Annotated in this window: 58 protein-coding genes (1 of these 58 cut by a window edge); 25 read left to right on the top strand and 33 right to left on the bottom strand. The window is 66.9% G+C overall.

Annotation, left to right across the window (positions count from 1 at the left end; all coding sequences use genetic code 11):
- Positions 1–256 precede the first annotated feature (256 nt).
- The 9 genes from proB to ACFWF1_RS34015 form a co-directional block, all read right to left on the bottom strand.
- Positions 257–1,393 (bottom strand): glutamate 5-kinase, encoded by a 1,137-nt coding sequence (gene proB / locus ACFWF1_RS34055; protein ID WP_379282451.1) that lies wholly within the window; start codon positions 1,391–1,393, stop codon positions 257–259.
- A 318-nt stretch (positions 1,394–1,711) separates the two neighbouring features.
- On the bottom strand, positions 1,712–3,166 hold the full coding sequence (gene obgE / locus ACFWF1_RS34050) for a GTPase ObgE (RefSeq protein WP_379282450.1): 1,455 nt from the start codon (positions 3,164–3,166) through the stop codon (positions 1,712–1,714).
- Between the two features lie 175 nt (positions 3,167–3,341).
- A complete protein-coding gene (gene rpmA, locus ACFWF1_RS34045) occupies positions 3,342–3,608 on the bottom strand; it encodes a 50S ribosomal protein L27 (protein ID WP_040732806.1) in 267 nt (88 codons plus the stop codon).
- Between the two features lie 22 nt (positions 3,609–3,630).
- Positions 3,631–3,942, bottom strand: coding sequence for a 50S ribosomal protein L21 (gene rplU / locus ACFWF1_RS34040; RefSeq protein ID WP_040732804.1), 312 nt, complete (start codon positions 3,940–3,942; stop codon positions 3,631–3,633).
- Positions 3,943–4,286: 344 nt separating this feature from the next.
- Positions 4,287–7,391 carry a translation initiation factor IF-2 N-terminal domain-containing protein gene (locus ACFWF1_RS34035; protein WP_379282449.1) on the bottom strand — a complete coding sequence of 1,035 codons (3,105 nt, stop codon included), beginning with the start codon at positions 7,389–7,391 and terminating at the stop codon, positions 4,287–4,289.
- Positions 7,392–7,820: 429 nt separating this feature from the next.
- Entirely contained in the window at positions 7,821–8,237 is a 417-nt protein-coding gene (gene ndk / locus ACFWF1_RS34030) for a nucleoside-diphosphate kinase (RefSeq protein WP_357383066.1), read from the bottom strand.
- Between the two features lie 61 nt (positions 8,238–8,298).
- Positions 8,299–8,715: a DUF4233 domain-containing protein gene (locus tag ACFWF1_RS34025; protein WP_379282448.1), complete on the bottom strand. Its 417-nt coding sequence runs from the start codon at positions 8,713–8,715 to the stop codon at positions 8,299–8,301.
- Positions 8,712–10,082 (bottom strand): bifunctional folylpolyglutamate synthase/dihydrofolate synthase, encoded by a 1,371-nt coding sequence (locus tag ACFWF1_RS34020; RefSeq protein WP_379282884.1) that lies wholly within the window; start codon positions 10,080–10,082, stop codon positions 8,712–8,714. Before ACFWF1_RS34020 ends, ACFWF1_RS34025 begins: the two co-directional genes overlap by 4 nt.
- A 95-nt stretch (positions 10,083–10,177) precedes the next feature.
- Positions 10,178–12,853 (bottom strand): valine--tRNA ligase, encoded by a 2,676-nt coding sequence (locus ACFWF1_RS34015; RefSeq protein ID WP_379282447.1) that lies wholly within the window; start codon positions 12,851–12,853, stop codon positions 10,178–10,180.
- A 120-nt stretch (positions 12,854–12,973) separates the two neighbouring features.
- On the opposite strand from ACFWF1_RS34015, the gene ACFWF1_RS34010 reads away from it, so the two are divergent.
- Positions 12,974–13,315: a helix-turn-helix domain-containing protein gene (locus ACFWF1_RS34010; RefSeq protein ID WP_379282446.1), complete on the top strand. Its 342-nt coding sequence runs from the start codon at positions 12,974–12,976 to the stop codon at positions 13,313–13,315.
- Between the two features lie 342 nt (positions 13,316–13,657).
- Positions 13,658–14,332: an AAA family ATPase gene (locus tag ACFWF1_RS34005; RefSeq protein WP_379282445.1), complete on the top strand. Its 675-nt coding sequence runs from the start codon at positions 13,658–13,660 to the stop codon at positions 14,330–14,332.
- Positions 14,333–14,340: 8 nt separating this feature from the next.
- On the opposite strand, the gene ACFWF1_RS34000 is transcribed toward ACFWF1_RS34005, so the two are convergent.
- Both ACFWF1_RS34000 and ACFWF1_RS33995 read right to left on the bottom strand, forming a co-directional pair.
- Positions 14,341–15,291, bottom strand: coding sequence for a diacylglycerol kinase (locus ACFWF1_RS34000; RefSeq protein ID WP_379282444.1), 951 nt, complete (start codon positions 15,289–15,291; stop codon positions 14,341–14,343).
- Positions 15,288–16,865 carry an FAD-binding oxidoreductase gene (locus ACFWF1_RS33995; protein ID WP_379282882.1) on the bottom strand — a complete coding sequence of 526 codons (1,578 nt, stop codon included), beginning with the start codon at positions 16,863–16,865 and terminating at the stop codon, positions 15,288–15,290. The genes ACFWF1_RS34000 and ACFWF1_RS33995 overlap by 4 nt, the downstream gene beginning before the upstream one ends.
- A gap of 139 nt (positions 16,866–17,004) precedes the next feature.
- Here ACFWF1_RS33995 and ACFWF1_RS33990 point away from each other — a divergent pair, with 139 nt between their 5' ends.
- Positions 17,005–17,607 (top strand): TetR/AcrR family transcriptional regulator, encoded by a 603-nt coding sequence (locus tag ACFWF1_RS33990; RefSeq protein ID WP_379282443.1) that lies wholly within the window; start codon positions 17,005–17,007, stop codon positions 17,605–17,607.
- Between the two features lie 103 nt (positions 17,608–17,710).
- Entirely contained in the window at positions 17,711–19,261 is a 1,551-nt protein-coding gene (locus tag ACFWF1_RS33985) for a glycerol-3-phosphate dehydrogenase/oxidase (protein ID WP_379282442.1), read from the top strand.
- On the opposite strand, the gene ACFWF1_RS33980 is transcribed toward ACFWF1_RS33985, so the two are convergent.
- Together ACFWF1_RS33980 and ACFWF1_RS33975 are read right to left on the bottom strand one after the other, a co-directional pair.
- Positions 19,258–19,812, bottom strand: a complete 555-nt coding sequence (locus ACFWF1_RS33980; RefSeq protein WP_379282441.1) for a GNAT family N-acetyltransferase — start codon at positions 19,810–19,812, stop codon at positions 19,258–19,260. The two genes, ACFWF1_RS33985 and ACFWF1_RS33980, sit on opposite strands and share 4 nt — an antisense overlap.
- A gap of 8 nt (positions 19,813–19,820) precedes the next feature.
- The gene (locus ACFWF1_RS33975) at positions 19,821–20,492 is read right to left on the bottom strand and encodes a TetR/AcrR family transcriptional regulator (RefSeq protein WP_379282440.1); all 672 of its coding nucleotides are present in this window, start codon (positions 20,490–20,492) and stop codon (positions 19,821–19,823) included.
- Between the two features lie 213 nt (positions 20,493–20,705).
- Here ACFWF1_RS33975 and ACFWF1_RS33970 point away from each other — a divergent pair, with 213 nt between their 5' ends.
- Positions 20,706–22,112 (top strand): MFS transporter, encoded by a 1,407-nt coding sequence (locus ACFWF1_RS33970; RefSeq protein ID WP_379282438.1) that lies wholly within the window; start codon positions 20,706–20,708, stop codon positions 22,110–22,112.
- Between the two features lie 68 nt (positions 22,113–22,180).
- Complete coding sequence (locus ACFWF1_RS33965; RefSeq protein ID WP_379282437.1) at positions 22,181–23,017, top strand: NAD(P)H-binding protein; 837 nt, start codon at positions 22,181–22,183, stop codon at positions 23,015–23,017.
- Between the two features lie 1,105 nt (positions 23,018–24,122).
- On the opposite strand, the gene ACFWF1_RS33960 is transcribed toward ACFWF1_RS33965, so the two are convergent.
- The 3 genes from ACFWF1_RS33960 to ACFWF1_RS33950 form a co-directional block, all read right to left on the bottom strand.
- Positions 24,123–24,434, bottom strand: a complete 312-nt coding sequence (locus ACFWF1_RS33960) for a hypothetical protein (RefSeq protein ID WP_379282436.1) — start codon at positions 24,432–24,434, stop codon at positions 24,123–24,125.
- Positions 24,435–24,452: 18 nt separating this feature from the next.
- Complete coding sequence (locus tag ACFWF1_RS33955; protein ID WP_379282435.1) at positions 24,453–24,650, bottom strand: hypothetical protein; 198 nt, start codon at positions 24,648–24,650, stop codon at positions 24,453–24,455.
- 78 nt (positions 24,651–24,728) lie between these two features.
- The gene (locus tag ACFWF1_RS33950; RefSeq protein ID WP_379282433.1) at positions 24,729–24,902 is read right to left on the bottom strand and encodes a hypothetical protein; all 174 of its coding nucleotides are present in this window, start codon (positions 24,900–24,902) and stop codon (positions 24,729–24,731) included.
- A gap of 169 nt (positions 24,903–25,071) precedes the next feature.
- On the opposite strand from ACFWF1_RS33950, the gene ACFWF1_RS33945 reads away from it, so the two are divergent.
- On the top strand, positions 25,072–25,452 hold the full coding sequence (locus ACFWF1_RS33945; protein ID WP_379282432.1) for an FHA domain-containing protein: 381 nt from the start codon (positions 25,072–25,074) through the stop codon (positions 25,450–25,452).
- 154 nt (positions 25,453–25,606) lie between these two features.
- Here ACFWF1_RS33945 and ACFWF1_RS33940 read toward each other — a convergent pair whose 3' ends face one another.
- Positions 25,607–26,443 carry a hypothetical protein gene (locus ACFWF1_RS33940; RefSeq protein WP_379282431.1) on the bottom strand — a complete coding sequence of 279 codons (837 nt, stop codon included), beginning with the start codon at positions 26,441–26,443 and terminating at the stop codon, positions 25,607–25,609.
- On the bottom strand, positions 26,440–26,796 hold the full coding sequence (locus ACFWF1_RS33935; RefSeq protein WP_379282430.1) for a hypothetical protein: 357 nt from the start codon (positions 26,794–26,796) through the stop codon (positions 26,440–26,442). Before ACFWF1_RS33935 ends, ACFWF1_RS33940 begins: the two co-directional genes overlap by 4 nt.
- Before the next feature lie 999 nt (positions 26,797–27,795).
- Here ACFWF1_RS33935 and ACFWF1_RS33930 point away from each other — a divergent pair.
- From ACFWF1_RS33930 to ACFWF1_RS33920, 3 genes are all read left to right on the top strand, one after another.
- Positions 27,796–30,093 carry an FdhF/YdeP family oxidoreductase gene (locus ACFWF1_RS33930; protein ID WP_379282429.1) on the top strand — a complete coding sequence of 766 codons (2,298 nt, stop codon included), beginning with the start codon at positions 27,796–27,798 and terminating at the stop codon, positions 30,091–30,093.
- Complete coding sequence (gene fdhD, locus ACFWF1_RS33925; protein ID WP_379282428.1) at positions 30,086–30,925, top strand: formate dehydrogenase accessory sulfurtransferase FdhD; 840 nt, start codon at positions 30,086–30,088, stop codon at positions 30,923–30,925. The genes ACFWF1_RS33930 and fdhD overlap by 8 nt, the downstream gene beginning before the upstream one ends.
- A gap of 78 nt (positions 30,926–31,003) precedes the next feature.
- On the top strand, positions 31,004–31,537 hold the full coding sequence (locus ACFWF1_RS33920) for a hypothetical protein (RefSeq protein ID WP_379282427.1): 534 nt from the start codon (positions 31,004–31,006) through the stop codon (positions 31,535–31,537).
- Positions 31,538–31,730: 193 nt separating this feature from the next.
- Here the strand turns inward: ACFWF1_RS33920 and mihF are convergent, their stop codons facing one another.
- A complete protein-coding gene (gene mihF, locus ACFWF1_RS33915) occupies positions 31,731–32,045 on the bottom strand; it encodes an integration host factor, actinobacterial type (protein WP_029895202.1) in 315 nt (104 codons plus the stop codon).
- Between the two features lie 530 nt (positions 32,046–32,575).
- On the opposite strand from mihF, the gene ACFWF1_RS33910 reads away from it, so the two are divergent.
- The 6 genes from ACFWF1_RS33910 (at position 32,576) to ACFWF1_RS33885 (ending at position 37,272) form a co-directional block, all read left to right on the top strand.
- Complete coding sequence (locus ACFWF1_RS33910; protein ID WP_379282426.1) at positions 32,576–32,953, top strand: nuclear transport factor 2 family protein; 378 nt, start codon at positions 32,576–32,578, stop codon at positions 32,951–32,953.
- A 191-nt stretch (positions 32,954–33,144) separates the two neighbouring features.
- Complete coding sequence (locus ACFWF1_RS33905; protein ID WP_379282425.1) at positions 33,145–33,960, top strand: hypothetical protein; 816 nt, start codon at positions 33,145–33,147, stop codon at positions 33,958–33,960.
- A gap of 214 nt (positions 33,961–34,174) precedes the next feature.
- Positions 34,175–34,786, top strand: coding sequence for a DUF3558 domain-containing protein (locus ACFWF1_RS33900; RefSeq protein ID WP_379282424.1), 612 nt, complete (start codon positions 34,175–34,177; stop codon positions 34,784–34,786).
- A gap of 1 nt (position 34,787) precedes the next feature.
- Entirely contained in the window at positions 34,788–35,180 is a 393-nt protein-coding gene (locus tag ACFWF1_RS33895) for a hypothetical protein (protein ID WP_379282423.1), read from the top strand.
- Positions 35,177–36,490 (top strand): hypothetical protein, encoded by a 1,314-nt coding sequence (locus ACFWF1_RS33890; RefSeq protein ID WP_379282422.1) that lies wholly within the window; start codon positions 35,177–35,179, stop codon positions 36,488–36,490. The genes ACFWF1_RS33895 and ACFWF1_RS33890 overlap by 4 nt, the downstream gene beginning before the upstream one ends.
- 2 nt (positions 36,491–36,492) lie before the next feature.
- Positions 36,493–37,272, top strand: coding sequence for an ESX secretion-associated protein EspG (locus ACFWF1_RS33885; protein WP_379282421.1), 780 nt, complete (start codon positions 36,493–36,495; stop codon positions 37,270–37,272).
- Positions 37,273–37,279: 7 nt separating this feature from the next.
- Here the strand turns inward: ACFWF1_RS33885 and ACFWF1_RS33880 are convergent, their stop codons facing one another.
- Both ACFWF1_RS33880 and ACFWF1_RS33875 read right to left on the bottom strand, forming a co-directional pair.
- On the bottom strand, positions 37,280–37,663 hold the full coding sequence (locus ACFWF1_RS33880) for a DUF4254 domain-containing protein (protein ID WP_379282420.1): 384 nt from the start codon (positions 37,661–37,663) through the stop codon (positions 37,280–37,282).
- A 56-nt stretch (positions 37,664–37,719) separates the two neighbouring features.
- Complete coding sequence (locus ACFWF1_RS33875; RefSeq protein ID WP_379282419.1) at positions 37,720–38,181, bottom strand: DNA-directed RNA polymerase subunit beta; 462 nt, start codon at positions 38,179–38,181, stop codon at positions 37,720–37,722.
- A gap of 247 nt (positions 38,182–38,428) precedes the next feature.
- Here ACFWF1_RS33875 and ACFWF1_RS33870 point away from each other — a divergent pair, with 247 nt between their 5' ends.
- The 4 genes from ACFWF1_RS33870 (at position 38,429) to ACFWF1_RS33855 (ending at position 40,944) form a co-directional block, all read left to right on the top strand.
- Positions 38,429–39,313: a helix-turn-helix domain-containing protein gene (locus ACFWF1_RS33870; RefSeq protein WP_379282418.1), complete on the top strand. Its 885-nt coding sequence runs from the start codon at positions 38,429–38,431 to the stop codon at positions 39,311–39,313.
- Positions 39,310–39,522, top strand: coding sequence for a DUF397 domain-containing protein (locus ACFWF1_RS33865; RefSeq protein WP_379282417.1), 213 nt, complete (start codon positions 39,310–39,312; stop codon positions 39,520–39,522). Before ACFWF1_RS33870 ends, ACFWF1_RS33865 begins: the two co-directional genes overlap by 4 nt.
- A gap of 88 nt (positions 39,523–39,610) precedes the next feature.
- Positions 39,611–39,979, top strand: a complete 369-nt coding sequence (locus ACFWF1_RS33860) for a peptidase inhibitor family I36 protein (protein WP_379282415.1) — start codon at positions 39,611–39,613, stop codon at positions 39,977–39,979.
- Positions 39,980–40,110: 131 nt separating this feature from the next.
- A complete protein-coding gene (locus ACFWF1_RS33855) occupies positions 40,111–40,944 on the top strand; it encodes an aminoglycoside adenylyltransferase domain-containing protein (protein ID WP_379282414.1) in 834 nt (277 codons plus the stop codon).
- A gap of 20 nt (positions 40,945–40,964) precedes the next feature.
- Here the strand turns inward: ACFWF1_RS33855 and ACFWF1_RS33850 are convergent, their stop codons facing one another.
- Positions 40,965–41,879, bottom strand: a complete 915-nt coding sequence (locus tag ACFWF1_RS33850) for an SDR family oxidoreductase (RefSeq protein ID WP_379282413.1) — start codon at positions 41,877–41,879, stop codon at positions 40,965–40,967.
- Between ACFWF1_RS33850 and ACFWF1_RS33845 the strand changes: the two genes are divergently transcribed.
- The gene (locus ACFWF1_RS33845) at positions 41,860–42,384 is read left to right on the top strand and encodes a TetR/AcrR family transcriptional regulator (RefSeq protein ID WP_379282412.1); all 525 of its coding nucleotides are present in this window, start codon (positions 41,860–41,862) and stop codon (positions 42,382–42,384) included. The genes ACFWF1_RS33850 and ACFWF1_RS33845 overlap by 20 nt on opposite strands.
- A 422-nt stretch (positions 42,385–42,806) precedes the next feature.
- On the opposite strand, the gene ACFWF1_RS33840 is transcribed toward ACFWF1_RS33845, so the two are convergent.
- Genes ACFWF1_RS33840 through ACFWF1_RS33830 form a run of 3 tightly spaced genes read right to left on the bottom strand, consistent with a single transcriptional unit; the run spans position 42,807 to position 43,503 of the window.
- Positions 42,807–42,941, bottom strand: a complete 135-nt coding sequence (locus ACFWF1_RS33840) for a hypothetical protein (protein ID WP_379282410.1) — start codon at positions 42,939–42,941, stop codon at positions 42,807–42,809.
- A gap of 18 nt (positions 42,942–42,959) precedes the next feature.
- Entirely contained in the window at positions 42,960–43,280 is a 321-nt protein-coding gene (locus ACFWF1_RS33835; RefSeq protein WP_379282409.1) for a hypothetical protein, read from the bottom strand.
- A gap of 28 nt (positions 43,281–43,308) precedes the next feature.
- Positions 43,309–43,503, bottom strand: coding sequence for a hypothetical protein (locus tag ACFWF1_RS33830; protein ID WP_379282408.1), 195 nt, complete (start codon positions 43,501–43,503; stop codon positions 43,309–43,311).
- A 347-nt stretch (positions 43,504–43,850) separates the two neighbouring features.
- Between ACFWF1_RS33830 and ACFWF1_RS33825 the strand changes: the two genes are divergently transcribed.
- Entirely contained in the window at positions 43,851–44,366 is a 516-nt protein-coding gene (locus ACFWF1_RS33825) for a hypothetical protein (protein ID WP_379282407.1), read from the top strand.
- Between the two features lie 271 nt (positions 44,367–44,637).
- Here the strand turns inward: ACFWF1_RS33825 and ACFWF1_RS33820 are convergent, their stop codons facing one another.
- Positions 44,638–45,255, bottom strand: a complete 618-nt coding sequence (locus ACFWF1_RS33820; RefSeq protein ID WP_379282405.1) for a LysE family translocator — start codon at positions 45,253–45,255, stop codon at positions 44,638–44,640.
- A gap of 110 nt (positions 45,256–45,365) precedes the next feature.
- Here ACFWF1_RS33820 and ACFWF1_RS33815 point away from each other — a divergent pair, with 110 nt between their 5' ends.
- Positions 45,366–45,818, top strand: a complete 453-nt coding sequence (locus tag ACFWF1_RS33815) for an Lrp/AsnC family transcriptional regulator (RefSeq protein ID WP_379282403.1) — start codon at positions 45,366–45,368, stop codon at positions 45,816–45,818.
- A 4-nt stretch (positions 45,819–45,822) separates the two neighbouring features.
- On the opposite strand, the gene ACFWF1_RS33810 is transcribed toward ACFWF1_RS33815, so the two are convergent.
- The 7 genes from ACFWF1_RS33810 to ACFWF1_RS33780 form a co-directional block, all read right to left on the bottom strand.
- Positions 45,823–46,098 (bottom strand): ribosomal protein L7/L12, encoded by a 276-nt coding sequence (locus ACFWF1_RS33810; RefSeq protein WP_379282402.1) that lies wholly within the window; start codon positions 46,096–46,098, stop codon positions 45,823–45,825.
- Positions 46,099–46,133: 35 nt separating this feature from the next.
- A complete protein-coding gene (locus ACFWF1_RS33805; protein ID WP_379282400.1) occupies positions 46,134–46,472 on the bottom strand; it encodes an STAS domain-containing protein in 339 nt (112 codons plus the stop codon).
- 302 nt (positions 46,473–46,774) lie between these two features.
- Positions 46,775–48,055 (bottom strand): ATP-dependent Clp protease ATP-binding subunit ClpX, encoded by a 1,281-nt coding sequence (gene clpX / locus ACFWF1_RS33800; RefSeq protein WP_150403131.1) that lies wholly within the window; start codon positions 48,053–48,055, stop codon positions 46,775–46,777.
- Between the two features lie 448 nt (positions 48,056–48,503).
- Entirely contained in the window at positions 48,504–49,175 is a 672-nt protein-coding gene (locus ACFWF1_RS33795; RefSeq protein ID WP_364727875.1) for an ATP-dependent Clp protease proteolytic subunit, read from the bottom strand.
- A gap of 67 nt (positions 49,176–49,242) precedes the next feature.
- Complete coding sequence (locus ACFWF1_RS33790; RefSeq protein ID WP_379282399.1) at positions 49,243–49,833, bottom strand: ATP-dependent Clp protease proteolytic subunit; 591 nt, start codon at positions 49,831–49,833, stop codon at positions 49,243–49,245.
- A 194-nt stretch (positions 49,834–50,027) separates the two neighbouring features.
- Positions 50,028–51,443 (bottom strand): trigger factor, encoded by a 1,416-nt coding sequence (gene tig, locus ACFWF1_RS33785; protein ID WP_379282397.1) that lies wholly within the window; start codon positions 51,441–51,443, stop codon positions 50,028–50,030.
- 169 nt (positions 51,444–51,612) lie between these two features.
- A complete protein-coding gene (locus tag ACFWF1_RS33780) occupies positions 51,613–52,188 on the bottom strand; it encodes an FKBP-type peptidyl-prolyl cis-trans isomerase (RefSeq protein WP_379282396.1) in 576 nt (191 codons plus the stop codon).
- A 110-nt stretch (positions 52,189–52,298) separates the two neighbouring features.
- Here ACFWF1_RS33780 and ACFWF1_RS33775 point away from each other — a divergent pair, with 110 nt between their 5' ends.
- On the top strand, positions 52,299–54,764 hold the full coding sequence (locus ACFWF1_RS33775; protein WP_379282395.1) for a phosphoketolase: 2,466 nt from the start codon (positions 52,299–52,301) through the stop codon (positions 54,762–54,764).
- Positions 54,765–54,832: 68 nt separating this feature from the next.
- Positions 54,833–55,677 carry the 5' portion of a 3' terminal RNA ribose 2'-O-methyltransferase Hen1 gene (locus ACFWF1_RS33770; protein ID WP_379282394.1) on the top strand. 1,192 nt of this gene lie beyond the right edge of the window, so 845 of the gene's 2,037 nt are visible here — the first part of the coding sequence; it begins with the start codon at positions 54,833–54,835; its stop codon lies beyond the right edge, outside the window.

The following is a 55,677-nucleotide window of genomic DNA, read 5'->3' as shown; positions in this document are numbered from 1 at the left end:
CATGCGCCCAAAGCCGGGCGCGGCACACAACACGAGCATCGAGCAGAGTCATATGGTCACTAAACGATCTTCACCAACAACCATTCGACTCTGCTCGATCGTGAAAACTCTCTCAACGCCACCACAGCAGATGACCACCTCAGCAACACGACATCACGCACCTGACGCGCGCCTACAGCCGGGTACGCCACACGACGCGCCCACACGTAGGTTGCAGGCTGCGTCGAGTGGATGCTTCGTACGTGAAGTGGGTGGGTTAGATGTTGACGAGGTCGTCGGCGTGGATTACTGGGCGTTGCATGGTTTCTGGGAGGTCGGCGGTGGTGTGGCCGAGCATGGTGGTTAGTTCGGTGCTGTCGTAGGCAACTACGCCGCGGGCTACCAGGCGGTTGGTGGTGGTGATTAGGTCTACTACGTCGCCGCCGTAGAAGCGGCCTCGTAGGGCGGTGATGCCTGCTGCTAGTAGGGAGCGGCGGTTGGCTACTGCGGTTGCGGCGCCGTCGTCTATCAGGAGGGCGCCTCGGCTGTCGGCGGCGTGGCGGACCCAGAACTTGCGGGCGGACAGGCGGGTTGGGCGGGGGGCGAAGGCGGTGCCGACGGTGCCGGTGGTGAGGGCATCTGCGGCGGAGGTGGCTGCGGCGAGGAGGACGGGGACGCCTGCGTCGGCGGCCAGGCGGGCGGCGGAGAGCTTGGATGCCATGCCGCCGGTGCCGAGAGCGCCACCGCTGCCTGCTATTACGCCGTCCAGGTCGGCGCTGCCGTGTACCTCGGGGATGAAAGTCGCTGCGCCCTTGCGTGGGTCGCCGTCGTAGAGGCCTTCGACGTCGGAGAGCAGGACGAGGGCATCGGCGCCGACGAGGTGGGCGACCAGGGCGGCGAGGCGGTCGTTGTCGCCGAAGCGGATCTCTTCCGTTGCGACAGTGTCGTTTTCGTTCACCACGGCGATCGCGCCGAGGGAACGAAGGCGGTCCAGTGTGCGCTGTGCGTTGCGATGATTCTCGCGGCGGGCGAAATCGTCCGCGCTCAACAGCACTTGGCCGACCGTGCGGCCATAACGGGCGAACGAGGTGCCCCACGCGTGCGCCAGTGCGAGCTGACCGACGCTGGCAGCAGCCTGTTTGGTGGCCAGATCGCGGGGGCGGCTGCTCAGTCCGAGCGGCGCGATCCCCGCACCGATCGCGCCCGAAGACACCACCACCACATCGGATCCCGCGCGCATCCGCGCCTCCACCGCATCAGCGAGCAGATCGAGGCGTGCCATATCGAGCCCGCCCTTCAAGCTGGTCAGCGCCGACGACCCGATCTTCACCACGACCCGCCGGGCCGACGCGATCGCCAGCCGAGCTTCACTCAGACCCGAATCCGACTCGGTAGCACCAGAACTCACTGTCATCGCAATCGAACTCCCTGCGCAGCAATAGAACTCGCCGACACCAAACCTACCGTCACCGGCTCGACCGAAGTTGCCCCCGCAGTCACCGGCCCAACCGCCACCGAACCCGCCGTCACCGACTCAACCAAGCCCGACCTCGCCATCACCAGCTCGACCAAACCCGAGCTCGCCATCACGAGCTTCGCAATCACCGATTCCACTGTCATATCGGCGAACGCCGCGATTGGGCAGGGATCCCGCACGGCCGAGCCACCACTCGAATCCGGCCCACGCCGGAATGGCGCGGACTCTCGCCGCAGTGACGGGAAGCGCGCACGGCTACTCCTCGTCGTCCTTCACCAACCCACGCCGCACCCGCGAGGCGTGCTTGCGCTCGGCGGCGCTGATCCGATCGTCTTGTTCCAGGCGGATATCGGTGCCGCGGCCGGTGGGCACCATGTCGATGCCTGCGGAGATCTGTGGCTCCCATTCGAAGGTCACGTTGCCGATGGTCACCGGGGCGCCGGGCTCGGCGCCCTGCTTGACCAGTTCGTCTTCGACGCCGAGGCGGGCAAGGCGGTCGGCGAGGTAGCCGACGGCCTCGTCGTTGTCGAACTGGGTCTGAACCACCCAGCGCTCGGGCTGCGAGCCGCGCACGATGAAGCCGCCGGGCTCCTGCGGGTCCGCGATCACGCTGAAACCGGTCTGGTTGACCGCGATCGGGCGGATCACCGGACGCGCGGGCGCCGCCTTCGGATGCGCCTCACGGTACTTCAGCACCAGGTCGGCGAGCGCGAAGGTCAAGGGCCGCAAGCCTTCTCGGCTCACCGCCGAGATCTCGAAGACCGGCCAGCCGCGTGCGGTGAATTCGGCGGTGACCATCTCGGCCAGCTCGGCCGCATCCGGCACGTCGATCTTGTTCAGGATGACCACGCGCGGCCGATCGGCCAGGTCGCCGAGGTCGGCGTCGGCGCTCAGCGCCGGTCGGTAGGCCGCGAGCTCGGCTTCCAGTGCGTCCACGTCGGAGACGGGATCGCGACCGGGTTCGAGGGTGGCGCAGTCGACCACATGCGCGAGTACCGCACAACGTTCCAGGTGCCGCAGGAAGTCGAGGCCGAGGCCGCGGCCTTCGCTGGCACCGGGGATCAGGCCGGGCACGTCGGCGACGGTGAAAGTGGTGTCGCCACTGAGCACCACACCGAGGTTCGGCACCAGGGTGGTGAACGGGTAGTCAGCGATCTTCGGCTTGGCCGCCGACAGCACCGACACCAGCGAGGACTTGCCCGCGGACGGGAAGCCGACCAGGCCGACATCGGCGACGGACTTCAGCTCGAGGACCAGATCGACCTCGTCGCCGTCCTCGCCGAGCAGCGCGAAGCCGGGGGCCTTGCGCGCCTTCGAAGCGAGCGCGGCATTGCCGAGTCCGCCGCGACCGCCACGGGCGGCGATGAACCGGTTGCCCGCGCCGACCAGGTCCATCAGGACCTTGCCGTCGCCGTCGAGCACCATGGTGCCGTCGGGCACCTTGAGCAGCAGGTCGACGCCCTGCTTGCCGTCACGGTTGCTGCCCTCGCCCGGCTTGCCGTTGCCCGCCTTCGCGTGCGGGTGAAAGTGGAAGTCGAGCAGGGTATGCACGTTGGGGTCGACCTCGAGGATCACGTCCCCGCCGTTGCCACCGTTGCCACCGTTGGGTCCGCCGAGCGGCATGAACTTCTCGCGGAGTACCGAAGCACACCCGTGTCCGCCTTTGCCGGCACGCACGTGCAGTACGACACGGTCGATGAACTTGGACATTTCCGAATCATCCTCCTTCAGGACTGGTCGATCGCAGTGGTGCGTCGGTGAAACGCGGTGATGTCTGTGTGAAACGCGCTCTGTCATCCAGAAACGCGCCCTGTCTTCGGAAAACGCGAAAGCGGGCCAGGGTGGCGACCCTGACCCGCTCGGCTGTTGTCTGGAGAGGTTAGGCCTAGGCCTCGACCGGCTCCGGGACGACGATGTTGACGGTCTTGCGTCCGCGCTTGGTGCCGAACTCGACCGCGCCCGCCGCGAGGGCGAACAGGGTGTCGTCACCGCCACGACCGACGTTCACGCCGGGGTGGAAGTGGGTTCCGCGCTGACGCACCAGGATCTCGCCTGCGTTGACCTTCTGGCCGCCGAAACGCTTGACGCCGAGGCGCTGGGCGTTGGAATCGCGGCCGTTCCGGGAGCTGGACGCACCCTTCTTGTGTGCCATAGCTGAATCTCCTCGGGATGTCTTACTTGATGCCGGTGACCTTGATGACCGTCAGCGGCTGACGGTGACCCTGACGCTTGTGGTAGCCGGTCTTGTTCTTGAACTTGTGGATGCGGATCTTCGGGCCCTTGGTCTGCTCGACGACCTCTGCGGCCACGGAGACCTTGGCCAGCTTCGCGGCGTCGGTGGTCAGGTCGGCCCCGTCAACGACGAGAACCGGATCCAGGGCGACGGAAGTACCCGGCTTGCCCTCGATCTTCTCGACCTTCACCAGGTCACCGACCGCGACCTTGTACTGCTTTCCGCCGGTCTTGACGATCGCGTACGTTGCCATCGGTCGGCTTCCTCCACTCGATTAAGTACAGTCATGTTTCTTCTCGCGACACAACTGCGCGACGCGAGATGTTCTTGGCTGGCTTGCTGCGCGGGGCGTGGTATAACGCCCATCGCCAGGCAGCGACCGACCTAGGTTACCAGAGCACCCCTTCAGCGACACAATCCGCCCGTCGGCAGCCTGCGAGCAACCCTTTTCCGCCGGGAGTCCGGTGCGTTTCCGGTGCCGCGGTGGACGCCCTGAGCACGGTCGTAAAACGGCTCAGCGTGCCCGTCACCCAACGACGCGGCCGATCCCACCCGAGGGTGTGACCGGCCGCGTCGAGGCTGTCAGATCAGCTGCTACTACTCCGCTGGCGGCGGGCCCGCGGGACGGCCGACGGCACGACGCCGCGGCCTGCGGACCGGCACCTCGACCGGGACGTCGGCGGTGAAGTCGACGGCGGGTGCGGGAGCCTGCTCCGGGGTCGGCAGTACGAACACCGCACCACTGCTGTCCGCAGCGGGAGCGGCGGCCGAACGGGCGACCCTGCGCCGCCGGCTCGTGCGCGGTGCCGGTTCCGGCGCACCGTTGGTTACCACGCGATCCGCAGCAGGCGGTGCCACCGATTCCGCAGGAGCCGCCGGTGTCTCGACAACCGGTGCGGTCTCGACAGTTTCGGCCTCCGGGTCCTCGACGACCTCGTCCGTGACCACCTCGGCCTCGTCCGTGACGACCTCGGTCTCGAGCGGCTCGACCGCCACCGACTCACCGGCCGCGGCGATCGACTCGTCCGGGTCTGTCACCGACTCGTCCGTGACCACACCCGACTCGTCCTCGTCCGCATCACCGTGATGCGCGGCCATCGCCAACGCGACCGGATGCGCCCGCTTGACGGCGATTTCCTCCTCGGACTCCACCGGCGCGGTCCCGTTGGTCGCGACGACCGGCGCGGCAGGTGCCGCACCCTTGTCGCGGCCACGGCGGCGACGCGATCCGGTTTCCCGAGCCACGCCCCGCGCACCCCCGTCGTCGCCGGAGGACGGCTCGACCGGGTAGGCGTGCACCAGGATGCCGCGCCCATGGCAGTGCTCACAGGTGGTCGAGAACGCCTCGACCAGACCGGTGCCCAGCTTCTTACGGGTCATCTGCACCAGGCCGAGCGAGGTCACCTCGGACACCTGATGCCGGGTGCGATCCCGGCCCAGTGCCTCGGTGAGCCTGCGCAGCACCAGGTCCCGGTTCGACTCGAGCACCATGTCGATGAAGTCGACGACGATCATGCCGCCGATATCGCGCAACCGCATCTGGCGCACGATCTCCTCGGCCGCCTCCAGGTTGTTGCGGGTGACCGTCTCTTCCAGGTTGCTGCCGCCGGAACCGGTGAACTTGCCGGTGTTCACGTCGACCACCGTCATCGCCTCGGTGCGGTCGATCACCAGGGTGCCGCCCGAGGGCAACCACACCTTGCGATCGAGCGCCTTGGCGAGCTGTTCGTCGATCCGGTAGGCCTCGAACACGTCGACGCCGTTGTTCTCGTGCCGGGAAACCCGGGCGAGCATCTCCGGCGCGACGGTGCCGATGTACTTCTCGACCGTGCTCCAGGCCCGCTCACCCTCGATGACGAGCTTGGAGAAGTCCTCGTTGAACAGGTCGCGAATCACCTTGACCAGCAGGTCGGGCTCTTCGTACAGCGTCTTGGGCTGACCGTCGTTCTTGCCTTCGGCGGCCTTCTCGATGGTGCGCCAAGTCGCCTGCAGCCGTTCCACATCGCGGGCCAGCTCGTCCTCGGCGACGCCCTCGGACGCGGTGCGGATGATCACACCGGCGTCGTTGGGGACGATGTCGCGCAGGATTTCCTTGAGCCGCTTGCGCTCAGTGTCGGGCAGCTTGCGGCTGATCCCGGTAGACGTGCCACCCGGCACGTACACCAGGAAGCGACCGGCCAGGCTGATCTGCGTGGTCAGTCGAGCGCCCTTGTGCCCGACCGGATCCTTGGAGACCTGGACCAGCACGAGCTCGCCGGGCTTGAGCGCCTGCTCGATCTTGCGCTCTTTACCGCCGAGACCGGCGGCCTCCCAGTTCACCTCGCCCGCATACAGCACGCCGTTGCGGCCGCGGCCGATATCGACGAACGCCGCCTCCATGCTGGGCAGCACGTTCTGCACCTTGCCGAGGTAGACGTTGCCGACCATCGATGCGGAACCGGTGCTGGTGACGAAGTGCTCCACCAGGATGTTGTCCTCGAGCACCGCGACCTGGGTGGCGGTCGGGTGATCCGGGAACGCCTTCTCGCGCACCACCATCACCCGGTCCACCGCTTCGCGACGGGCCAGGAACTCCGACTCGGTCAGGATCGGCGGACGACGCCGGCCGGCCTCGCGACCGTCCCGCCTGCGCTGCCGCTTGGCCTCGAGCCGGGTGGAACCGGTGATGCCCTGCACCTCGTCGACGGCGGTGGCGCGGCTGCGGCTCTTGTTCCGCGGCTCGCGCTCGTGCACGACGGTGTTCGGCGGGTCGTCCTCGGTGGTGGTGGCGGCCTCGGCCTCGGCGGTGTCGCCCGCCACCTTGCGACGGCGACGACGACGGCGGCGACGGCTCGCGCCCTCCGGCTCGTCCTCGTCCTCGGCGTCGGCGTTGTCGTCGGACGAGTCGCTGGCGTCCGTGTTGTTGCTGTTGGTGTCGGCGATGTCGCCGGTCTGCTCGTCCTCGGTGTCGTCCGAGTCGTTCTCGTCGTCGGCGTCGTTCTGCTGCTCGCCCCGACCGCGACCGCGGCCACGACGGCCACGACGCCTGCGACGCGGCTGACCGTCGGCGTCGCCCTGCTGGTCGGCCGAATCCTGCTCGTCCTCGACCGTCTCGGGCTCTTCCTCGGGCTGCGGCTCCTCGACCACCGGCTCTTCGCGCTGCACGACACGCTCGGTGCGGCGCTTGCGGCGGGTCTGCTCGGCGGCCGCGGCGTCCGGCGGCAGGAACAGCGGGGCCTGCACGACGGCGGCGGACTCGAACACCACCGGCGCGGCGACGTGCGGCTCTTCCCGGACCGGGTGGGTGAACAGCTGCACCGAGGGCTGGTGCGCGACTTCGTTCGGGTTCTCGGCGCCGGAGTTGCCGATCAGCGGTTCCGGCGCGGAGAAGACCAGCCCGCCGTGACCACGGCTAGGCGCGGGTTCCGGTGCCGCCGGGGCCTCGACCGGTTCGGCCGCAGGCGGCTCGACCGGCTGCTCGGCCGCGGCCTGCGGCGCTGGGGCGTCGCCTTCCGGCGGGCCGAGCGCGTCGCGGACGGACTCCGCGATCGCCCGATCGACGTTCGATTGCGCGCTGCGCGCGTCGGACCCCAACTCGGTGAGCTTGGCCAGGATGCGTTTGCTCGTTACCCCCAGCAGCTTGGCGAGTGCGTGAACTCGGATTCGCTCCGGCAATTGTTCGGCATCCTGTGGTGTTGTTTCCAATGGCTCTTTTTCGGCCACGAAGTCTCCTCGGACCCCCGGGCGCGTCCCTCCCGGTAAGGAGTGAAGCGGCCGACGCGGGGGCACTATCCGTTCGCCTCACGCCGCTCAGCGCAAGGTCATATGGTCTCGCCCCGCATGTCCGGTTATCACCATGTTGTTCGTCGGTTTGGGCTAACTGGTCACGCGGCGCCTGGCTGTTGGCTGAACTCCACGATTGTGAGCGCTCATCCAGCGTGCCGACGCGAACAGCAGGCCCAGCGACCGGGCCTTTTGTCCGTGGCAGCGATGATCGGCATCGAACCGCGGTGTGTCATCCGGCTGCGATGGCCCCGATAGTCCACGTACCTGCGCGAACAGTCGGCATCAAAAGCAGCCGATGTCAGTATCCCATACCGAGCGCCGCAGGCTCACCGCGGCGCACGACCGAGTCCAACTCGCAAACTATTTTCAGGCCGAAAACTCCGGAAACCACAGAGCTATCTCACGCTTGGCCGATTCGGGCGAATCGGACCCATGCACCAGGTTCTCCTGGGTCTCCAGGGCGAAGTCCCCGCGAACGCTGCCCGGTACCGCCTTTTCGACCGGATCGGTGCCACCGGCGATCTGCCGGAATGCCGCGATGGCGCGCGGCCCCTCCAAAATGGCCGCGACAACCGGGCCGGAAGTGATGAATTCGATCAGGGAGCCGAAGAACGGCTTCTCGGCGTGCTCGGCGTAGTGGCCCTTGGCCAGGTCCTCGGACACATGCTTCAGCTCGAGGGCCGCGATCTTCAGGCCCTTGCGCTCGATTCGCACCAGCACCTCGCCGACGAGGCCACGGGCCACACCGTCCGGCTTGATGAGTACCAACGTCTGCTCAGTCACGGCGCACACTCTAACCGGCACCCCCGGTGGGTACCGAACTCGCGGTTCGATCGGCGCCGATTCAGGAGGAGCGCTGGGCCCGCTGACTCGGCAGCAAGCCCTTCTCGATCCGGCCGCGCACATCCGCGCGCAGCACCAGAATGAAGCCCCAGACCACCGCGAAGACAATGCCGATGACGCCGATGGACAGATGAATGAAGGTGCCGAGCAACACGAATACCTGCAGGCCGAGATTGAACGGCATCGCCCACGACCGGCCCTGCACGCCCGCGCCGAGGAACATCACCACGGCGAGTACCACCAGGTAGGTGCCGGAGGCCCAGGTGACCCCGCCGCCGACCGAGCCGACGACCGGCAGCGCGAGCAGCACCACGATCGCCTCGAGGATCAGCGTGCCCGCCATCACGCCGCGGAAGCCCTTCCACGGATCGGTCGTCGGTGCGGGCACCGAATCTGGTTGGGCGGCGGGCTCACTCATGCGGGGTCCTTTCCGAACAGCGCGCGCGTCGCGCCGGCCGTCACCACGGATCCGGTCACCACTACGCCGGCACCGGACACCATCTCCCCCGCCTCGCCGATTTCCTCGGCGATGGCGATGGCGGTCTCCAGCGCGTCCGGCAGGGTCGGCGCGGTGATCACCCGCTCGTCACCGAACCGCTGGACCGCGAGGTCGGCGAGCACGTCGACGTCCATCGCGCGCGGCGATCCGTTGCCGGTGATGACGATTTCATCGAGCACCGGCTCCAGTGCGGTGAGGATGCCGTCGGCGTCCTTGTCGGCGAGCACGGAGACCACACCGACCAGCTTGCGGAAGTCGAACTCCGCGGTCAACGTCGAGGCGAGCGCCTGTGCGCCCGCCGGGTTGTGCGCGGCGTCGATGAAGATGGTCGGCGCGCTGCGCATCCGCTCGAGCCGGCCCGGGCTGGTCACGCTCGCGAAACCCGCACGGATGGCTTCGATGTCGAGCTGCCGGTCGGCGCCCGCACCGAAGAACGCCTCGACCGCAGCGAGCGCGAGCACCGCGTTGCGGGCCTGGTGCTCGCCGTGCAGCGGCAGGAAGATCTCGTCGTATACCCCGCCGAGGCCCTGCAGTTCGAGCTGCTGACCACCGATCGCGATCTGCCGGGCCAGCACCCGGAACTCACCGCCTTCGCGCGCCACGGCCGCGTCTACCTCTACGGCTCGGCGCAGCAGCACGTCCATCGCCTCGGGGTCCTGCTCGGCGATGACCGCGACGGTGTCGCGCGGAATCAGGCTCTCCGGCGCGCGTTTGATGATCCCGGCCTTCTCGCCCGCGATGGAGGCGAGGTCGGGGCCGAGATAGTTGGTGTGGTCCAGGCCGATCGGGGTGATCACCGCGACCTGTCCGTCGATCACGTTGGTGGCATCCCAGGTGCCGCCCATGCCGGTCTCCACGATCGCGACATCGACCGGCGCCTCGGCGAAGGCCGCGAACGCCATCCCGGTGAGCACCTCGAACTTGCTCATCGCCGGGCCGCCCGCCGCGGCCGACTGCGCGTCGATCATCTCGATGAACGGCTGCAGTTCCTGGTAGGTCTCCACATACCTGGCCGGCGTGATGGGCGCGTTGTCGATGCTGATCCGCTCGGTGGCCAGCTGCAGGTGCGGGCTGGTGATCCGGCCGGTGCGCCGGTGCAGCGCGGTGAGCAGCGCGTCGATCATCCTGGTCACCGAGGTCTTGCCGTTGGTGCCGGCGACGTGGATCGCCGGGTAGCTCTGCTGCGGCGAACCGAGCAGGTCCATCAGGGTGGCGATCCGGGTGAGCGACGGCTCGATCTTGGTTTCCGGCCAGCGGGTGTCGAGTTCGGCCTCCACCAGCGCCATTTCGGCCAGCTCGACCGGCGACGGCCCGGAACTCAGCCGCGGTCCCGCGGCCGGGTGGCGGAGGTCGTCGCCGTACTGCGGTTCGGGTTCGTGATTCATTTACCGCTCAGTTCTGCGAGTCGGGCACCGATGCGCGCCACCTCGGCGGCGGCGACCTCTTGGCGGTCCTTGATCTTCGCGACCACCGGCTCCGGCGCCTTGGCGAGGAACGCCTCGTTGCCGAGTTTGGCTGCGGTGCCTGCCAATTCCTTCTCCGCCGCGGCCAGGTCCTTCTCCAGGCGGCGGCGTTCGGCGTCCAGGTCGACGGCGCCGGAGGTGTCCAGCTCGACGGTGACGGTGGCACCGCTCAGCCGGACCTCCACGGTCGCGGTCGCCGCGAATTCGGCGCCTGGCTCGGTGAGCCGGGCCAGGTTCGCGACCGAGTCGTGCAGTGCGGTCAGGCCGGCGGTGTCCAGGCCGATGAGCTTGGCCGCCACCTTCTGCTTGTCGGCCAGGCCCTGATCGCCGCGGAACCGGCGGATCTCGGTGATCAACCGCTGGGTATCCGAAATACGCTGGGCGGACACCTGATCCGTCGGCACACCGGAAGCTGTCGGCCACGCGGCGATCACCAGGGACTCGCCGTCGGTCAGTGCCTGCCACAGCGATTCGGTGACGAACGGGATGACCGGGTGCAGCAGCCGCAGCACCGCGTCGAGCACGGTGCCGAGCACTACCTGGGTGGCCTCCGCGCGTGCGCCTTCCTCGGCGAACTGCACCTTGGTCAATTCCAGGTACCAGTCACACAATTCGTCCCAGGCGAAGTGGTACAGCGCCTCGCAGGCCTTGCCGAACTCGTAGCCGTCCAACGCCGAATCCACTTCGGCGCGCACCTCTTCGAGCCGATCCAGGATCCAGCGGTCGGCATCGGTGAGCTGGGCGCGGTCCGGCAGTTCACCGGTCCGGGCGCCGTTCATCAGCGCGAACTTGGTGGCGTTGAACAGCTTCGTCACGAAGCTGCGCGAGGCGAGCGCGTGCTGTTCGCCGACCGAGAGGTCACCGCCGGGCTGCGCGCCACGGGCCAGCGTGAAGCGCAGTGCGTCGGCACCGTATTCGTTGATCCAGGCCAGCGGGTCGATGCCGTTGCCGCGCGACTTCGACATCTTCTTGCCGTACTGATCGCGAATCAGGCCGTGCAGGAACACATCCTTGAACGGAACCTGATGTCCCTCTTTACCGGCCTTCAGCACCGGGTCGTCGCCGACGAAGGTACCGAACATCATCATCCGGGCCACCCAGAAGAACAGGATGTCGTAGCCGGTGACGAGAACGCTTGTCGGATAGAACTTCTCGAGTTCCGGCGTGGCGTCCGGCCAGCCCATCGTGGAAAACGGCCACAGCCCCGAGGAGAACCAGGTGTCGAGCACGTCCGGGTCCTGCACGTACCCCTCGGGCGCGGTCTCGTCGGGGCCGACGCAGATCACTTCGCCCTCGGGGCCGTACCAGATCGGGATGCGATGGCCCCACCACAGCTGCCGGGAGATGCACCAGTCGTGCATGTTGTCGACCCAGTCGAACCAGCGCGGCTCCGAGCTGGCCGGGTGAATCACGGTGTCGCCGTTGCGAACCGCGTCACCGGCGGCCTTGGCCAGCGACTCGACCTTGACCCACCACTGCATGGAAAGGCGCGGCTCGATCGGCTCGCCGCTGCGCTCGGAATGCCCGACGCTGTGCAGGTAGGGCCGCTTCTCGGCGACCACGCGGCCCTCGGCGGCCAGCCGCTCGCGCACCGCGACGCGCGCCTCGAACCGGTCCATGCCGTCGAATTCGGTTCCGGTGTCGGTGATTCGGCCGCGCTCGTCCATGATGTTGGGCATCGGCAGGTTGTGCCGCAGGCCCATCTCGAAGTCGTTCGGGTCATGCGCGGGGGTGATCTTCACTGCGCCGGAACCGAATTCGGGATCGACGTAGTCGTCGGCGATGATCGGGATCTGCCGCCCGGTGATCGGGTGCTCCAGGGTGGTGCCGATCAGCGCCTGGTAGCGCGGGTCGTCCGGGTGCACCGCCACCGCGGTGTCGCCGAGCATCGTCTCCACCCGGGTGGTGGCCACGATCACGTGCGGTTCGTTGTCGTCGAGCGAGCCGTACCGCAGCGAGACGAGCTCGCCGTCGATCTCCTGGAAGTTGACCTCGATGTCGGAGATGGCGGTGCGCAGTGCGGGCGACCAGTTGACCAGTCGCTCGGCGCGGTAGATCAGGCCCGCGTCGTAGAGCCGCTTGAAGATCGTCTGCACGGCCTGGGACAGGCCGTCGTCCATGGTGAATCGGTCGCGGCTCCAGTCGACGCCGTCGCCGAGCGCGCGCATCTGCCACTGGATGGCGCCGCCGGATTCGCGCTTCCAGTCCCACACCTTGTCGATGAACAGCTCGCGGCCGAAGTCTTCCTTGGTCTTGCCGTCGACGGCGAGCTGCTTCTCCACGATGGTCTGGGTGGCGATGCCCGCGTGGTCCATGCCCGGCAGCCACAGCACCTCGTAGCCCTGCATGCGCTTGCGGCGGGTGAGGGCGTCCATGATGGTGTGGTCGAGGGCGTGGCCCATGTGCAGGTTGCCGGTGACGTTGGGCGGGGGCAGCACGATCGAGTAGGGCGGCTTGTCGCTGGTCGCGTCGGCCGCGAAATAGCCAGCGGCTACCCAGCGCTCGTACATCGAGGCCTCTACCTCGCCGGGGTTCCAGCTCTTGGGGAGGGCATCGGCACGATTACGCGTCTTGTCAGGGGCTGCGCTGGTCACCCGACGATTCTAGTAGTCCGGCTCAATCGATTTCCGCAGGGTGCGCCGCCGACGACGGACGGTCGGGCCGAATGCGCACGGTGGGCGTTGCGACCCGCGCGTCGTGTGAGACTTGCCGGTGTGAGTGAGCTCGGCGAATTCCTGAGGGCCAAGCGTGCGTCGATCGCGCCGGAGCGGGTCGGCCTCGCGCCGGTCGGCAATCCGCGCCGGGTGACCGGGCTGCGCCGCGCGGAGGTTGCGCAGCTGGCCGCGATGAGTGTGGATCAGTACATCCGGCTGGAGTTGGGGAGAGTGACGCGCGTCTCGGACGAGATGCTCGGCGGTATCGCGCGGGCGTTGTTGCTGACCGAGGCCGAACAGTCGTACCTGCGGCTGCTCATGGTGCCGCACAACGGAATCGGACAGAAAGAAAGGCGGAGTCTTCGGTGGATGAGGGACACCGAAGACTCCGCCTACACCTGAAAGCTTACCGTCCCAACTGGAAGGGTTCGGGAATCCATAAGCAATTCTCAGAATCTGGCATTTTCTACCCTTGATCTCCGGATTATCCGGTCGAAACGGGCCTCTGGGCGGCAGCTAGCGCGCGATCGGCGAGCTCATACACGTCCGCGCGTGGGCCCGCGATAAGAAGTCCGATTAGTCACGATTCGACCATGTCCGTATTGTCCGTTCTTGCCAGATCGGCCGCCGGTGCGGACTCTGGAAGATGTGAACGCATCCGCTGGTCCGATTCAGGGAAATCTCAGTGAAAATGCAGGGTTTTCCCCGTTGCCGGAGCAGCGGCCGCTGGGGACCCTGGAAGAGGTGAACCCTCCGCTCGCCACGTTGCCGCCACCCTCCCCCGAGGCTTTACTGCCTTTCCTCGCGCCGGATGCCGTGCACGATCTGCGGGGCCGGGAGATCGATGAGTTGCAGTACCCGCCGATGACGGCGCTGGTTGTCGCCGGGATACCGGGCGCGGGCAAAAGCACTGTCCTGCGCCGATTCTTCGGCGCGACCACCGAGGCCGAGGATCCGTCCGGTGGGCCGGAGGGATCGATGGTGCTGGACTCGCTGCAAGCGCGGAACAGGTTGCGGCACCGGCTCGGCTGGCTGCCGTATTCGCTGTGGCGGCCGGTCGTGCACGTCGTGCATTTCGCGGGAATTCGTACGGCACTGCGGGATACGGACGGGCCGGTGGTCATCCACGACTGCGCGACCACCGGTTGGGCGCGACGGATCATCTCCCTCTGGGCCGCCGGGTACGGCAGGGAGTTGCACGTGATCCTGCTCGATGTGCCGACCGCGGTGGCCCGCGCCGGTCAGCACGCCCGCGGGCGGCGGTCCAATCGAATGACGTTCGTACTGCACTGCTTTCGCTGGCGGCGGCTGATGGAACGACTACGCGCTGGCGGTGGTCTGCGGCCCACGCCGGAGTCGCTGGTGATCGTCGACCGGATCACTGTCAATCGCATGCGCCGAGTCACCTTCGCCGCGTAGGAGATTCCTCAGGGGACCAACACCGTCAACGCGCCGGGGACGGCACGGATAGTGATCGGCAGCGTTCCGGCGGGCTCGCCGTCCGCGGTGGCCGGGGCGCCCGGTGCGGTCAGCGTGATTTCCGCAGCTCGATACTGCTTGACCTCGGGGTGGTTCTGCCGTTTGCCCGCGGACAAGGCGGGGAGCAGGCGCAGCATCTCCGAGCGGGACAGCTTGCCGACCACGGTGAGGTCGAGCAGGCCGTCGTCGAGCACCGCGTCCGGGCAGATCAGCATGCCGCCGCCGTAGGTGCGGGTGTTGCCGACCGCGACCATTACCGCGTTGGTGTCTACCGACGAGCCGCCGCCGGGGTTCGTCAGTCCTTCGGTGACGGCTCCGGTCAATTCGACCCGGTAAGGCACGGTGAACCGGCCGGATATCTCGGCCAATGCGGCGACGGTGTACCGCAGCCGTCCCCTCGGCCAGCGCATAGCGTTGGCGCGCAGGGTGACTCGGGCGTCGAACCCGGTGCCGGTGACCGTGGCGAACCACATCGGCGCCGAGGCGGACGATTCGATCCGACCGAGATCGATGGTCCGGGTTCGTCCGTCGACCACGATGTCGGCTGCGGCGACCGGATCCTCGGTGGGCACCCCGAGTTCCCTGGCGAGGTCGTTGCCGGTGCCCGCCGGGATCAGGCCCAGCGGCACACCCGTTTGCGCGACAGCACCGAGAGTCACGTTCATCAGGCCGTCGCCGCCGATGCAGACCACCGCATCGGAGTTTTCGCGCTCGATCGAATCCCGCACCAGCCGAACCGTTTCGGCGGCCGAGGGCGCTCGCACCTCGGCGACCTCGACCCCGCGTTCCCGGAATCGGGCCAGCGCCGCGGCCGCGACGTCCTGACCGGCGCCCAGCCCCGCGTGCCGATTGGTCACCACGGTGACCGCACGCACGGCGCGGGAGGAATTCTGCGTCACGGAACCAGCTTTCCAGGATTGAGGATGCCCGCGGGGTCCAATTCGGCTTTCACCGCGCGCAATACGCGCACCCCGAGGCCACCGATCTCGGCGGGCAACCACGGGCGGTGGTCGGTGCCGACCGCGTGGTGGTGCGTGATGGTGCCGCCCGCCGCCACGATCGCGTCGCCGACGGCCGCTTTCGCCGTGTGCCACTGGGCGATCGAGTCCGCGAGCTGCTTGGCCACGATGGTGAAGTACAGCGAGGCACCGGTCGGGTAGGTGTGCGAGATGTGGCACATGACCAGCGGCGGAGTGCCCTGTCCGGCGAGCGAATCGGTCAGTGCCGCAGTCACCTTCGCCTTGAGGTTGGCGAGATTCGCCCAGGTGGTCGCGGTCTCCAGCGTCTCGCACAGCACGCCGACGTCCAAGAGGGCGTCGCGCATGTACGGCGCGCCGAAGCGTCCGTGTTCCCATTCCCTGGCCGGAGTTTCGCCGAGTGCGGTGCCACCTGCGGCGGCGAGCAGTGCGCCCGCTTCGGCGCTGCGGGCCGCGACGTGCGCCTCAGTGCCTTCGAAAGTGGTGATGGCCAGGCAGCCGGACACCGCGGTGCCGCCGATATCGCTGGCGCGCGCCAGATTGACCCCGGTCTCGGCCTCGTCGGACAGTCGGAGCACCGTCGGCGCCGCACCGGCCTGCACGACCGAACGCAGTGCGGCAGCACCGGTTTCGAAGTCGGGGAACGACCATCCTTGGTAAGCAGTGGTTTCCGGCACCGGGTGCACCCGCACGGTGACCTCGGTGATCACCCCGAGCGCGCCCTCCGAGCCGACGAACAACTCACGCAGGTCCGGACCCGCCGCCGACGCGGGCGGACGGCCGAGTTCCACCGCACCGGTGGGCGTTGCGATTGTGAGCCGCTGCACCATGTCGTCGAAGCGCCCGTAGCCTGCCGAGGCTTGTCCGGACGACCGCGTCGCGGCGAACCCGCCGATGCTGGCGAATTCGAAACTCTGCGGGAAGTGCCCGAGCGAAAGTCCTTGTGCGCGAAGCAGTTCCTCCGCGCGCGGTCCGGTGAGTCCGGCGCCCAGCGTGGCCATACCGCTGACCGGGTCGATCTCCGACACCGTGTCGAGCCTGCGCAGGTCGAGCGCGATCACCGTGTCGAAGCGACCGCGCACCGGGTCGACGCCGCCGACCACGCTGGTGCCGCCGCCGAACGGCACGACCGCAATGGCGTGCTCGGCGCAGTAGGCGAGCACGGCGAGCACCTGGTCGTGATCAGCGGGGAAGACGATCGCGTCCGGTGCGTCCTGCGGCCCCTCGGCGCGGCGACGCAGCAGGTCGGGGGTGCTCTTGCCGCCCGCGTGCCGCAGCCGATCGTGGTGATCGGCCGAGACGTTGTCCGGGCCGACCACCTCGACCAACCCGTCTCGTTGGGCAGGCGTGAGCGCCGACTCTCGGAGTGACACTTCGCCCTCATCGCGGCGCGCCACCGGGTCGCCGGACACTCCGAACACCTGCATCAGGAGGCCCCGGATCTGTGCCGATAACGGCTTGTGTCCGGCCGGAATGCCCCAGGCATCCCAGACCATACTCGCCGCGGCCCCGGTTACGCCCGAGTTTTTCGCCGGAGCCGATCCCTCGCCGGTGTACTTCTGCGTCTCGACCATGCGTTACAGTTTGACATAGAATGTCAAGCAGTAACGAAGCCGACATCCCGAAGGTGATGCCTTGACCGCTCCCGTCGACGACGCGTTGTCCGCCATCGACCTGGCGATCCTCGACGCGGCCCGCCGCTGCGTCGAAGAGTTCGGCGTGCGCCGCACCACCCTCACCGAGGTGGCCCGCCGCGCGGGCGTCAGCAGGCCGACCGTTTACCGGCGCTGGCCGGATACCGGTGCGCTGGTAGCCGAGCTGCTGGTCCGCGAGCTGCGCGCGATCGTCGCCGCCACCATGCCCACCGCGGGCATCGGCCGCGCCCGGCTGGTCACCGGCATCGTCGCGGGCGCGGTCAAGGTTCGCTCGAATCCGTTGTTCGGCAAGATCTTCCGCACCGACACCGACCTGATGCTCACCTACGTCTTCGGCCGCCTCGGCCGCAACCAGCGCGCACTGATCGAGTTGTTCGCTGCGGGGATTCGTGCGGGCCAGCAGGACGGGTCCATCCGCGCGGGCGACCCGGAACACCTGGCCACCATGCTGCTGCTGATCGCGCAGTCGGCGGTTCAGTCGGCGGGCACCGTCGCCCCGCTGCTGGCCGGAACCGACCTCGACACCGAGCTGACCCATGCGCTCGACGGCTATCTCGTACCTGACGATCGAAAGGTGTTGTGACGATGGCGCATTCGACGAGCACCTCGGCGATCGATCACCACAAGATGATGGCGATCGGTTACTCGCCCGTCGGCAGGACAACCGATCTCGGAAAGGCGATGCGATGACAGCGGATTCAGTGTCGAGGGGAGATTCCGCGCTCAACGCGGACCGTCGTACCCGGGAGCTGCGGCGGCTCGGCGACGAGTCGGAGATCGATGTATTGGTCATCGGTGGCGGCGTCACCGGCGTCGGCGCCGCACTCGACGCCGCAGCGCGGGGGCTGCGGACCGTGCTGGTGGAGCGGCACGACCTGGCGTTCGGCACCAGTCGATGGAGTTCCAAACTGGTACATGGTGGACTGCGGTATCTGGCCAGCGGTCAGGTCGGCATCGCTCACGAAAGTGCCGTAGAGCGCGGCATTCTCCTTCGCACCACCGCGCCGCACCTCGTGCGTCCGCTCCCGCAGCTGGTGCCGTTGCTGCCCAGTATCGGTGCCGCGCAGAGCACGCTGGTGCGCGCGGGTTTCCTGGCGGGTGACGTGCTGCGTCGCGGCGCGGGCACCCCGGCCTCGATCCTGCCCCGCTCCCGCCGGGTCGCGGCCGCCGAGGCACTGCGGCTCGCGCCGACCGTGCGCCGCGACGGACTTCGCGGCGGACTCCAGTCCTGGGACGGACAACTCGTCGACGACGCCCGTCTGGTGGTCGCCTTGGCACGCACTGCGGCCACCCAGGGCGCGACGGTGCTGACCCGCGTGGAAGCCCTTGACGTGACCGGCAATTCGGCGAACCTGCGCGATACCCTGACCGGCGAGACCATGCCCCTGCGCGCCCGCGCGGTCGTCAACGCCACCGGCGTGTGGGCCGACGAGGTCGATCCGAGCATCGAGCTACGCCCGAGCCGCGGCACCCACCTGGTGTTCGACGCCCAGTCGTTCGGCGGCCTCACCGCGTCGCTGACCGTCCCGGTGCCCGGCAGCACCAGCCGTTTCGTCTTCGCCTTCCCCGCCGCGCACGGCCGCGTGTACCTCGGCCTGACCGACGAGGACGCGCCAGGCCCCGTCCCGGACGAGCCGAAACCCACCGAAGCCGAGATCGACTTCCTGCTCGACACCATCAACACCGCCTTGCGTGAACCGTTGACCCGCAAGGACATTCGCGGCACCTATGCGGGCCTGCGCCCACTGCTGAAGACCGCGGACGACAGCACCGCCGATATCTCCCGCAAACACGCGGTCCTGCACTCCCCCACCGGCGTGATCACCATCGTCGGCGGCAAGCTCACCACCTACCGGCAGATGGCCGAGGACGTCATCGACGCCGCCGTCACCCGGGCCGGCCTCACCGCGGGCCCGTGCCGCACCAAACGACTGCCGTTGGTGGGCGCGGTTTCCGGCGCCGCCCGTGATCGCATCGATGCCCCGCCGGTCCTCATCGACCGTTACGGCAGCGAAGCGGCCACCGTTCTCGCGGCCGCGCAACACAATCCGGCCCTCGCCCAACCGGTAGCCACCGGAATCGACGTCACCGCAGCGGAATTCCAGTTCGCCGTCACGCACGAGGCCGCCCTCGACGCCGACGATCTGCTCGATCGCCGCAGCCGCATCGGCCTGATCGCCGCGGACCGGGCGGCCGCCACCCCGGCCGCGATGGCCGCACTGGCACCCGCCACTTAGGTTTCCGAGACGGTCCCATCGAACGACCACGAATCGAGATCGGCGCTCATGGAGGCGCGCGGCCAGTCGTCCAGGCCGTGCGCCGCCTCGGCCATGCGGATCGCGTGCAGGCCGGGCGTCTGCTCCTCGTCGCTCAGGTAGCGGAAGCCGAGGCGCTCGTAGTACGGGCCGTTCCAGGCGACGTCGACGAAGGTGGTGAGGGTAATGGACTGCATGCCATGGTCTTTCGCCCAGAACACCGCGTGGTCGATCAGGCGCTTGCCGATGCGCTGGCCCCGATATCCGGGCAGCACCGACACCTGGTCGATATGGGCGTCGCCGTCGACAACGCCGAGCACCAGGTAGCCGATCGGATGGTCGCCGTCGTCGGCCCACACCCACGCCCGCCCGGCACGCTGGAATTCACGGAGCGTTTCCAGCGAGGGCGGTTCATCCTCCGCCACCGCGGTCATGCCGATATCGGCGAACGGTTTACCCGCCGCGATCTCGATCTCCTGCAGGGCTGGCAAATCGACCTCGGTCGCCGGTCGGATCACGGACACCCCTGACATCTTAGAGTTCAGGTGACCGGCGTGGCGAGAATGCCCTCGATCAGCACCCGGAGCGCCCATTTTCCGCGGGCATCGCCGCCACCGATCATGAGAGTTTCGCGCATCCCCACGATCATCGGGTAGCGATCGGCCGGTAGCTCGGCGAAACGCTGGGCGACCTCGGCGAGGTGTTCCTCGGCGCGCATGCCCTTGGTGTTGTAGGCGCTCTGTTCGGCGGCGGCGGCGGTGATGTGCAGGAACAGCAGGTCGACGGCCCACGAGTTGGTCATCTCGTCCACCCCGCTCTCGGCGAGCACGGCCAGCATCCGGTCCATCAGCCAGAGGGTGTTCGGCGCGGTCGGGATCGAACCGAGCGCGACGAGCGCCAGCCCCTCGTGCCGGCTCATCGCCACGACCGCCGCCTCTACCAGCCCGACCAGCCGCTCGCGCCAGGTGCCGCCGGTCGGTTCGTCGAGTGTGCCGAGCACGTGGTCGAGCATGGCGGCCATCAGGTCGTCGCGGTTGGCGACGTAGACGTAGAGCGAGGCCGCGCCGGTGTCGAGTTCTTGCGCGACGCGGCGCATGGTCAGCGCGGCGAGGCCGTCCTGGTCGAGGATGCGCAGACCGGTTTCGATGATCACGTCACGGCTCAGCGGGGCCTTCGCCGGACGGGCTCGGCGGCTGACAGGCGCGCTGTTCATGCCGTGGTCTCGTTAGCGCTCGAATCCGCCGTAACCGCAGCGGTGGCTGTGCTCATCGGTCGCTCTCCGCTCTCTCGCATGGTGTCGAGCATACGCCTTGAACGAACGCCGTTTGACACGAACGCCGTTCGTCTCGTATCGTTCTCTCAAACGAACATCGTTCGTAACGATCGCAGTTCGATCGAAGCTACTCCACCTCGAAGGAGGTGCCCCATGACCACCCTCACGCCGCCCATCCCGGCAACTCCCCAGGTCACCAGCCGGATGTGGGCCGTACTCGCCGTCATCATCGCGGTCGAGGTCCTCGACCTGCTCGACTCGACGATCACCAATATCGCCGCCCCGACCATCGCCAAGGACCTGCTCGGCGGGCAGTCGCTGATCCAGTGGCTCGGTGCGAGCTACGCCCTCGCGCTCGGCGTGCTGCTGGTCGTCGGCGGCCGGCTCGGCGATCGGTTCGGCAAGCGCCGCCTGTTCCTGATCGGCCTGGCCGGGTTCACCGTCGCCTCGGTCGCCTGCGGCCTGGCCTTCGATCCGACCTCGATCATCGCCGCCCGGCTGGTTCAGGGCGCGTTCGGCGCACTGCTGATCCCGCAGGGTTTCGGCATCCTGACAGCTGTCTTCCCGCGCGAACAGCTCGGCAAGGCGTTCAGTGTGTTCGGTCCCGCGCTCGGTCTTTCCGGGGTGGGTGGCCCGATCCTGGCCGGTTTCCTGATCGACGCCGATCTGTTCGGATTCGGTTGGCGCGCCATGTTTTTGATCAACATCGTGCTCGGTGGCGCCGCGTTCGCCGCCGCCTACCGCCTGCTGCCGTTCGACATCGGCGACCGCACCGTCGCCATCGACGGGCTCGGTGCCGGGCTGCTCGGTGTCGCGATGTTCGGCGCGCTGTTCGGCCTGATCGACGGCTCCGCCCACGGTTGGACCGCCGTGCCGCTCGGCTCGCTCGCCGCCGGTCTGGTCTGCTTCGGCCTGTTCGTCCGACGCCAGCTGACCGCCGCCAATCCGCTGATCAAGCCGACGCTGTTCAAGAACAGAGGCTTCACCTCGGGGCTGCTGCTCGGTCTCATGTTCTTCGCCGCGGTCTCCGGCCTGATCTATGTCTTGTCGCTGTTCCTGCAGACCGGGCTCGGCTACACCCCGACCGGTGCCGCGATCGGCCTTGCTCCGTTGGCCGCCGGCATCGTGGTCTCCTCGATCGCGGCCCATCAGTTCATCGCCCGGCTCGGTCGCAACCTGATCCTGATCGGCCTGCTGATCACGCTGGCGGGCACCGGTCTGCTGCTGGTGCTCGCCGGCACAACCGTCGCTGCTTGGGCGCTGGCCGTGCCGATCCTGATCCTCGGTCTTGGTCTCGGTACCTGCTTCGGGACCATTTACCAGGTCACCATCGGTGATATCGAACAGGCCGAAACCGGCAGTGCCAGTGGGTCTCTCACCGCCGTGCAGCAGCTCGCCAACGCCATCGGCGCGGCCGCCGTCACCACGGTGTACTTCCACTCCGCAGGTGTCGGTCAGGTGCACGCGCTGACCGTCAGCCTGATCCTTGTCGCCGCCATCACCCTCGCGAGCTGTGCTCTGGTGCGCCTGCTGCCACGCAACGCCCCCGCCGAGCACTGACGTTCCCGCGAACTTGCGCTGCCTTTCATGATCAACTACCCGAATTCACTACTCATCAAGGACTTCTCATGATTCTCATTACCGGAGGCCGCGGCGCGGTCGCCACCCAGCTGCTCACCCTGCTGCACGCCGACGGACGCGCCGTCCGGGTCGGCTCCGGCCGGCCCGAAGAACTCCAGCTGCCCGCTGCCGTCCCGGCCGTCGCCCTCGATCTCAAGGACCCGAACACTTTTCCCGCCGCGCTGGACGGTGTCACCTCCGTGTTCCTTTACGCGGAAGCAGCCGCGATCAACGAATTCGTCTCCGCCGCAAACGAAGCCGGGGTCGAGCACATCGTGTTGCTGTCCTCGTCCTCGGTGCTCGATCCCGACGCCGCCACCAACCCTGTCGCGAAGTCGCACCTCGACGCCGAGCTCGGACTCGCCGACGCCCCGATGGCGGTCAGCGTCCTGCGTCCGGGTGCCTTCGCGGGCAATGCCCGCAGCTGGGCCTGGGCGATCAAGGCCGGGCGGCCGATCAACCTGCCCTACCCGAACGCCTACGCCGATCCGATCCACGACATCGATGTCGCCGCAAGCGCATACGCCCTGCTCACCGCGCCGGAACACCGCGGCGAAAAGCACACACTGACCGGTCCCGAGACACTCACCTTCACCGAGCAGATCGACCTCCTCGCCAAGATCACCGGCCGCAGCATCGCAGTCGAACAGGTCACGCCCGAAGCCTGGAAGCAGCAAATGGCCGACTACATGCCCGCTCACTACGCCGAAGGTCTGCTCGACTACTGGCGTCGCTGCGACGGCGTCCCGACCGAGATCAACAACACCGTCGCCACCCTCACCGGCCGCCCGCCGCGCGCCTTCACCACCTGGCTCGAAGAGAACGTCGCCGAATTCACCAACTGAACACCGGGCATCCGTGCCGACCGATGCTGAGGCCGAACACCGTTTCTGTCAGCCGCTCACCTAGTACAGGGAGTGTGGGGCTGACAGAAACGGTGTTCGGTCTTGCTGCGGAGTGTGGGTGTGCCCGCGCGGGTAGAGGTGGCGGGCGAATTCCGGGTGCGCCATGCCTGCCGAGCAGGACGTATCCGAGTTGGCCTGGCGAGCGAGGCGGTTTTTCGGGCGACACACAGGGGTGCGACGCGCGGACGCGGCAATGCATACCCTGTGTCGGCGAGACGGTCGCCACATTTGCGTTTGCGCGCGGAACGGGACGAACATCGCGCGGCCGGGATCTGCGACCGGTCGAGCTGTTGCCAGGTGAACAACCAGAATCCAGGCGGCACTGCTGAATTCAGCGGGCGATCGATCTTGCTGGACAGGTACGGCAACATATCCGCGCGCCTCCCACCGCCGCCACCACGCGCCGATCTGCCGGACGCGCACGCTCTATGCTGGGCTCGAATGTCGGTAGTGCGCCGGGAAGGAGGGCGCGGATGCGCAGCAAACCAGCCACTGTTGGTATCGCACAAGGTCATGGCTTTGTCGCGCGCTTCGGTGGCGTAGTTGTCTATCTGGCTGGTGAAACCGCCGCCACGGATCGGATCCTCGGCAGCATCGAGGCGGTCGCGGAGGCCGAACATCCCGGAGCGGCGCTGGCCCAACGGCTGGCCGCCGTGGTTTTCGGCGGCACCTCCGAGACGCCGCCGTTCGGCGTGGTCGCACCGACCGCCGACGGGACGCTGATCCTGCTGCGCGGACCGGTCTTCGCCGAAATCAACGGGGCGGAAGGCACTCGTCGGCTCGATGGAGCGCGCGCGTTCACCTGGGTCGACGAGATCGTGCGCGAACCGCTGCGCCGAATCACGGTCGGCACGGACACCGGAACAACACTGAAGGCGTTGCCGCGCACCGACCTCCGCGCAGGCGTCGTTCCCGGCGGCGGCTTCGTCCTGAACGTCCCTGTTCGTCGCGCGAGCAAAGCAGCCAGGGGTTCCGCGACTTCCCGCACGTCTGCGTCGAGTCCCGCATCACCCCACCCGCCTGTCACGTCCGGTTCCGGGTCACCTCACCAATCTGCGCTGAGTTCTGCGAGACCGCGCCCATCCACTTCCACATCGAGTTCCGAGTCACCCGACCCGTCAGCGTCGAATTCCGCCTCACAGAGCCCATCCGCGGCCGCATCGAGCTCCGGGTCAGCCCGCCCATCCGGGGCAAATTCCGCGACACTGCGCCCATCCGCAGCCGCGTCGAAATCCGGGCCGGCCCGCACGTCAGCGTCGAGTCCCGCCTCACCGCATCTGTCCGCCGCGACTTCGAGTTCCGGGGCATCCCTGCCGTCGGCATCGAGTTGCGCGACACCGCGCCCGTCCACCGGCACGTCGAGTTCCGGGTCATCTCACTCGGCTGCGTCGAGCTCCACGACATCGCGCCCGGCCACCACCACATCGAGGTCCGGGGCATCCCACTCGTCCGCTGCCGCGTCAGCCTCCGAGCCCGCGCCGACCGTTGCCGACGGATTCCCCGCCACTCCCGAACCCACCGGTGCCGATGAGGCCGTCGATATCTCCCGCTCCGCGCCCTCCAGCACGCCCACCTCCGCAGCCTCGGCGACATCGCATTCCGCCGCTTCTTCTGCTGCTTCGGATTCCGCCGCCTCTGCGGACTCGGATGTTCAGACCTCCGCGGCCTCGGCAATATCCGATGCGCCGACCTCCGCGACTTCCGCTACGTCGTCGACCGCCCAGGCTTCGTCTGCAGCCAAGTCTTCCGCCGGCCAGTCCGCGTCGAAATCCGGCCCCTCAGCGACCCGATCCGCCGCGGCCGCATCGTCGGCCACCTCCTCCACCAAGCTCCGCCCGAGCGAATCGGCGCGGCCACGGGCGAGGCCACGCCCGCCGATCGGTGCCCGCCCTGCGACGGATCGTCAACTCGCCTGGTCCCAAACTCGCCAGCCCGCCGCAGGACCCGAACCCATTGCGCTGCACAAGAACTCAGCTGACCGCGCCACTCGCCTCATGCGCCCCGCCGCCGAGCACGACCAAGCCGCGGGCACCCTGGTCCTCGAGAACGGCACTGCATACCCCCTCGACCGCCCCTACGTGATCGGCCGCGGCCCGCAAACCGACGATTCCGTCCGCGCCGCCACCGCCGCGCCCATCGTCATCCAGCGCGACCGCCACGTCTCCCGCGTGCACGCCTACGTCTCGGTCGCCCGCGGCAAGGTCTTCGTCCGCGACGCCACCGCCACGTCCGGCACCTACATCGCGCCACCCGGCACCGACCAGTGGACCCGAATCGGCACCGACCCCACCGAACTCCGCCCCGGCTGGAGCGTCCGCATCAGCGAACGAGTACTCACCTACCGCTGCCAAGACGAAGACCGCCGCGACTGCTGACCCACCTAGAACCCCGACAACGCAAACCGCGTGGGTCCTGGCCGGCATCCACTACGGCAACACAACGGAACCTGACCTCCGCGCAGCAGCGTAAGTGACGAAGGGCGTCCCGACCACCGTCGAACAGCCACGCCGAGTCGCGCGCACCATGTCGCTACTCGGATACGGGCTTCGGTCCTTCGGCCGGAGACCGATCGATCTCGGCCTCATCGAGATCCGCCGAGTCGTCGCCGAGGTCGTCGTCCGGTTCCGGCGGCGGCGACGCGTAGCCGAGCAGAAACGCAACGGCGGCAGTAACTCCCGCGAAGTCCAACCACAGGCCGGTGTCGGGTACCCACCAGCGCGCCACCGATGCGATGAACGCGAATACCAGCCCGATTCCGAGTCCCGGCGCGAGCAATCGTAGTCCGCGTTGCCAGCGTTCGACCGAAAGCCGTTGGCGCGCAATGGCAAATGCCGTGTCCGCGAAGCCGAGCGTGGTGAGGACGGCAAGTGCGAGCCCGAACAGTCCGTACACCGACCACAGCGACCCACGCACGTCGGTGATCAACGGTATCGCGGCCACCGGTGCGTCGCTCTCGCCGTAGACCGCGAGCTCGCCGTCGATCAACCCGGTCGCCTGCCCCGCCAACCCGCGCAGCTCCAGCCGATACTGCAGCGACTCGGCTTTGCCTGGCGCAACCGTCAATTCGACGGCGGTGGAATAGGAGAAGAAGCCGAGACCGAGCACGTGTCCCGCGAGGTCGACGTGCCGGATCTCCAGCGGGTCGGTCGTATTGTTCGTCAACTCGATCGCGATCCGGATCGTGCTGTCCGGCACGAGCCGCAACGGCCGATCCACCGAAGTCCCGGCGATGTCGCGCCCGTCGATATTCGCGGCCATGTCGACCCCGTCGGGTCGCGCCTCCGCCTGCGCCGCCGTCCATCCCAGCAGGATCAGCAACAGCACCGGCCCGAGAATCCGCCGAATGGCTTGGGAGCCACCGCTCATTCGCCCCTCCGCGCAAGTAGATGCGACGCGACGCGGTGTCCGTAATACCAGCCACCGAGCACGAGGAAGAACAGGATCACGGTCACCGTGCACGTGCCCGCTCCGATACTCCCGACCAGCACCACATCCAGCGGCGCGACCAACGTGCGCCCACATTTCGCGGTCACCTGATACCTGCCGACATCCACCGTCCCGGTGACAAGCGGCACCTCGAACGCCCCGTCCACCCCGGCGATCGTCTTCCCGACGGCAACGTCGCCGATCGTCACATCGACCGGCGCCTGCGGATCACACCCGTGACCGCTGGCCGTGACTCCAGCACCGGGCCCGACCGAGGACGGCGTGAGATCCATTGCGGGAGGCGGTAATCGAGGCGGCGGGGGCGGCAGTACCTCGGGACCGGGCGGCACTACCGCCGGTCTTCGCACCGGATTCCTAGGTGGCACAGCAGCATCCGGCGTCCTGACCGGCGGAGGCGGTGGTGGAATCGTCTCCGCCGGGGGCGGAGGGATTACTTCGGACGGCTGATCGGGCGGTGTCGTCGAGGTGTCAGGCGGCAGTGTCGTCGTCGTTGTTGTGGGCGGACTCGTTGTGGGCGGACTCGTGACGGGAGGACTTGTAGTGGGCGGGGTGGTGACAGGCGAAGTCGTGACATCCGGCGTCTGCGTACCAGTTGATGGCGGAACACTAGGGCAGGTCGTCCCCTCCGACCCGCCGCAAGGCTGGTTCAGCCGACGAGGCAGTGGCCCATCGTGTGTCTCGCTGTCATCCCCCGGCGGCCACGGACTAGTCGGCTCCCGGGCAAACACGGGCCCGGCGCGAGTCCCGGGTTCCGCCTGCCCACGATCTGGCGACGGCCACTGCTGCTCGACCATGGCAGGCGCCGCCGCTACCGAACCCACATTTCCGAATACCGGAAACCCAAGCAGCACAATCCCACACAGCAGTCCAGCTGTCCCGAAGAGCACGCGGCTCGCGCGTCTCTTCCCCACCTGCCGACGCCTTGCGCCGGCACGCGCAGCAACTGGTGCCAGCGTCCCCATCGGCCATGCTCTCGGTAGGCGTACCACCGCCCTCGCGCCGACCCTGCACGGTTCGATGGCGGACTCCGTACGACCGCGCCTACGTGCGTGCGATCCCTCGCATCGTAATGCCGTGTGCGCCAATGCGGAGTCAACTCGGATGAGCCCAGTTGTCCGGCCATCGCCGAGTCAGCGCTGGTGCGCGATCTGGGGAGGCCGCTGCCCGCTAGGGTCAGCGCGGGTACCGCACCCGCATCGCGCCGAGTGCATACCATCGAAGTAGCTGGTCCCCTGCCCGACTCAGACAGCGCGAAGAGGACAATACGAACTATGCACCGTAATGGGCCGACCGAGGATATCGATGAGTCCGCGCTGAGCGTGACCGCGCCGAAAGAGCAGGCTGCGGGTGTCACCGCGGTCGCGGTGTCGATGAAACGCGCGGTCGAGGAGATGGGTGTGATCCGGACCGCCCGCACCCTCGCCCGGGTCAATCAGGTGCACGGCTTCGATTGTCCCGGTTGTGCCTGGCCGGAGCCGACCGGTCATCGCCGCCCTGCCGAGTTCTGTGAGAACGGCGCGAAGGCAGTCGCCGAGGAGGCGACGCTGCGCACGGTCACGCCGGAGTTCTTCGCCGCGCATTCGATCGATGAGCTGGCGGGCAAGTCGGGCTATTGGCTCGGCCAGCAGGGCAGGCTGACGCATCCGATGGTGCTGCGCCCCGGCGACACCCATTACTCCCCCATCGCCTGGGACGACGCCTACCGGCTGGTCGCGGATCACCTGGGCGCCTTGGCATCTCCCGACGAGGCCGTCTTCTACACCTCCGGCCGCACCAGTAACGAGACCGCGTTCCTCTACCAGCTGCTGGTCCGTAGTTTCGGCACGAACAATCTGCCGGACTGCTCGAACATGTGCCACGAGTCCTCGGGCGCCGCGCTGACCAGCTCGATCGGCATCGGCAAGGGTTCGGTCTCGATCGATGACTTCGCCGCCGCCGATCTGATCATCGTCGCGGGCCAGAACCCGGGCACTAACCATCCGCGCATGCTCAGCGCGCTGGCCGACGCCAAAACCAAGGGCGCGAAGATCATCGCGATCAACCCGCTGCCCGAGACCGGCCTGCTCGGCTTCCGCGATCCGCAGACCGTGAAGGGTTTCACCACCGGCGTGTCCATCGCCGACCACTTCCTGCAGATCCGCCTCGGCGGCGATATGGCGCTGTTCCAGGCGCTCGGCAGGCTGCTGTTCGAGGCCGAGGACCGCGCGCCGGGCACAGTGGTGGACCGGGAGTTCGTCGACGCGCACTGCGCGGGTTTCGACGAATACGAAAAGCAGGTCCGCGCGGTCGATTTCGATACGGTACTGGCGGCGACCGGCCTGACCCAGGCCGAACTCGACCGCACCGCAAAGCAATTGGCCGAATCGAAGAACGTCATCATCTGCTGGGCCATGGGCCTCACCCAGCAGGCGCACGGCGTCGCCACCATCGAGGAGGCGACGAACCTGCTGCTGCTGCGCGGCATGATCGGCAAGCCGGGCGCGGGCGTCTGCCCGGTGCGCGGGCACTCCAACGTGCAGGGCGACCGCACCATGGGCATCTGGGAGAAGATGCCCGACGCGTTCCTCGACGCGCTGGACCGGGAATTCGGCATCGCCAGCCCGCGCAAGCACGGCTTCGACACGGTCGATGCCATCCGCGCCATGCGGGACGGGCGGGCGGAGGTGTTCTTCGGGATGGGCGGCAACTTCGTCTCCGCCACCCCCGATACCGCGGTGACCGAGACCGCGCTGCGCAATTGCGCTCTGACCGTGCAGGTTTCCACCAAACTCAACCGCAGCCACGTGGTGCACGGCAAGACCGCGCTGATCCTGCCCACCCTCGGCCGCACCGATCAGGATCTGCGCGACGGCCTGAAACAGCAGGTGTCGGTGGAGGATTCGATGTCGATGGTGCACCTGTCCACCGGCAGGCTGAAGCCGGTGAGCGAGCACCTGCGCAGCGAGGTCGCTATCGTCTGCGATCTCGCGCTCACCCTGTTCGGCGCGGACCACCCGGTCCCGTGGGCGCGCTTCCGGCGGGACTACGACACCATCCGCGACGCGATCTCCCGGGTGGTCCCCGGCTGTACCGACTACAACACGCGGGTGCGCGCCCGCAACGGCTTCGTCCTACCGCATCCGCCTCGGGACAGCCGCGAATTCCGCACCAGCACAGGCAAAGCCAACTTCGCGGTGAACGAACTGAGCTGGACGCCGGTCCCCGAGGGCAGGCTGATCCTGCAGACGCTGCGCAGCCACGACCAGTACAACACCACCATCTACGGCCTGGACGACCGCTATCGTGGCGTGCACGGCGGCCGCAAGGTGGTGCTGGTACACCCCGACGACATCACCGCCCTCGGCTTCGCCGAAGACGATCTCGTCGACGTGATCTCGGAATGGACCGACGGTACCGAGCGCAGCGTCAAGGGTTTCCGGCTCATCGCCTACCCGACCCCGCGCGGCAACGCGGCGGCCTACTACCCGGAGACGAATCCCCTTGTCCCGCTGGACCATGTGGCAGCACGATCGAATACGCCGGTGTCCAAGTCGGTGACCGTCAGACTCGAGCGGGCCGGCCATGAGTAGAGTCACCGCCCGCCGCAGAATGCGCCGGATCTCGCCGACGGGTGAGATCCAACGCCCCGACACCCTGGCCGTCGAAGAGCCGCTCGAGATCCGGATCGGCGGCGAATCGCTGACCGTCACCATGCGCACCCCGGGCAACGACGTCGACCTGGTGCACGGATTCCTGTTGAGCGAGGGCATGATCGGCGTCGCCGAGGAGATCATGGCGGCCCGCTACTGCGCGGGCACCGACGACGAGGGCCGGCAAACCTACAACGTCCTCGACCTGACGCTGCGCAACCCGGTCCCGATGCGGCCACGGAACTTCCTCACCACCGGCGCCTGCGGCCTGTGCGGCAAGACCGCCCTCGACGAGGTTCGCACCCTCTCCAAATACCCGATCGCCGCGGGCGGCGCCGCGGTGGACACGCAGGTGCTGGCGGGCATGCCGGATACCTTGCGCAGCAAGCAGATTCTGTTCGAGGCCACCGGTGGCCTGCACGCGGCGGGCCTGTTCAGCACCGACGGCACGGCACTCGCGGTGCGCGAGGACATCGGCAGGCACAACGCCGTGGACAAGGTGATCGGCTGGGCACTGCGGGAAAACCTCGTTCCCGCAAGCGATCTGGTGCTCATCGTCAGCGGGCGCGCCTCGTTCGAGCTGGTGCAGAAGGCGGCGATGGCGGGCATTCCGATGCTCGGTGCCGTCTCCGCGCCCAGCTCGCTCGCGGTCGATCTGGCGGCCGAGACCGGCCTCACGCTCGCCGCGTTCCTGCGCGGCGACACGATGAACGTCTACACCCATCCGGATCGGATCGTCGCCACACCGAACGCCACGTCGATGCTGGCCTGATCACCCTTGCCCGGACCGGGTGTCCGTTTTACCGTGGCAGCACGTAATCGGAGCAGTCGGGCGGGAACGGAGTGACCGGTGCGGTTTTCGGTGGAGGGCACGCCAGAGGGGTTACGCGTGCGGATGCGGTTCGAGCAGTACCGCCGCCGCCTGTTGAGCACCCGCATCGTCCTGGCGGTCTTGGCCGTTCAGGGCGTCGTCATCGGACTGTGGGCGACCATCGCGCCGCATTCCTGGTACACCAGCTTTCCCGGCTTCGGCATGCACTGGATCTCCGCCGACGGCCCCTACAACCACCACCTCGCGGGCGACGTGGGCGCGTTCTTCCTGGGGCTCGCCGCGGTGACCATCGCCGCGCTCGTTCTCAACAGCACCGCGGCGGCGCGTATCGCGGGCATCGGCTGGCTGGTGTTCAGCGTGCCGCATTTCGTCTATCACGCCTTCCACCCACCGATGGATATGAGCGGCATCAGTTTCGCCATCAGCCTCATTGCCGCGGGCTTGCTGGTCGCCCTCGGCCTCGCCTGCCTACTGCTGCCGCCGCGCGGGGACATCCCGATGTCGGACCCGGCCCCGTTCAACGTCAAGTTCCCGCGGCGGCGCACACGTTAGCTGGACACCGTTAACCGCACCGACGACAACGCCCCACAGCCCGTATGGGCGCTGTGGGGCGTTTGTACTGTCTGTGCGGCTGGGGGCTGAGCTACGTGGTCAGGACCGCGAGCAGGCGGTCCTTCGCGAGGCAAAGCCGCGCCACCGACGTGAGGTTTCGTTCCCCGGTTGGATCAACCGCGAATCTAGCTGATCAGTCCTTCAGGGCGTCGAGCAGCGCCGCACGCTGACGTGCGCCGAGCCCGCCGATCCGACGATCCTCCGGGATCTCCGCCTGATCCATCAACTTGGCGGCCTTCACCGGTCCGACACCGGGCAGAGCCTTGATCACCGCGGCGACCTTGGTCTTCTTGACCAGCTCATCAGAGTCGGCCTTCTTCAGCAGGTCGGCGACCGAAACCTTGCCCGCCTTCACCTTGCCGATCAGTTCGGAGCGCGCCTTGCGGACCGCTGCCGCTTTGGCCAACGCTTCAGTGCGCTGCTCCGCGGTCATGGTAGGCAGTGCCATGTCTCCTCCGCTTCCACTCGTCACTCGAACATCTGGTTGACCGGACCGAGTAAACAGCACTTCACCGGCAGCGCAAGGCCGACACACCGGGACCGGTTCGGCGGAGTTAGCGATGAGTTTCCTGGCTCGGGGCCGACGAACGCAGTAATCAGCGGGCAAAGAAGCCGAAAACCGGCCCTGTTCCGCTGTGCGGACCGGCGGTAACACAGCACCCGGCCGAAGCGACAGAATGTACGAAAGCATCAGCGCGGGATAAAGGTTCAACGGCGAACCACGGGGGATCAATGACGATCCCCGGCAGCGGGCGCGATCGAGTTTTCGGGTCGTCACCGGGTCCCAGCACGCGGGTGCCGACAACAGCACAGCGACTGCGGGGGCATTCCAACTTTCGGGGGGATTCCGCACGGCCCGAGCCATCTCGTCCGGGTCGTGGACAGCGCAACGTCAGCGCGAACCGATCCTTGACCGCCCCCGCGGCTGTGCTGCTACTGTGCCGAATTAGAACACGTTCCAATTCGGCAGGAGTTCCGATGACCAAGCAGATCCGCGATGTGATCGAGCAGTACGTCAAGCTGGTCGGTGCAGGACCGACCGAGGCCATCGTCGAGCTCTACGCAGCCGACGCGACCGTCGAAGACCCGATCGGCACGCCGGCCCGCAACGGGCACGCCGCCATCCGCGAGTTCTACGACGTGATCGCCGCGCTCGACCGGGACACCGAACTGCGGCCGGAGACCGTGCGCATCGGGGGCAACGAGGCGGCGTTCATGTTCACCATCGTCACGCGGGTCGCTGGACAGCGCTTCACCCTGTCGCCCATCGACGTGATGGAATTCGACGACGCGGGCAAGATCACGCGCATGCGCGCCTACTGGAGTCAGGAAGACATGGCCATCGAGCCCGAGTGACTCGCCGGGTTTTTCGGCGCAGATAAGGCTCGAGCGTGTCCTCGGCGCGCGGAATCGACTATGAAGAGTAGGTGTCGATGCCACCTGTCCGCTACCCTCGCAGCGAGCTACTACCCAGCTCCCGGTGATCGGGCAGCCCGGCATCTCCCGATTTGTCGAGTTCCGTTCAGCCCATCCACTTTTGGAGCAGCATGCCCGAGGAACACCCCTTCGACGAAGTCGCGCAGTTGGCAAGGCGGGTCGAGCGGGCCCGCGGTCGACTGGCCTACCAGTTCGATCCCGCGCTGACCGAGGCACTGGCCGAGGACGAGCTGGAAGCCGAACGTGAACTGGCCGAGCGCATCCGCACCCAGGACCGCGGGCAGCGCTGGAAGTACGCCGAGGCCGTCTCCAACGCCGCCGACCGCGCCAGGCAGACCAAGGAAGCCATCGAGAAGGCCGACATCCGCGACCTGCTGATGGCACGCAAAGCCATTGCCGCGCAGCGCCGTGAGTCCAGCCCGCACGCCCAGCTCGCCTCGCTGTACCGGCATCGCGCGTGGTCGCTGCGCGCGCTGGCGGGCGTGGTGATCGCGGGCATGCTGTGGTCGGCGGTCAACGTGCAGCACAACATCGCGCCGGACGGCGTCACCGATCCGCTGTACTGGTTCAGTTATCTGGTCGAGGCGATGATCAGTGTCTGTCTGGTGATCATCATGATCGGCACCACGAAGCTGGCCGAGTGGGGCGTGCTGAACAGCCGCACCCAGGTCGTCGCGGCCGAAATCGTGCTGCTCGCGCTGACAATCGGGTTGAACACCTACCCGCACGTGCGGGACGCGCGCTGGTTCGACGCGGGCGTACACGCGGTCGCACCGATGATGATCGGTGTCGCGCTGCTGACCCACAATGCCGCGAGCGCGCGATACAGCCAGGCGATCACCCGGGCCACCGAGCACATTCAGGAGAACCCCGATCGGCCGCGGCCGATGTACGACGGCTCGTTGCTCGGGGCGCAGCGCGGGTAATCGGCGGCACCGCTCTGCCGAGTGGGTTTGCTGAGCGCTGCCGCGTGCAGGTCGCGCTCCGGCGCGCCGGGAGAACTGCCGATCGGCTGCCAAATGAGCACGTGTTGTTGCGGCTCGTGAGTGGTCGGCGGTACGGTTTGCCCAGGTAACAGGGGTGGGCACCGGGACGCATCCACCTCGGATGGACTTGACGCACCGGCGGTAAGGGGAACGGATGACCAGCAGGGGGAACAAGCTGCGTGGTATCGCCCTGGTAGTGGGTGTTGTGCTGGTGTTGGCGGGGTGTCAGAAGACGACGGATGGGTCGCCTACTGAGACCGGGGTGGCGAGTGCGACCGGGGCGACGAGTTCGAGTGTGAAGCCGTCGGGGTCGAAGGATCCGGATGCGGCGATCTGGGATCCGTGCACATCACTGCCGGACGATGCGTTGCGCGCTGGCGGTCTGAGCCCAGAAACCCGCACCAAAGATGTATCGGGCATCGATCCCACAGGCTGGAAGGTTTGCGGCTGGCGATCCTCTGCACGCTGGTACACGCTCGCGGTGGCCTCGGGGGCGGTCACCTTGGAGCAATTTCAAGCGCGGCCCGAATATGAACAATTCACAGCCATGACGGTCGCGGGCCGTCCAGCAGTTCGGTTCCTCGACGTCGGCGACGACAAACGCCTCGATTGCGGTATCACCGTCGAAGTGCCGCAAGGCCAGGCGAAAGGGACTGTCACCTTCTACGTCCTCACCCGCGTCTCGGTGGGGAAGCTCGGCGAGCCGTGTGACGAAGCATCACGGCACGCCAACGAATTCGCGAAGTTCCTGCCTGGAGGAAACTGACATGGCCGGCGAGGGTGTGACTGAATGGCAGAAGCTGTTGGACCAAGCGAATGCTGGCGAGCTAGCGCTCAGCCCCGATGTCGGCAAAGAGCTCGACGCCAAATGCCAGGCCTACCTAGACGGCCTCGATGACGTCCGCGACATGACGAAGTTGAATATCCTCGTGGGCGGATTCGGGACGATGCCATCCGGTCCTATCCTCGAACACAAGTTCCAGATGAAGGGCAAGGGCGAAAAGTCGATCGACGTGTCGATCCAGACCCACATCGAAGAAGTCCAAGTGATGCGCCAGGTCTTCGCCAAGGCCATGGCGAACTACCAAGCAGTCGACGTGAGCAACAGCCAGAAGATCGCGGCCATCAACGCCAACCTCCCTGGGGGGAGCGGTTCATGAGTCAGGACGACTATCAAGCGCGGATCATCGCGGCTCAGCAGCAGTGGAACGACGATCGCACCGCCATCTACTCGCACAGCAGCCGTATAGCGCGAGACCTGGAGCAGGGCTACGACCCGCCGTCGATAACGAACCCCGGCGAGGACCTGTTCGCGATCGAAACCGGTACTTTGCAGGATCTGATAAGCAGAGTCGACGCGATGAAGCCCGCTCAGGCGTGGGAAGCCTCGCAGATGTGGCAGAACCTCAGCAGCTCGTTCCGAGAAAAGTCACGCACGTTCGGCGACGCGATCAACACGACAGTTACCAACGGGTGGACCGGCCACGCCGCAAATCAAGCGGTTCAGTCCGTCAACCGGTACGTCGACCAGTCGCAGCAATTGACACTAGCCACCGAACTCATCTCCGTGAAGCTGTCCGAGCTTTACACCGGTCTGCATCAAACGCAGACCCTGATGCCTCGCGCTGGCGACAGCAGCCCTGATCTGCGTGGCAAGACGCTGCCCAGTGAGGGCGTGTTGAAGGTCGATGACCACAACCAGACCGAGGCGACGGCGGAGGCGCGGCGGGTGCTGCGGACGGTGTACTGGCAGGTTGCGAACCAGACTGACAACGGTGTGCCCGTGGTGCCGAATAGTCCGACGCTGGTGAACAATCCGAATCAGCCGGTCAGTCCTCCTTCACCGTCGTCGAATTCCCCGAGTCCTTCCGGCACTGGCGATCAGCCGAAGCAGGAGAACTCGACCACGTCCGAAGACAAATCCGGGGACAAATCCGGCGACAAGTCCGGGGATCCGTCGCAGGATCAGAACTCACCCGGCACTCAAACGGCCAGCGATAAGTCGCAGACGAATCCCGCTGGCACAACGCCTCAATCCACCACTCAGGCAAATAATCCCACGTCGACGCCGAACACCACGGCGGCCAGCACGACGAGCCCGAATACTCCAGGCACTACACCAGGGGTGACCCCGGTGCCCAGCCGCAGCACCACCCCGGGCAGCCCGACGACCCGCTCGCCCGGAAGTCCTGGCACGCCAAGCACTCCCGGCACACCGTCGCCGGGCCGCAGCATCCCCGGCACGCCGCAGGTGCCGGGAACCGTTGCGCCGCTTGCTGCTCGCGCGGGCACCAGTACTGGCGCCGCGGGCCGGCCTGGCATGAGTGGCATGCCGATGGGTGGTGCCGGCGGCAAGAAGGATGACGACGAAGGCGCGCATCAGACCAAGGATTATTTGATCCGGGACTGGTCGGAGGAGCTCCTAGGGGAGCCGAATAAAGCTGTGCCGCCGGTGATCGGGGAAAACTGAGCGTGCGCAGTTGGCGATTCACCGGCCAGGAGTTCGACATCCTCTGGTCGGCGTACGGGCGCGACCGCCTGCCGTATCCGCTGGCCTTCCGCCCGACCACCGCGGTTGACTGGGACGATCTGGTGCGGCAACGGGAGTCGGCGGTGCAGGCACTGCTCCCCCAGTATTCGGAGAATCTCGAACTCGCCTTGTCGACGTTGCTGGAGCCTGAAACCCGTGTCGAATCCAAGGGTTTCGGTGGCTCAGGTCTCGCCGCGGTGTTCCGATTCCACGGCGCGGTCCGAAATGGTTCCGGCGCCACCCTCATCCAGTTGCCCGGCACGGCCGAGGACACGGGTGGCGACGTGATCATGGGCTTGTGCGCGCCGAACGAGGTGGCCGCCGCGGCGGTGGCCGCGCTGCCGAAAGCGCAGGCGGGTACCCAGCCTGCTGTCAGTTTCCGTAGAGACGAGATCGCCGCCGACCGGCAACGCTACAGCCGCCGCGCGAACGAAGTCAGCATCAACGATCAACTCAATCGTATGTTCAAACGCGATCGCACCGCCGTCGGTGAGATCACCGTGTTCCCTGGCCCTGCAATAGATTCCAGGCCGACCAACGACGGCCGCGGCTTTCTCTGGACCGACTATGCCGACGACGGCCGCTACTACATCAAGTCCGGCGACCCGATCGTCGCCACCCCCATGAGCCCCACGTCGATGACCAACGAAATAGCCCGGCTCCTCGACCTCACCCGCCGCTACTACCGCATGGAAAACGAGCAGAACAAAGCGACGTGGTGAGGGAGCACTACGGTCCGCCGGGCAGGCGCCTGCGCCCAGCACACACTTCGGTGGCCAAATCGTCGTAGCCGACGGCTAATTCGGCGAGCTGTTCCCAAGCGTCGCCTAGCTCCCATGGCGACGCGCTGGCCAAAGCCGCGAATGCGCAAGCGGTGAATTGGGCGAGGCGGTCGATTACGGCACCGAGGGTTTCGGTGTGGATGTGCGCGGCGCCGTGCGAAGGTGGCAGTTGCAGAGTGATCCAGCGGTTGATGTCACGTACCAAACCTGTACGCCGCGAGTCGATGTCATCGATATACCTGCGGTCGGCGATGGTGTCTCTGGCCGCGCACAGCCGCTGCTCGTGCAGGTCGGTCAGCTCGCGAGCGAGGCGCAGCAGTGGGTGGTCCACCGCCAACTCTCCCCGACAGGCCTGCAGCAGTTCATGTTTCGGTGGCAGCGGGTCGGTCAACACCGGGGCCCTCTCGTGATGCAGGAATGCACTGCGGTGAGCAGGATCAGGCCGGAGGGGCGGAAGGTGTCGCGCGGAGCGACTATCCAGTGACGTTGGCCGGTGCGGGTGTCGATAGGTGCGGGCAAGGCGATCTCGGCGCCAGTCGGCACGACGGTGACGTTGCGGCGCAGCAGTTCCGGGAACCGGCTCATGTCGGTCGGCAGGTCGGGGCGGCAGAGAAAGGTCCAGCGTCTGGACCTCAGGTGGGAAATGATGGGGCCGAGGGTGATCCGGTTGTGCAGCAGGTCGTCGCGGACGCATTGGCCGAGCGAGGCAGGCATGGTGATCGCGCCCACTCTGCCTGTCCGCACGATGATTCGGCCGACCTCGGGGTGGATGCCCGCAGGTAGACCGCAGGTGCGCCGATAGTAGGTGCAGCGCGAAGCTGGTGTGTCGGTGAACATCAGGTTGTCCATGAGAAAGCCTCGACTCGCATCGCCGGTTCAAGGGTGCGCCCGGCGGATAACGAAGCTGCTAGGTTTGCGGTGGACTCTCTAGCCGCTTCACCGGGCGCACGTCAACAAAACACCTGTCAGGGTGGTGATGTGTGCGGCTTCGGGCGGCCCGAATGAAGTCTCCCGAATTCCCAGCAAACCTCCCGCGGCAGTTGCCATGATCTACCCGATGCGGGTCGAGCGGCCCGCCCGAAGTGGGGAGGACTTCATGCCGGAAACCGGATCTACCCTGCCGCGACGGCAACTCGGCCGGTATCTGACGGAATGGCGTAGTCGTGCGGGGATGAGTCAGCAAAAGGCGGCCGAGCTACTGGAGATGGGCTCGAGCAGTCTGCAACGCCTGGAGCGAGGGCAGAACAGCCGGATCAAGGCGCGGGATATTCAGGCCGCGTGTGACCTGTACGGAGTGCCGAGCGAACTGGTCGAGGCGTTCATCGGGCTGGCCCGGCAAGCGGGCGTCAAGAGTTGGTGGCACGAATACGGCGACCTCATACCGAAGGACTTCGATGTCTTCGTGGGCCTCGAATCGGCAGCGGTCGAGTTGCGCTCTTACCATCCAGAACTGGTACCCGGCCAGTTCCAGACCCCCGACTACCTGCGTGCTCTGGCGGAGCTTCGTTTTCCGGAAGCAGCTGCGGCGGAGCATGACCGGTGGATCCAACTGAAGATGCAACGGCAGAACATAGTTACCCGCAAGACCAACCCCACCACGGTCAAGGCCGTGATCGGCGAGGCAGCGCTGCACCGCATCTCCGGCAGCCCGAGAACGATGGCCGCACAGCTCAAATGGCTGGCCGACATCAGCACGCGGCCGAATGTCACCATCCAGGTGCTTCCCTTCCGCGCTGGGTTCCCAGTGGGGGCATACACCGGCCCGTTCGTGATCCTGGACTTCGGAGTGACAGCCACCGGAGAGCAGGTGGAGCCGACAGTGGTCTTCATCGAAGGAAGCTCGATCGGCAACCTTTACCTCGAAAAGCCGGACGACGTCAGCCGCTACGATGAGTTGTACGAGGGCATCAGTCAGGCAGCGTTGGATGCCACGGCCAGCAGGAATCTGTTCCGGCAGGTAGCAAGGGAGTATCTAGCGTGACCGTCGACCTAACTGGCGCTGAATGGTTCAAGAGCAGCCTCAGCAACCCCGACGGCGACTGCGTAGAGGTCGCGTTCCTCACCAACGGACTAGTCGGAGTCCGAGACTCCAAGAACCCCAACGGTTCCGCACTGGTCTTCACCCCGAATGAGTGGGACACCTTCACCGCCGGAGTGATCACTGGAGAGTTCAACCGCCCGCAGTCCTGAACGCGGCGACCCCTGGACACCCCGTTAGGTTGACCGCCGTCTTTCTCGCTCGCGCTCCGGACCGCCCGACGAGTCAAGGAGTTCTGCCATGCGCCGTGTTCGCTCGCTCGTCCTCACCTCGCTCGCTCTCCTCACCGGCTTCAGCGCGTTACCCGCCCTCACTGCGGCACCAGCGAACGCCGCCTATCCCTGCCCTCCCGGACACTTCTGCATCTACAGCGACGTGAACGGTGGCGGAACCCGTTGTCAGTGGGCGGATTCGGCGAAGGGCAACACCGCCGACGACTGCGCCTTCATCCAGCGGGGACAGAACGTTCGCTCGGTGTGGAATGGAACCTCGCACGGCGTGCAGTACTTCACGCAGACCGCTTACAGGCACCGGGCTGGAGCCACCGCGGCCCGTGCGGGTGGCAACCTGCAGGGCAACTTTCAGATCCGCTCCTTCAAACCGAGCTAGCCACCCGCGTCAGTTCATCTCATGATCAACGGCACAGGGTGGCGGGCCGCTCTCGACCGGTGCTGCCACCCTGTGCCGTTGATCATGAAGCCCGCCCCCAGATCGGAACTGATTCCGGCAGAATCGGATTCATGTCGCTTCCCGCAGTCGTCGATGACACCGTCGAGTTCTATCTGGCCTCGGCCGATGCCGAAGCTCCCGGTCTGATCGAAGGTCTGTATCTGGAAGGGTCGTTGGCACTCAACGATTTCCGCCCACATACCAGCGACATCGATTTCGTCGCGGTCACCGCGACACCGCCCGACACCGCCGAGCTCGACGCGCTCGAGCGAGTGCACGCGGCGCTTCGTGAACGGAGCCGTCACCCGTTCTTCGACGGGATCTACCTGACCTGGAACGACCTTGCGGAGGGCCCGCGTGCCACGGGCGAACAGCCGTTCAGCAACAGTGGACGATTGACGAAACTCGGTGGCAGCCAGCACAATCCGGTCACCTGGCACACCCTCGCCGCGCATGGCGTCACCCTGCGCGGACCGTCCGCCGCCGACGTCGACATCTGGACCGATCCCGATACATTGGCCGCCTGGCAGAACACCAACCTCGATGAGTACTGGGCCGCCGGACTGACTCGCGCAGCTCAGCTACTCAGCAAAGACGGACTTTTCCTGCTCACCGATTACGCCACCGCCTGGACCGTCACCGGCATCGCCCGCCTGCACTACACCATCGCCACCGGCGACATCACCTCGAAAGAGGGCGCGGGCCGCCACGCCCTGCAATCGTTCCCCCGCCGCTGGCACCGCATCGTCGACGAGGCACTGCGCTTGCGGCGCAACGACTCTCGCCGATCGCTCTATCGAAACCGCCTCGCCCGCCGACGCGACATCCTCGCCTTCGGCCACCTGGCGATCGCCGATGCTCACAGCATCTTCCAAAGCCGGCCCGGGACACCGCACGTCGAGTGACCCGACGGACCTCGAAACCTTCAGGCACGCAGCGCCTTACCGGTATGTGCGACCGATCGGGGTTGATCCGACTTCGGATAGTGGCGGCGCAGGTTGGCGGCAAGAACGCGATCGAGTGTGCGGTCGGACAGTATCCGGGTCAGGCGGGTGACCATGGCGGCATCCCGACCGATGGTGTAGCGGGTGTGCGGCCTGCGAGCCGTCACAGCCTTCGCGATGACCCGCGCGGCGGCGTCGGCGGTCACGCCCGAGGAAGTGCCCGCGTCCATGAATCTGTAGTTCGCCCGGACCAACTCGCCGTAGCGCTTGTCCTGCTCCGGCGTCATCCCGGTGGCAAGACTGTTCGCCGTCTCGATCCCGCGCACAGCCATCTCGGTGCGGACGCCGCCTGGCTCGATGACCACCACCTGCACGCCCAACGGCGCGACCTCCCGGCGCAGCGAGTCGCTGACCGCCTCCATCGCGAACTTCGTGCCCGCGTACGCACCGTAGGTGGCCATCGCGACCTTGCCGCCCACCGAGCTGATGTTGATCACCCGCCCCTTGCTGCGCAACAACGCGGGTAGCAGCGCCTGGGTGACAGCGATATGACCGAACAGGTTGACCTCGAACACGTTCCGCCACTGCGCCATCGGCAGGGCTTCGACCGGCGCGTTCACCTGGATGCCCGCATTATTGACGACCGCATGCAGGGCGCGGGGGTCGTCGGCGGCCCGCGCGGCGAGTGCCGCCACCTGCTCGGGCTCGGTGATATCGAGGATGACCGGCTCGACTCCGGCCGCTCGAATGGCGTCCGCGTCCCGGTCTCGGCGCACACCCGCCAGGACGTGGAAACCCTGACGAGCCAGTTCCCGAGCGGCCGACGCACCCATTCCCGTCGACGCTCCGGTAACCACGATCAGCACCCGCCGCGCCTTGCTCGACGCGGCCGCCACCCTCCTCGACCTCGGCGGCCCCGAAGCCGTCACCCTGCGCGAGGTGGGCGCACGCGCAGGTGTCACCCGCGGCGCGCCATACCGGCACTTCGCCGACAAGGACACCCTGCTGACCACCATCGCCACCGAGAGCTGGGAACGAATCGGCGACCAGGTACACGCCCTGCGAATCGACCAGGACCGGTCCCCCGTCGAGAAGCTGCGTGCCGCCCTACACACCCTCATCAGCGTCGGCCGCGACCAGCCCCACCTGTACCGCGTAATGTGCAGCGAACCAGCAGGCGACCCAACACCGGCCATCCGCGCGGCCGAACGAACCCAGGAGGAGTTCCGCAACATCGTCGCCGCCGTTGTGGGAGAACAGAACTCCCGCCACTACGGCGCCCACGGCATCGCAGGCATGGAACTCAGCGGCTACCTCGCCGCCGACAAATGGCACACCACAGCCGACGACGTCATCGACACCCTCGTCCAGATGGTCGCGAACGCTATCGAAACGACTTAGCTCAGCTGGTCCAATCGGACGCTGAGCTGGGTGCCGAACTCGCGGAAACCTAACGCGTTGCCCCGCCCCGCAGGTCCAGCCCGCTACGCCGACTTGACGTACGAAGCGTGCTCTTGACGCATGTTGCAACGTGCATCAAGAGCACGCTTCGTACGTCAAGTGCTGCTACGTGTGCGTGGTGATGCCCGAGCGTGCGTGGAAACTTTGTGGATGGGGGTTGGTGCCACCGGGCTGTCGGTGTATGTCGCTCGCGGTTGAGCAAGGTGGGGGCGATTCCTGCGCTCGGTTATCGAGTGGCACCGGGTGGTGGCGGACATGAGGGGGGTTGTTGGGGCTGGCTCTCCGGGTTACTTGGCTACCCGGTGCGATCGGCACCGAGATGGGCGGTTCGACTCGACGAGGTCCGTAACCGGCGGCAGCGATCACTCGCCGTCCCGGACGACAAACGCGGGCGACGTGATCTCGTCCAGGCCGCTTTCCTCCGCGTCGTGATCGCCTGCCAGCGTCTCGACGTGGTGTAGCTCAGGATGTTCGACGGGCAGCGCCGCTAGTGTCAATGAACCTGGCGCAGGCCGTTAGTCGCCCTGATCCACATAGGCCGACGCGGCTGGGCCGAGCACCTCCGCCAGTGGCAATGCCCTGCCGAGCAATTCGGGGTCGACAAGCTCATCAGCCGCCAGTGCGGCGGCGCGAATCGTCTCTGCGGCAACGAGACTGGGAGCGGTCACGATCGCTTGCCCTTGCAGCGCAATGACACCCGCCCATCCCGGCGGACACATCAGCGCCTTCGGCGAGACCACCACGCTCAGGCCGGTCGCCGATGAGAACGAAACCGGCACCGCGGCCAAGCCTTCCCAGAGCGCTCGAGCTCTGGTCTGCACCGGTTCCGTCGACATCACCTCAGTATCGTTCGTGCGACGACACTTACGCCGACGGGCTCGCGATCAAGCACCACAGGCCGATCAGAGGGTTGGCGTCGCACAGTCCCCCGGCGACGGACTCGGTCGGCACCGGGGTGAACGATTCGAGCGGAATGGTGTCGGCCATGGCGGCCCCGCCGCCGACCAGGGTCGCGGCGGCGATCAGGGCGCCGACGACAATTCCACGCAGTGCGAACATCTGAAACTCCTCATACGTTGGACGGTGAGGCCCTGAACGTAGCCGGTGGTGATTGGCCTCGCACGACCCGAATTGTGTTGTCCCTGAACCGAGTCGGCTCGGTCAACGACCTCGGTGCGGCATCTTCCGGTGCTGTTCGCAGCGTTCGCGAGCAGCTCGGCGGGCGTTCGGCGGATTCAACGCCGGCGGCGCGGTCGAACCTCGGCAAGCGGAGTTCGCCGGCGCGGGCCGCAATGAACTGGTCGCGATCAGGACGCTGAACCGACGGTCGGAGGTGCTCGAGCCCGACTCGATCCGGACGGTCGTGTCGCCCGGCGACGGCGAGCATGCGCACTAGATTGATCGTCATGTCACGAGATGCAGCAGCGCAGATCAGGGCACTTTTCGCGGATTCGGTTGGCCGCGGATTCGATCCGGGCACGGTGGTGGGCGCGGACGATGCCGAGATCGACGCGATGGCGCAGGCCCAGCGGGTGGCCGCGGTGCCGGAGTCGGTGCGTGAGGTGCTGCGCCTGATGGGTCGTGAGTTGGGCCGCTACGAATCCGTGGGGGGTTCGGGTCGCCGGCGACTCGGTGTTCGCGCGATCTATCCCGAGGACCGGAAGCGGGCGGAGAACTTCGCCGAGTACGACAGCTCGCTGACCGATCCGCGACACCTGCTGGTGCTGTCCGTGCTGGAGCTGGACGAGGGCTGGTTCTACGAGGTGGTCGACGGTTCGCAAGTAGCAGAACCCGATCCGCCGGTGTGGTTCGGCAGCAGCGACGGGTTCGTCGCGTCACCCACCTACCCGTCGGTGACCGTGTGGTTCGCGGGGATGTGTGCGGAGGTCGAGGGGCTGATCGCCGGGGACATCGACCGGTAGACAGGAACTGCCCCAAGGTTGATGTTCGAGGTCAACCTTGGGGCAGTGGAGATTGCACGGTCCGCGGATGCCTGCAGGTGTTCACCCGCGAACCGGTCTAGCTACCTACCGGAGGACCCGAGGGCGCCCGCCACTCCACCAACGAAGTCGGTGACTGCGATGTATGCAGCAGCGATGGCGACCAAAAGGAACTCCACGACAGGTACATCGTCGTGCCGTAGCGATTCGTTACCAGTGATCTACCGATAAATCTCCGCCGCCTGTTGGACCCTCACACCAGACGTTCCACCAGCAGCAACGTGCCGATGATGATCATGGCGACGCCGGAGACGCGGGTGACGATGCGGGCGGCGGTGGGGCGGGCGCGCAGGACCGTGCGGGCCAGGACACCGACGCACAGGTAGATCGCGGCGCAGCTCAGGGTGTGGATCAGGCCGAGGGTGCCGATCTGGGCGGCGAGCGGCCAGGAGCCGGTGCGGTCGGTGAACTGCGGGAGCAGAGCCAGGAAGAGCAGGATGGCCTTGGGGTTCAGTCCGCTGATGCCGATGCCACGCAGCACGCTGGCGCCCCACCGGGCGGGGCTCGTCTCCGCGGGCATGGCGGCGGGAGCGCTCGACGAGGCCAGTGTCGTGCCGCCGAGCCACATCAGATACAGCCCGCCGAACACGGTAAGTGCGGTCAGCACAACGGGATTCCGGTCGACCACCGCCGCGACGCCGGCCGCGACCACCGCGGTCAACGCGACATACCCCAGGAGCAGTCCCCCGACGGCAGGCACCACCGATCGCTCGCGCAGGCCAGCGGCGATCGCGTACGCCCAGTCCGCGCCGGGGACGAGGATCAGCAGCACCGACACGGTCCAGAACGCCGCGATGTACCCGACAGCCATGCCGACCTGCTCCCTTCGAACGAATACCCGAAGGAAGGATAGGCGAGTTGATCAAGGAGGTGATTCCAAGTTTTCGCAGCTGGGCGGCCATATATGGAAGGATCTCCCCCATGGATCGCGTTGACCGGAAGATTCTTGCCGAGCTACAGCAGAACGGGCGTTTGACGATCACCGAGCTCGCCGCCCGAGTCCGGCTGAGCCTGTCGCCATGCCACCGTCGGCTGCGGGAATTGGAGAAGTCCGGCGTGATCCGCGGCTACCGCGCGCTGGTCGACGCCGCGGCCGTCGGGCTGACGTTCGAGGCGCTGGTCTTCGTGACGATGCGGCAGGAGGATCGCACCACCGTGGCCGCGTTCGAGCAGGCCGTCGCGGAGATACCGCAGGTGTTGCAGGCGCAGCGCCTGTTCGGCGACCCGGATTTCCTGCTGCGCGTCGTCGCAGCGGATCTGCCTGCGTTCCAACAGCTTTACGACGAGAAGCTGGCCACGCTACCCGGGGTTCAGCACTTGACGTCGACGCTGGTGATGAAGCATGTGGTGCTGGAACGTCCGGTGCCGCTGTGAGCGATCAGTACCGCTGGCGACTTTCGACAGCATCCTTGGCCTCCTTGAGACCGGCGCCGGTCAGCTCGCGATAAAGCTTGATCGCCTGAATCTTCTTGTCGTGCAGCAAGAGCGTGTCGATCTCGGCCCAACTGAACCCGGGGTGTGCGGCAGTCGGCACGGCCCGGATCGGCTCGGCGGGGACAGCAGGCAGGTTCTCGATCCCCAGATGCTGGAGGATCAGGTCGACTTTGTAGTTCAGCGCATCGACCTTGCGCTCGAGGCGGTAGCGGGCAAACATGCTCGAATCGTAGTGACCGCCACCGCCACTGGAAACTACGCGGCGTCGAGCAACGCGTCGACGAGGTTGGCGGCGGTGTCGAAGGCGGCGACGTCACCCGCCAGCTCCAACAGCCGGTCGACACAGCGCGGGCCGGTGACCAGCCGGATCCGGCGGCCGGTATGCCCAGCCCAATCACGCGCCTCGATCAGCACGTGCAGGCCGGCGACGCCGAAGAACGTCACCTGGGACAGGTCGACGACCACCAGCGCTCCGGCGGTGTTCAATGAGCCGATCAGCTGGGTCTTGAACTGGTCGGCGGTGTAGTAGTCCACCTCGCCCGCGAGGGCGCAGAGGGTAACGGTGTCGCTGGGGGCGGTGAGGGAGATGCTCAATCGAGCTTCCGGCGCGGCTCGATTCGGCAACGTCGCTCGACTCGGTGCCGCACCTCGGCTCGCGATCGGTCTCGACGTGGAAAACGCTGAGGAAGCAAGAATGGTCGACATGAGGATCTCAGTCCTGTCGCGCACGGCAATTGGCGTTCGTTGCCGGCAATGCGTTGCGCCCTGGGCCACACATGAGCTCCAGAACTAGGCTGTCTCCTCAACCCTGAATACCGGGTACCCCGAACACGGGGTCTCTACACAAAGAAAAAGCCACCGCGGTTGCGCGGTGGCTTCTCCTAGGTCTGTCGTGGTTACGCCGACTTCTCCCGGCGTTCCGTCCGCTGCGCCTTGCGGGGCACGATGGTCGGCAGCACGTTCTCGGTGACGGTATCGGAATCGACGACCACCTTGGCGACGTCGTCGCGGCTGGGGATGTCGTACATCACCGGCAGCAGCACTTCCTCCATGATGGCGCGCAGGCCACGCGCACCGGTGCCGCGCAGGATCGCCTGATCGGCGATCGCTTCCAGCGCGTCGGTGGTGAACTCGAGGTCGACCCCGTCCATCTCGAACAGCCGGACGTACTGCTTGACCAGCGCGTTCTTCGGCTCGGAGAGGATCTTGACCAACGATTCCTTGTCCAGGTTGGTCACCGAGGCGACGACCGGGAGGCGGCCGATGAACTCGGGGATCAGGCCGAACTTGATCAGATCCTCCGGCATCACCTCGGCGAAGTGATCGGCGGTGTCGATCTCGGACTTGGACCGCACCTCGGAGCCGAAGCCGATGCCGCGGTGGCCGGTCCGCTCGGAGACGATCCGCTCCAGGCCCGCGAACGCGCCCGCGACGATGAACAGCACGTTGGTGGTGTCGATCTGGATGAACTCCTGGTGCGGGTGCTTGCGTCCGCCCTGCGGCGGCACACTCGCCTGGGTGCCCTCCAGGATCTTCAGCAGCGCCTGCTGCACGCCCTCGCCGGAGACGTCGCGGGTGATCGACGGGTTCTCGCTCTTGCGGGCGATCTTGTCGACCTCGTCGATGTAGATGATGCCGGTCTCGGCGCGCTTCACGTCGTAATCGGCGGCCTGAATCAGCTTCAGCAGGATGTTCTCGACGTCCTCACCGACGTACCCGGCCTCGGTCAGCGCGGTCGCGTCGGCGATGGCGAACGGGACGTTGAGCATCTTGGCCAGCGTCTGCGCCAGGTAGGTCTTGCCGCAGCCGGTGGGGCCGAGCATGAGGATGTTCGACTTGGTCAGCTCGACGACCTCGCCGCGGCTGTCGCGGCCCTTGTCGCCGGCCTGAATGCGCTTGTAATGGTTGTAAACGGCCACCGCGAGAGTGCGCTTGGCGGTGTCCTGCCCGATCACGTAGTTCTCCAGGAAGTCCCGGATCTCCGCGGGCTTGGGCAGCTCATCGAGCTTGACCTCGCTGGACTCGGCGAGTTCTTCCTCGATGATCTCGTTGCATAGATCGATGCACTCGTCGCAGATGTACACCCCTGGTCCCGCAATGAGCTTCTTGACCTGCTTCTGGCTCTTTCCGCAGAACGAGCACTTGAGCAGATCGCCGCCATCTCCGATGCGCGCCATCTCGTGGGTCCCTACTTCCTTGTCCGCGTGCAACCGTCCGTCCAGGTTGCCAGCTATCTGCCGCGTTACTTGTCAGCGCCACCGGCCGTGGTCGCAAACGCATCGACCGGTTCCGGTGGGTGAGGCAGTGCTGTCAACCGGGAGCAAAGGTCCCTAGGTTGACCGTACCTGGTGTGTGCGATGGAGGTCGACAACTCGAGCATGTTTCTCCGCCGGGTTGTGCGAGTTCTCACGGCACCGGAGCGCGTTGTATCCGTTCAGCAGCCTTTTCGTGCTCCGGCCGCTTGTTTCATCGTGGCCGGTGACCGCAGCGTTTCCGGGCCAGCCGTCGCACTGGAGCAGTCCGGCCGGGCAGCATGCCACTAGGCACACTTCCCGGCCGGAATTCCCTGGGGCAAAGCAACTTACGAGCAAATCTCCGCCGGAATCGGCGATTCGCCCCGTTCGATCACTTCTTCTGCGCGCTGAGCTTGCGGTAGTCGAACACCTGGTCGATGATCCCGTACTCCTTGGCCTCGGCGGCCGTCAGGATCTTGTCGCGGTCGGTGTCCTTGCGGATCTGGTCCGCGTCCTTGCCGGTGTGGTAGGCCAGCGTGGTCTCCATCAGGCGACGCATCCGCTCGATCTCGGCGGCCTGGATCTCCAGGTCCGACACCTGACCCTGGATGCCACCCTCCAGCGAAGGCTGGTGGATCAGCACGCGAGCGTTGGGCAGGCAGGCGCGCTTGCCGGGGGTACCGGCGGCCAGCAGCACGGCCGCGGCCGAGGCGGCCTGGCCGAGGCAGACGGTCGCAACATCGGCGCGCACGTACTGCATGGTGTCGTAGATGGCCATCAGTGACGTAAATGAGCCACCCGGCGAATTGATGTACATGGTGATGTCGCGGTCGGGATCGAGCGACTCGAGCACCAGCAGCTGCGCCATGACATCGTTCGCCGAGGCGTCGTCCACCTGCACGCCGAGGAAGATGATGCGCTCCTCGAACAGCTTGTTGTACGGGTTGGACTCCTTGACGCCGAAGCTCGAGTGCTCGATGAACGACGGCAGAATATAGCGCGACTCGGCGCCCTGCGGTGCCATACCGCCGAGCGCTGCGCGTGGGTCAAACTGGTTGGCCATCTTCGTCTCCAAAGTCTGTGTGTGTAAGCCGCGGATGCGCTGAACGGACAAAGAGTCCGGATGGCGCCTAGTTGTCGGCGACGCCGTTGGTCTGGTTCGCGTGGCTGATCACTCGATCGATGAAGCCGTACTCCAGCGCCTGCTTGGCGGTGAACCAGCGGTCGCGGTCGGCGTCGGCGGCGACCTGCTCCACGGACTTGCCGGTGTGCAGCGCCTGCAGCTCGTTGAGCTCACGCTTGGTGTGCGCGAACTGCTCGGCCATGATCGCGATGTCGGCGGCCGAACCACCGATACCCGCCGACGGCTGGTGCATCATGATCCGCGCGTGCGGCAGGGCGAAGCGCTTGCCCTTGGTGCCCGCGGTGAGCAGGAACTGACCCATCGACGCGGCCAAGCCCATGCCGAACGTGGCGATATCGCACTCGGCGAACTGCATGGTGTCGTAGATGGCCATACCAGCGGTGACCGAGCCACCGGGCGAGTTGATGTAGAGCGCGATGTCCTTGGTCGGATCCTCAGCCGTAAGAAGCAGGATCTGCGCGCAGAGCTTGTTCGCGATGTCGTCGTCGACCTGGGTGCCGAGGAAGATGATGCGATTACTGAGCAGTCGCTCGTAGACCGAATCGCTGAGGTTGAGACCAGCAGTCGCGGATGCCATAACGACCCCTGCCTGATTGACTGTCACGGATACCTGCCTTTTCTTACCGGCTCGTTGGCCGACGGCCATCTCTGGTTCGTTGTCACAAACATTAACGAAGCAGGGCGGCACCGAACTCCCGGTACCGCCCTACTTCGCTCACAGCGCAATCAGCGCAGCTCGCAGCCGCTTGTCACGCTGGCATTTCATAGAACTCATTCGGCCTTCGCCGCGGCGGTCTCGGTCGACTCGTCCTCGGCGGCGACGTCGGTGATCACGTCGACGTCGTCGGCGGCCTCGACAGAATCATCTGGGGCACCGAACATTTCGGCGGTGTCCACCGCGTTGCCCTCGGAGTCTGTCACCTGCACCTTGCCGACCACGCCCGCGAGGGCCTTGCCGCGCCGGACGTCGGCGAAGATCGCGCCGAGCTGGCCCGCCTGCTGCACCTGCTGGATGAACTGCTCCGGTGCCAGGCCGTAGCGCTGCGACTGGAACAGGATCCGCTCGGTGAGCTCGTCTTGGCCGACCTGGGTGTTCTCCGCCTCGGCGATGGCGTCCAGCAGCAGCTGGGTGCGCACCGACTTCTCGGCGGACTCCTTGGCGTCCTTGTCGAACTCTTCACGGCTGGAGCCCTGGGCCTCCAGCGCCTCGGCCAGCTTGGCCTCGTCGTGGTCGAAGCCGTGCACGGCGTCGTGGGTGACGGCGTCGATCTCGGCCTGCACAACCGCCTCGGGCAGCGGCACCTCGACCTGCTCGAGCAGGGTCTCCAGCACCTTGTCCCGGATCTGGCCGGCCTGCTCCACCTTCTTGCTGCGCTCGACCCGGCTGCGCAGGTCGGTCTTCAGCTCTTCGAGGGTGTCGAATTCGCTTGCCAGCTGGGCGAAGTCGTCGTCGGCCTCGGGCAGCTCGCGCTCCTTGACGGACTGCACGGTGACCTTGATGACGGCTTCCTTGCCCGCGTGCTCACCGGCGACCAGGGTCGAGGTGAACTCCTTGGACTCGCCGGCGGACAGGCCGATCAGCGCCTCGTCCAGGCCCTCGATGAGCTGGCCGGAGCCGACCTCGTGGGACAGGCCGGTGGTGGCCGCCTCGGGGACGTCCTCGCCGTCGACGGTGGCCGACAGGTCGATCGACACGAAGTCGCCGTCCTGCACCGCGCGCTCCACACCGGTGAGGGTGCCGAAACGCTGACGCAGCGACTGCAGCTGCTCGTCGATGTCCTCGTCGCCGATGGTGAAGGCGTCGACGGTGACCGCGAGGGTCTCGTAGTCCGGCAGCGTGAGCTCGGGACGCACGTCGACCTCGGCGGTGAACGCGAGCTCTTCGCCGTCTTCGATCTTGGTGATCTCGATCTCGGGCTGACCGATGACCTTCACGTCGGCCGCGGTGACGGCCTCGCTGTAGCGGCCGGGCAGCACGTCGTTGACGACCTGCTCCAGCACCGCGCCGCGGCCGAGGCGGGCCTCGAGCAGCTTGGCCGGCGCCTTGCCCGGACGGAAGCCGGGGATCTTGACCTGCTTGGCGAGTGCCTTGTACGCGCGATCGAAGTCCGGCTTCAGTTCCTCGAAGGGCACCTCGACATTGATCCGGACCCGGGTCGGGCTCAGCTGCTCGACGGTGCTCTTCACGGACATGCTCCTTGTTCGTCGTCTGTTCTGGTTGAGACGCGATCCCCCGTCGTCCCGGACTTCTACCGGGACCCCGGCACCCGCCGGGCTGGCGAGGGACGCGGCGTACGCATCCCGACCAGGTTAGTTGACCGGCCGGGGCGGGCTGCACTCGGCCGGTTTTCGGGCGCTACTTGCCGACCGACACCGCGTCGGTCACGAAGACCAGCGTCTCGTTCGGCGCGATGCCGCTGCGGCCGCCGGCGCCGTAGCCGAGGTCCGGCGGCACGATGAGCAGGCGGCGCGCGCCCTGCTGCACGCCGATAAGTCCCTGGTCCCAGCCCGGAATGACCTGTCCGCCACCGAGCGTGAGCTGGAACGGGGTGCCGCGATCGAAGGAGCTGTCCTTCTTCTGGCCGTTGGACCAAGTGATCAGTGCGTAGTTCATGGTGAGTGCCTGCCCCGAGGCGGCGCCGGGGCCGGTGCCCTGGATGAGGTCCTTGGTGATGAGCTTCTTGGGCGGGTCGCAGTTGTCGGGGAGGGTGATCTTCGGGGCGGTGCCGAAGTCGCCGCTCACCTTGATGTCCTCCGCCGTGCATTCCCGGCCCTTGCTCACCGTCGGGCCGCCCTGCGCTTGCGCGCTGGCCTTCGGGGCGGAGGAAGAGGAAGGAGTGGACGATGCCTTGTCGTCCGAGCCACAGGCGACCAGAGTGCACGCTGCCGCGGCCATGGCGCCGATCCCGATGATCCTGCCGAGTGTCTGCATGCGGCGAACCTAGACCATCGCGGCGGCGAACGTCCCAGTCGCCCTTCGCGCGTCGAACTGCCGTTACGCTGGCACTGGAATTCTCCCCCTAGGACGAGGAGAGTCGGCGCATGACGAACCCGAGTACGGGTAGTGATACCTCGGCCGACAATGTCGGTGGCGCGGGCGGCCAGACCGTCGCCCCGCAGCCCTATCGATTGACCGACCTCGCGGGACCGCTGGACCGCGACCAACTGACCTCGATCGACGCCTGGTGGCGGGCCGCGAACTACCTCGCCGTCGGGCAGATCTATCTGATGGCGAATCCGCTGCTACGCGAGCCACTGCGGGCCGAACACATCAAGCCGCGGCTGCTCGGTCACTTCGGCACCGTGCCCGGATTGAATCTGGTGTGGGTGCATGCCAATCGGGCGATTCGGCAGCGCGGGCTCAGTGCGGTCTTCGTGGCCGGGCCGGGGCACGGCGGGCCGGGGCCGAACGCGTGCGGCTGGCTGGAGGGCACGTATTCCGAGCTGTACAGCCATATTCCGCAGGACGCGGCGGGGATGGGTACGTTCTTCGCGCAGTTCTCCTTCCCAGGTGGGGTGCCGAGCCACTGCGCGCCGGAAACGCCCGGCTCGTTTCACGAGGGTGGCGAGCTCGGCTATTCGCTGATGCATGCGTTCGGTGCGGCGCTGGACCACCCGGACCTCACGGTGTTCTGCGTGATCGGCGACGGCGAGGCGGAGACCGGTCCGCTGGCCACCAGCTGGCATGCCAACAAGTTCCTCAATCCGGCGCGCGACGGCGCGGTGCTGCCGATCCTCGCGCTGAACCAGTACAAGATCGCGAATCCGACCATCCTCGCGCGCATTCCGGAGGCGGAGCTGATTTCGCTGCTGCGCGGGTACGGGTATGAGCCGATCATCGTGGCGGGCAGCGATCCGACCGAGGTGCATCAGGCGATGGCCGTCGCGGTGGATACCTGTATGGAGCGCATCGCGCAGATTCAGCGGGCCGCGCGCGGTGGCACCGATGGGGTGCGGCCGATCTGGCCGATGATCGTGTTGCGCACGCCGAAGGGGTGGACCTGTCCGCCGATGGTGGACGGCGAGCAGGTCGAGGGCACGTTCCGGGCGCATCAGGTGCCGTTGCCCGCCGCGCGGACCGACGCCGGTCACCGGGCGGTGCTGGAGCAGTGGCTGCGATCGTATCGGCCGGAGGAGTTGTTCGACGAGTCGGGCAGGCCGGTTTCGGAGCTGCTGGACCAGGTGCCCGAGGGCGATCAGCGAATGAGTGCCAATCCGATTGCCAACGGCGGCAAGCTCGTTCGCGATCTGAACCTGCCGGACTGGCGGGAGTTCGGGGTCGAGGTGGCGACGCCCGGCGGGTCGCAGCACGAGGCGACGCGGGTGCTCGGCGGGTGGTTGCGCGAGGTCACCCGGAACAACCCGGACAACTTCATCACCTTCGCGCCGGACGAGCTGGCCAGCAACCGGCTGCAGGACATCCTCGAGGTGACCGGTCGCAACTGGCAGGCCGAAATCGATGAGTACGACGAGCATCTCGACCGCACCGGGCGGGTGATCGAGGTGTTGTCCGAGCACATGTGCCAGGGGCTGCTGGAGGGGTATCTGCTCACCGGCAGGCACGGGGTGTTCACCTGCTACGAGGCGTTCATCCACATCGTCGACGCGATGTTCAATCAGCACGCCAAGTGGCTCGACGCCAGTGCGGGAGTGCCGTGGCGGCGGCCCATCGCTAGCCTCAATTACCTGCTCTCGTCGCATGTTTGGCGGCAGGACCACAACGGGTTCACCCATCAGGATCCCGGCTTTCTCGATGTGGTGCTCAACAAGAAGGCTTCGATCGTGCGGGTCTATCTGCCGCCGGACGCCAACACCCTGTTGTCCACCTACGACCACTGTCTGCGTTCGCGGCACTACGTCAACGTGGTGGTGGCGGGCAAACAGCCGCAGGCGGACTGGCTTTCGGTGAACGAGGCGGCCGAGCATTGTGCGCGCGGCATCGGTATCTGGGATTGGGCCGGTCACAACGACGAGCTCGGCACGATTCCGGATGTGGTGCTGGCCTGTGCCGGTGACGTGCCGACGCTGGAAACCCTTGCGGCGGCGGCGATTCTGCGTGATCGGCTGCCCGCATTGCGGGTTCGGGTGGTCAATGTGGTCGATCTGACGCGGCTGCAACCGCAGGAGGATCATCCACATGGGTTGCCCGACAGCGAGTTCGACACGTTGTTCACCCATGACCGGCCGGTGATCTTCGCGTTCCACGGTTATCCGTGGCTGGTGCACCGGCTCACCTATCGGCGGGCCAACCATGACGGGCTGCATGTGCGTGGGTATCAGGAGCGCGGCACCACGACCACGCCGTTCGACATGGTGATGCTCAACGATCTGGATCGGTATCACCTGGTGATGGATGTCATCGATCGGGTGCCGAGCCTGGGCGAGCGGGCCGCCGGGCTGCGGCAGGAAATGGTGGACGCGCGGTGGGAGGCGCGGGCCTGGACGCGCGAGCACGGCGAGGACATCCCCGGGGTCGCCGACTGGACTTGGCCGTACCCGACCGCATGAGCGTCCACCCGGTTCGGTGGGTTGAAACTTCCTTGCGCAGGTTAAGGCGGGTAAGCGACGATCGCTAGATGCTACTGACGATCACTTGCACACCACCGGAGGGCGCCGCATGGCCGGCGACCGACCTGGGGTTCTTGCTGCACAAGAACCCCGACCGGGTGCAAGCGTTCGAGCAGTCCTACGGCACGGCACATGTCGTGTACCCGGAGGCGACGGCCGCGCGATGCACCGCAGCGCTGATGCTGGAGATCGATCCGATCCGGTTGGTGCGTGGACGTTCGCGCGGGACACCGGATTTCAGTCTCGGACAGTACGTCAACGATCGGCCGTACGCGGCGTCGTCGCTGCTGTCGGTGGCGATCGGCGCGGTGTTCCGCACCGCGCTGCACGGGCGCTGCACGCTGCGGCCGGAGCTGGTCGAGACGGCGCTGCCGTTGCGGATCGAGCTGCCCGCGGTGCCGTGTCGCGGCGGGGCGGAGGTCGCCGGGCGGATGTTCGCGCCGCTCGGCTGGGCGGTGACGGCCACTCCCCTGCCGTTGGATCCGGCGTTTCCGGAGTGGGGTGATTCGCATTACCTGCGGGTCGAGTTGTCCGGGACCGTCCGGTTGTCCGACGCGCTCTCGCACCTCTACGTGCTGCTGCCGGTACTGGACGGAGCCAAGCACTACTGGCTCGCGGCGGACGAGGTGGACAAGCTGATCCGGGCCGGTGGCGGGTGGTTGGCCGAGCACCCGGAGCGCGGGTGGATCACGCGGCGCTACTTGGCGCGCCGTCAGTCGCTGGTGCGTACCGCGTTGGCTCGGTTGGCCGAGCTGGAAGAGGTGGAGCCGGAGGCGTTGGACGCGGTGGAGGAGGTCGACGACGAGGCCGACTCGAACGGGGCCGGTTCCGCCGAAACACGTTCCGCGACAAA

The sequence above is a fragment of the Nocardia sp. NPDC060255 genome, assembly GCF_042727395.1.
Taxonomy (GTDB): domain Bacteria; phylum Actinomycetota; class Actinomycetes; order Mycobacteriales; family Mycobacteriaceae; genus Nocardia.
The sequence above is the reverse complement of the archived record's forward strand: the minus strand, read 5'-3'. Positions and strand labels throughout refer to the sequence as shown.

Coding starts and splice junctions, on each gene's coding strand:
- ACFWF1_RS33905 (WP_379282425.1), top strand. CDS start 33,145: ATGCCCGAGGAACACCCCTTCGACGAAGTCGCGCAGTTGGCAAGGCGG.
- ACFWF1_RS33940 (WP_379282431.1), bottom strand. CDS start 26,443: ATGAGCGGTGGCTCCCAAGCCATTCGGCGGATTCTCGGGCCGGTGCTG.
- ACFWF1_RS33995 (WP_379282882.1), bottom strand. CDS start 16,865: ATGGTCTGGGATGCCTGGGGCATTCCGGCCGGACACAAGCCGTTATCG.
- rpmA (WP_040732806.1), bottom strand. CDS start 3,608: ATGGCACACAAGAAGGGTGCGTCCAGCTCCCGGAACGGCCGCGATTCC.
- fdhD (WP_379282428.1), top strand. CDS start 30,086: ATGAGTAGAGTCACCGCCCGCCGCAGAATGCGCCGGATCTCGCCGACG.
- ACFWF1_RS33815 (WP_379282403.1), top strand. CDS start 45,366: ATGGATCGCGTTGACCGGAAGATTCTTGCCGAGCTACAGCAGAACGGG.
- ACFWF1_RS33945 (WP_379282432.1), top strand. CDS start 25,072: ATGCGCCCCGCCGCCGAGCACGACCAAGCCGCGGGCACCCTGGTCCTC.
- ACFWF1_RS33935 (WP_379282430.1), bottom strand. CDS start 26,796: ATGGATCTCACGCCGTCCTCGGTCGGGCCCGGTGCTGGAGTCACGGCC.
- ACFWF1_RS33910 (WP_379282426.1), top strand. CDS start 32,576: ATGACCAAGCAGATCCGCGATGTGATCGAGCAGTACGTCAAGCTGGTC.
- ACFWF1_RS33835 (WP_379282409.1), bottom strand. CDS start 43,280: ATGTCGACGGAACCGGTGCAGACCAGAGCTCGAGCGCTCTGGGAAGGC.
- ACFWF1_RS33855 (WP_379282414.1), top strand. CDS start 40,111: ATGTCGCTTCCCGCAGTCGTCGATGACACCGTCGAGTTCTATCTGGCC.
- ACFWF1_RS33985 (WP_379282442.1), top strand. CDS start 17,711: ATGACAGCGGATTCAGTGTCGAGGGGAGATTCCGCGCTCAACGCGGAC.
- ACFWF1_RS33895 (WP_379282423.1), top strand. CDS start 34,788: ATGGCCGGCGAGGGTGTGACTGAATGGCAGAAGCTGTTGGACCAAGCG.
- ACFWF1_RS33795 (WP_364727875.1), bottom strand. CDS start 49,175: ATGGCCAACCAGTTTGACCCACGCGCAGCGCTCGGCGGTATGGCACCG.
- ACFWF1_RS33870 (WP_379282418.1), top strand. CDS start 38,429: ATGCCGGAAACCGGATCTACCCTGCCGCGACGGCAACTCGGCCGGTAT.
- ACFWF1_RS33780 (WP_379282396.1), bottom strand. CDS start 52,188: ATGCAGACACTCGGCAGGATCATCGGGATCGGCGCCATGGCCGCGGCA.
- rplU (WP_040732804.1), bottom strand. CDS start 3,942: ATGGCAACGTACGCGATCGTCAAGACCGGCGGAAAGCAGTACAAGGTC.
- ACFWF1_RS33975 (WP_379282440.1), bottom strand. CDS start 20,492: ATGAACAGCGCGCCTGTCAGCCGCCGAGCCCGTCCGGCGAAGGCCCCG.
- clpX (WP_150403131.1), bottom strand. CDS start 48,055: ATGGCGCGCATCGGAGATGGCGGCGATCTGCTCAAGTGCTCGTTCTGC.
- proB (WP_379282451.1), bottom strand. CDS start 1,393: ATGACAGTGAGTTCTGGTGCTACCGAGTCGGATTCGGGTCTGAGTGAA.
- ACFWF1_RS33875 (WP_379282419.1), bottom strand. CDS start 38,181: ATGGACAACCTGATGTTCACCGACACACCAGCTTCGCGCTGCACCTAC.
- ACFWF1_RS33825 (WP_379282407.1), top strand. CDS start 43,851: ATGTCACGAGATGCAGCAGCGCAGATCAGGGCACTTTTCGCGGATTCG.
- ACFWF1_RS33820 (WP_379282405.1), bottom strand. CDS start 45,255: ATGGCTGTCGGGTACATCGCGGCGTTCTGGACCGTGTCGGTGCTGCTG.
- ACFWF1_RS33965 (WP_379282437.1), top strand. CDS start 22,181: ATGATTCTCATTACCGGAGGCCGCGGCGCGGTCGCCACCCAGCTGCTC.
- ACFWF1_RS33830 (WP_379282408.1), bottom strand. CDS start 43,503: ATGTTCGCACTGCGTGGAATTGTCGTCGGCGCCCTGATCGCCGCCGCG.
- mihF (WP_029895202.1), bottom strand. CDS start 32,045: ATGGCACTGCCTACCATGACCGCGGAGCAGCGCACTGAAGCGTTGGCC.
- ACFWF1_RS33860 (WP_379282415.1), top strand. CDS start 39,611: ATGCGCCGTGTTCGCTCGCTCGTCCTCACCTCGCTCGCTCTCCTCACC.
- ACFWF1_RS33810 (WP_379282402.1), bottom strand. CDS start 46,098: ATGTTTGCCCGCTACCGCCTCGAGCGCAAGGTCGATGCGCTGAACTAC.
- ACFWF1_RS34025 (WP_379282448.1), bottom strand. CDS start 8,715: ATGAGTGAGCCCGCCGCCCAACCAGATTCGGTGCCCGCACCGACGACC.
- obgE (WP_379282450.1), bottom strand. CDS start 3,166: ATGTCCAAGTTCATCGACCGTGTCGTACTGCACGTGCGTGCCGGCAAA.
- ACFWF1_RS33930 (WP_379282429.1), top strand. CDS start 27,796: ATGCACCGTAATGGGCCGACCGAGGATATCGATGAGTCCGCGCTGAGC.
- ACFWF1_RS33890 (WP_379282422.1), top strand. CDS start 35,177: ATGAGTCAGGACGACTATCAAGCGCGGATCATCGCGGCTCAGCAGCAG.
- ACFWF1_RS33900 (WP_379282424.1), top strand. CDS start 34,175: ATGACCAGCAGGGGGAACAAGCTGCGTGGTATCGCCCTGGTAGTGGGT.
- ACFWF1_RS34020 (WP_379282884.1), bottom strand. CDS start 10,082: ATGGCGCTGGTGGAGGCCGAACTCGACACCCGCTGGCCGGAAACCAAG.
- ACFWF1_RS33980 (WP_379282441.1), bottom strand. CDS start 19,812: ATGTCAGGGGTGTCCGTGATCCGACCGGCGACCGAGGTCGATTTGCCA.
- ACFWF1_RS33775 (WP_379282395.1), top strand. CDS start 52,299: ATGACGAACCCGAGTACGGGTAGTGATACCTCGGCCGACAATGTCGGT.
- ACFWF1_RS33790 (WP_379282399.1), bottom strand. CDS start 49,833: ATGGCATCCGCGACTGCTGGTCTCAACCTCAGCGATTCGGTCTACGAG.
- ACFWF1_RS33970 (WP_379282438.1), top strand. CDS start 20,706: ATGACCACCCTCACGCCGCCCATCCCGGCAACTCCCCAGGTCACCAGC.